57 protein-coding genes and 2 pseudogenes (2 of these 59 cut by a window edge) are annotated in these 57,223 nt (G+C 62.4%); 44 read left to right on the top strand and 15 right to left on the bottom strand.

The features are described from left to right. On the bottom strand, positions 1-381 hold the 5' portion of the coding sequence (locus EEB12_RS03095) for a ferritin-like domain-containing protein (protein WP_080945658.1). 75 nt of this gene lie to the left of the window's left edge; the window shows 381 of its 456 coding nt (coding positions 1-381); it begins with the start codon at positions 379-381; the stop codon falls past the left edge of the window. After that, a complete protein-coding gene (locus EEB12_RS03090; protein ID WP_031331238.1) occupies positions 378-827 on the bottom strand; it encodes a hypothetical protein in 450 nt (149 codons plus the stop codon). Before EEB12_RS03090 ends, EEB12_RS03095 begins: the two co-directional genes overlap by 4 nt. A 271-nt stretch (positions 828-1,098) precedes the next feature. On the opposite strand from EEB12_RS03090, the gene rimP reads away from it, so the two are divergent. From rimP to EEB12_RS03065, 5 genes are all read left to right on the top strand, one after another. After that, positions 1,099-1,719 carry a ribosome maturation factor RimP gene (gene rimP / locus EEB12_RS03085; RefSeq protein ID WP_020907437.1) on the top strand — a complete coding sequence of 207 codons (621 nt, stop codon included), beginning with the start codon at positions 1,099-1,101 and terminating at the stop codon, positions 1,717-1,719. Then, the gene (gene nusA / locus EEB12_RS03080; RefSeq protein WP_003942738.1) at positions 1,716-2,747 is read left to right on the top strand and encodes a transcription termination factor NusA; all 1,032 of its coding nucleotides are present in this window, start codon (positions 1,716-1,718) and stop codon (positions 2,745-2,747) included. Before rimP ends, nusA begins: the two co-directional genes overlap by 4 nt. A 44-nt stretch (positions 2,748-2,791) precedes the next feature. Further along, positions 2,792-3,142, top strand: a complete 351-nt coding sequence (locus EEB12_RS03075; RefSeq protein ID WP_019748063.1) for a YlxR family protein — start codon at positions 2,792-2,794, stop codon at positions 3,140-3,142. Positions 3,143-3,250: 108 nt separating this feature from the next. Beyond that, entirely contained in the window at positions 3,251-6,196 is a 2,946-nt protein-coding gene (gene infB, locus EEB12_RS03070; RefSeq protein ID WP_020907439.1) for a translation initiation factor IF-2, read from the top strand. Positions 6,197-6,309: 113 nt separating this feature from the next. After that, positions 6,310-6,600, top strand: a complete 291-nt coding sequence (locus EEB12_RS03065) for a DUF503 domain-containing protein (protein ID WP_003942205.1) — start codon at positions 6,310-6,312, stop codon at positions 6,598-6,600. Between the two features lie 3 nt (positions 6,601-6,603). On the opposite strand, the gene EEB12_RS03060 is transcribed toward EEB12_RS03065, so the two are convergent. Next, a complete protein-coding gene (locus tag EEB12_RS03060) occupies positions 6,604-6,897 on the bottom strand; it encodes a hypothetical protein (RefSeq protein ID WP_141487393.1) in 294 nt (97 codons plus the stop codon). A gap of 844 nt (positions 6,898-7,741) precedes the next feature. Here EEB12_RS03060 and rbfA point away from each other — a divergent pair. From rbfA to EEB12_RS03025, 7 genes are read left to right on the top strand one after another with little or no spacing between them, the layout of a single operon-like run. Then, complete coding sequence (gene rbfA, locus EEB12_RS03055; RefSeq protein ID WP_003942248.1) at positions 7,742-8,221, top strand: 30S ribosome-binding factor RbfA; 480 nt, start codon at positions 7,742-7,744, stop codon at positions 8,219-8,221. 12 nt (positions 8,222-8,233) lie between these two features. Then, positions 8,234-9,226: a DHH family phosphoesterase gene (locus EEB12_RS03050; protein ID WP_141487392.1), complete on the top strand. Its 993-nt coding sequence runs from the start codon at positions 8,234-8,236 to the stop codon at positions 9,224-9,226. 10 nt (positions 9,227-9,236) lie between these two features. After that, positions 9,237-10,640, top strand: a complete 1,404-nt coding sequence (locus EEB12_RS03045) for an MATE family efflux transporter (protein WP_258537431.1) — start codon at positions 9,237-9,239, stop codon at positions 10,638-10,640. After that, a complete protein-coding gene (locus tag EEB12_RS03040) occupies positions 10,625-11,548 on the top strand; it encodes a metallophosphoesterase family protein (protein WP_141487390.1) in 924 nt (307 codons plus the stop codon). Before EEB12_RS03045 ends, EEB12_RS03040 begins: the two co-directional genes overlap by 16 nt. A 13-nt stretch (positions 11,549-11,561) precedes the next feature. Continuing rightward, positions 11,562-12,221 carry a 4'-phosphopantetheinyl transferase gene (locus EEB12_RS03035; protein ID WP_003942126.1) on the top strand — a complete coding sequence of 220 codons (660 nt, stop codon included), beginning with the start codon at positions 11,562-11,564 and terminating at the stop codon, positions 12,219-12,221. Positions 12,222-12,245: 24 nt separating this feature from the next. Next, the gene (gene truB, locus EEB12_RS03030) at positions 12,246-13,166 is read left to right on the top strand and encodes a tRNA pseudouridine(55) synthase TruB (protein ID WP_021333527.1); all 921 of its coding nucleotides are present in this window, start codon (positions 12,246-12,248) and stop codon (positions 13,164-13,166) included. After that, the gene (locus EEB12_RS03025; RefSeq protein ID WP_141487389.1) at positions 13,163-13,639 is read left to right on the top strand and encodes a GNAT family N-acetyltransferase; all 477 of its coding nucleotides are present in this window, start codon (positions 13,163-13,165) and stop codon (positions 13,637-13,639) included. The genes truB and EEB12_RS03025 overlap by 4 nt, the downstream gene beginning before the upstream one ends. Before the next feature lie 10 nt (positions 13,640-13,649). On the opposite strand, the gene EEB12_RS03020 is transcribed toward EEB12_RS03025, so the two are convergent. After that, a complete protein-coding gene (locus EEB12_RS03020; protein ID WP_019748070.1) occupies positions 13,650-14,396 on the bottom strand; it encodes a metal-dependent transcriptional regulator in 747 nt (248 codons plus the stop codon). A gap of 117 nt (positions 14,397-14,513) precedes the next feature. Between EEB12_RS03020 and EEB12_RS03015 the strand changes: the two genes are divergently transcribed. From EEB12_RS03015 to EEB12_RS02915, 22 genes are all read left to right on the top strand, one after another. Next, the gene (locus tag EEB12_RS03015; RefSeq protein WP_019748071.1) at positions 14,514-15,494 is read left to right on the top strand and encodes a bifunctional riboflavin kinase/FAD synthetase; all 981 of its coding nucleotides are present in this window, start codon (positions 14,514-14,516) and stop codon (positions 15,492-15,494) included. A gap of 158 nt (positions 15,495-15,652) precedes the next feature. Beyond that, positions 15,653-15,922: a 30S ribosomal protein S15 gene (rpsO, locus tag EEB12_RS03010; RefSeq protein WP_003942254.1), complete on the top strand. Its 270-nt coding sequence runs from the start codon at positions 15,653-15,655 to the stop codon at positions 15,920-15,922. A 438-nt stretch (positions 15,923-16,360) separates the two neighbouring features. Beyond that, positions 16,361-18,631 carry a polyribonucleotide nucleotidyltransferase gene (locus EEB12_RS03005; protein ID WP_020907444.1) on the top strand — a complete coding sequence of 757 codons (2,271 nt, stop codon included), beginning with the start codon at positions 16,361-16,363 and terminating at the stop codon, positions 18,629-18,631. Between the two features lie 126 nt (positions 18,632-18,757). After that, the gene (locus EEB12_RS03000; protein ID WP_019748074.1) at positions 18,758-20,116 is read left to right on the top strand and encodes a M16 family metallopeptidase; all 1,359 of its coding nucleotides are present in this window, start codon (positions 18,758-18,760) and stop codon (positions 20,114-20,116) included. Between the two features lie 28 nt (positions 20,117-20,144). Further along, the gene (locus EEB12_RS02995) at positions 20,145-21,257 is read left to right on the top strand and encodes an alcohol dehydrogenase catalytic domain-containing protein (RefSeq protein ID WP_024487609.1); all 1,113 of its coding nucleotides are present in this window, start codon (positions 20,145-20,147) and stop codon (positions 21,255-21,257) included. 181 nt (positions 21,258-21,438) lie between these two features. Then, positions 21,439-23,124, top strand: coding sequence for a cutinase family protein (locus tag EEB12_RS02990; RefSeq protein WP_021343994.1), 1,686 nt, complete (start codon positions 21,439-21,441; stop codon positions 23,122-23,124). Positions 23,125-23,283: 159 nt separating this feature from the next. Then, complete coding sequence (locus EEB12_RS02985) at positions 23,284-23,613, top strand: hydrogenase maturation nickel metallochaperone HypA (RefSeq protein WP_141487856.1); 330 nt, start codon at positions 23,284-23,286, stop codon at positions 23,611-23,613. A gap of 2 nt (positions 23,614-23,615) precedes the next feature. After that, positions 23,616-24,437, top strand: a complete 822-nt coding sequence (hypB, locus tag EEB12_RS02980; protein ID WP_031333268.1) for a hydrogenase nickel incorporation protein HypB — start codon at positions 23,616-23,618, stop codon at positions 24,435-24,437. A gap of 163 nt (positions 24,438-24,600) precedes the next feature. Beyond that, the gene (locus tag EEB12_RS02975; RefSeq protein ID WP_020969412.1) at positions 24,601-25,716 is read left to right on the top strand and encodes a NiFe hydrogenase small subunit; all 1,116 of its coding nucleotides are present in this window, start codon (positions 24,601-24,603) and stop codon (positions 25,714-25,716) included. Between the two features lie 54 nt (positions 25,717-25,770). Beyond that, a complete protein-coding gene (locus EEB12_RS02970) occupies positions 25,771-27,564 on the top strand; it encodes a nickel-dependent hydrogenase large subunit (RefSeq protein WP_019748080.1) in 1,794 nt (597 codons plus the stop codon). Positions 27,565-27,567: 3 nt separating this feature from the next. Beyond that, the gene (locus EEB12_RS02965; RefSeq protein ID WP_141487388.1) at positions 27,568-28,470 is read left to right on the top strand and encodes a NifU family protein; all 903 of its coding nucleotides are present in this window, start codon (positions 27,568-27,570) and stop codon (positions 28,468-28,470) included. 19 nt (positions 28,471-28,489) lie between these two features. Next, positions 28,490-29,110, top strand: a complete 621-nt coding sequence (locus tag EEB12_RS02960; RefSeq protein ID WP_021343999.1) for a DUF5947 family protein — start codon at positions 28,490-28,492, stop codon at positions 29,108-29,110. After that, positions 29,107-29,745: a DUF6084 family protein gene (locus tag EEB12_RS02955; RefSeq protein WP_020969415.1), complete on the top strand. Its 639-nt coding sequence runs from the start codon at positions 29,107-29,109 to the stop codon at positions 29,743-29,745. The genes EEB12_RS02960 and EEB12_RS02955 overlap by 4 nt, the downstream gene beginning before the upstream one ends. Then, on the top strand, positions 29,742-31,106 hold the full coding sequence (locus EEB12_RS02950; RefSeq protein WP_141487387.1) for a hypothetical protein: 1,365 nt from the start codon (positions 29,742-29,744) through the stop codon (positions 31,104-31,106). Before EEB12_RS02955 ends, EEB12_RS02950 begins: the two co-directional genes overlap by 4 nt. Before the next feature lie 79 nt (positions 31,107-31,185). Further along, a complete protein-coding gene (locus tag EEB12_RS31120; RefSeq protein WP_003942178.1) occupies positions 31,186-31,305 on the top strand; it encodes a DUF6893 family small protein in 120 nt (39 codons plus the stop codon). Positions 31,306-31,311: 6 nt separating this feature from the next. After that, positions 31,312-31,806, top strand: a complete 495-nt coding sequence (locus tag EEB12_RS02945) for a hydrogenase maturation protease (protein WP_141487386.1) — start codon at positions 31,312-31,314, stop codon at positions 31,804-31,806. Positions 31,807-31,809: 3 nt separating this feature from the next. Continuing rightward, positions 31,810-32,094: a HypC/HybG/HupF family hydrogenase formation chaperone gene (locus EEB12_RS02940; RefSeq protein ID WP_021333538.1), complete on the top strand. Its 285-nt coding sequence runs from the start codon at positions 31,810-31,812 to the stop codon at positions 32,092-32,094. Further along, the gene (gene hypF, locus EEB12_RS02935; RefSeq protein ID WP_141487385.1) at positions 32,091-34,379 is read left to right on the top strand and encodes a carbamoyltransferase HypF; all 2,289 of its coding nucleotides are present in this window, start codon (positions 32,091-32,093) and stop codon (positions 34,377-34,379) included. Before EEB12_RS02940 ends, hypF begins: the two co-directional genes overlap by 4 nt. A 16-nt stretch (positions 34,380-34,395) precedes the next feature. Further along, positions 34,396-34,695 (top strand): HypC/HybG/HupF family hydrogenase formation chaperone, encoded by a 300-nt coding sequence (locus tag EEB12_RS02930; protein ID WP_020907459.1) that lies wholly within the window; start codon positions 34,396-34,398, stop codon positions 34,693-34,695. Then, the gene (gene hypD / locus EEB12_RS02925; RefSeq protein WP_141487384.1) at positions 34,692-35,804 is read left to right on the top strand and encodes a hydrogenase formation protein HypD; all 1,113 of its coding nucleotides are present in this window, start codon (positions 34,692-34,694) and stop codon (positions 35,802-35,804) included. The genes EEB12_RS02930 and hypD overlap by 4 nt, the downstream gene beginning before the upstream one ends. Continuing rightward, positions 35,794-36,864, top strand: coding sequence for a hydrogenase expression/formation protein HypE (hypE, locus tag EEB12_RS02920; RefSeq protein ID WP_141487383.1), 1,071 nt, complete (start codon positions 35,794-35,796; stop codon positions 36,862-36,864). Before hypD ends, hypE begins: the two co-directional genes overlap by 11 nt. Next, positions 36,864-37,607, top strand: a complete 744-nt coding sequence (locus tag EEB12_RS02915) for a DUF6390 family protein (RefSeq protein ID WP_141487382.1) — start codon at positions 36,864-36,866, stop codon at positions 37,605-37,607. The genes hypE and EEB12_RS02915 overlap by 1 nt, the downstream gene beginning before the upstream one ends. A gap of 46 nt (positions 37,608-37,653) precedes the next feature. On the opposite strand, the gene EEB12_RS02910 is transcribed toward EEB12_RS02915, so the two are convergent. Next, the gene (locus tag EEB12_RS02910) at positions 37,654-38,061 is read right to left on the bottom strand and encodes a hypothetical protein (protein ID WP_019748092.1); all 408 of its coding nucleotides are present in this window, start codon (positions 38,059-38,061) and stop codon (positions 37,654-37,656) included. A gap of 60 nt (positions 38,062-38,121) precedes the next feature. Between EEB12_RS02910 and EEB12_RS02905 the strand changes: the two are divergent. After that, positions 38,122-38,481 (top strand): annotated as a pseudogene (locus EEB12_RS02905) (VOC family protein); the annotation flags it as partial. Positions 38,482-38,722: 241 nt separating this feature from the next. Here the strand turns inward: EEB12_RS02905 and EEB12_RS02900 are convergent. Both EEB12_RS02900 and EEB12_RS02895 read right to left on the bottom strand, forming a co-directional pair. Continuing rightward, the gene (locus EEB12_RS02900; RefSeq protein WP_020969422.1) at positions 38,723-39,361 is read right to left on the bottom strand and encodes a PadR family transcriptional regulator; all 639 of its coding nucleotides are present in this window, start codon (positions 39,359-39,361) and stop codon (positions 38,723-38,725) included. A gap of 42 nt (positions 39,362-39,403) precedes the next feature. After that, entirely contained in the window at positions 39,404-40,729 is a 1,326-nt protein-coding gene (locus EEB12_RS02895; RefSeq protein ID WP_070385291.1) for a serine hydrolase domain-containing protein, read from the bottom strand. An 86-nt stretch (positions 40,730-40,815) separates the two neighbouring features. Here EEB12_RS02895 and EEB12_RS02890 point away from each other — a divergent pair, with 86 nt between their 5' ends. Together EEB12_RS02890 and EEB12_RS02885 are read left to right on the top strand one after the other, a co-directional pair. After that, entirely contained in the window at positions 40,816-42,408 is a 1,593-nt protein-coding gene (locus EEB12_RS02890) for a D-alanyl-D-alanine carboxypeptidase/D-alanyl-D-alanine-endopeptidase (RefSeq protein ID WP_141487380.1), read from the top strand. A gap of 132 nt (positions 42,409-42,540) precedes the next feature. Beyond that, positions 42,541-43,203: a GAP family protein gene (locus EEB12_RS02885; protein ID WP_141487379.1), complete on the top strand. Its 663-nt coding sequence runs from the start codon at positions 42,541-42,543 to the stop codon at positions 43,201-43,203. A gap of 51 nt (positions 43,204-43,254) precedes the next feature. On the opposite strand, the gene EEB12_RS02880 is transcribed toward EEB12_RS02885, so the two are convergent. Then, entirely contained in the window at positions 43,255-44,718 is a 1,464-nt protein-coding gene (locus EEB12_RS02880) for a glycoside hydrolase family 5 protein (RefSeq protein ID WP_113682917.1), read from the bottom strand. Between the two features lie 174 nt (positions 44,719-44,892). Between EEB12_RS02880 and EEB12_RS02875 the strand changes: the two genes are divergently transcribed. Together EEB12_RS02875 and EEB12_RS02870 are read left to right on the top strand one after the other, a co-directional pair. After that, entirely contained in the window at positions 44,893-45,813 is a 921-nt protein-coding gene (locus EEB12_RS02875) for an alpha/beta hydrolase (RefSeq protein ID WP_141487378.1), read from the top strand. A gap of 183 nt (positions 45,814-45,996) precedes the next feature. After that, positions 45,997-46,905, top strand: a complete 909-nt coding sequence (locus EEB12_RS02870) for a tyrosine-protein phosphatase (protein ID WP_141487377.1) — start codon at positions 45,997-45,999, stop codon at positions 46,903-46,905. A gap of 187 nt (positions 46,906-47,092) precedes the next feature. Here the strand turns inward: EEB12_RS02870 and EEB12_RS02865 are convergent, their stop codons facing one another. After that, a complete protein-coding gene (locus EEB12_RS02865; protein ID WP_029255204.1) occupies positions 47,093-47,668 on the bottom strand; it encodes a TetR/AcrR family transcriptional regulator in 576 nt (191 codons plus the stop codon). Positions 47,669-47,774: 106 nt separating this feature from the next. Here EEB12_RS02865 and EEB12_RS02860 point away from each other — a divergent pair. Beyond that, positions 47,775-48,955: pseudogene (locus EEB12_RS02860) on the top strand (GDSL-type esterase/lipase family protein). Between the two features lie 31 nt (positions 48,956-48,986). Here EEB12_RS02860 and EEB12_RS02855 read toward each other — a convergent pair. Then, positions 48,987-49,475: a nitroreductase family deazaflavin-dependent oxidoreductase gene (locus tag EEB12_RS02855; protein ID WP_019748134.1), complete on the bottom strand. Its 489-nt coding sequence runs from the start codon at positions 49,473-49,475 to the stop codon at positions 48,987-48,989. A 169-nt stretch (positions 49,476-49,644) separates the two neighbouring features. Between EEB12_RS02855 and EEB12_RS02850 the strand changes: the two genes are divergently transcribed. Together EEB12_RS02850 and EEB12_RS02845 are read left to right on the top strand one after the other, a co-directional pair. Continuing rightward, on the top strand, positions 49,645-50,151 hold the full coding sequence (locus EEB12_RS02850) for a glyoxalase/bleomycin resistance/dioxygenase family protein (RefSeq protein WP_029255207.1): 507 nt from the start codon (positions 49,645-49,647) through the stop codon (positions 50,149-50,151). A gap of 52 nt (positions 50,152-50,203) precedes the next feature. Continuing rightward, positions 50,204-51,034 (top strand): MerR family transcriptional regulator, encoded by an 831-nt coding sequence (locus EEB12_RS02845; RefSeq protein ID WP_060939629.1) that lies wholly within the window; start codon positions 50,204-50,206, stop codon positions 51,032-51,034. A 19-nt stretch (positions 51,035-51,053) separates the two neighbouring features. Here EEB12_RS02845 and EEB12_RS30410 read toward each other — a convergent pair whose 3' ends face one another. Next, positions 51,054-51,227, bottom strand: coding sequence for a hypothetical protein (locus tag EEB12_RS30410; RefSeq protein WP_155404261.1), 174 nt, complete (start codon positions 51,225-51,227; stop codon positions 51,054-51,056). A gap of 245 nt (positions 51,228-51,472) precedes the next feature. Here EEB12_RS30410 and EEB12_RS02840 point away from each other — a divergent pair, with 245 nt between their 5' ends. Further along, complete coding sequence (locus EEB12_RS02840; protein ID WP_019748138.1) at positions 51,473-52,522, top strand: biotin/lipoate A/B protein ligase family protein; 1,050 nt, start codon at positions 51,473-51,475, stop codon at positions 52,520-52,522. A 62-nt stretch (positions 52,523-52,584) separates the two neighbouring features. Here EEB12_RS02840 and EEB12_RS02835 read toward each other — a convergent pair whose 3' ends face one another. Both EEB12_RS02835 and EEB12_RS02830 read right to left on the bottom strand, forming a co-directional pair. Next, entirely contained in the window at positions 52,585-53,748 is a 1,164-nt protein-coding gene (locus EEB12_RS02835; RefSeq protein WP_046378445.1) for a hypothetical protein, read from the bottom strand. Then, positions 53,748-54,692 carry a metal-dependent hydrolase gene (locus tag EEB12_RS02830; RefSeq protein WP_029255210.1) on the bottom strand — a complete coding sequence of 315 codons (945 nt, stop codon included), beginning with the start codon at positions 54,690-54,692 and terminating at the stop codon, positions 53,748-53,750. Before EEB12_RS02830 ends, EEB12_RS02835 begins: the two co-directional genes overlap by 1 nt. Positions 54,693-54,917: 225 nt before the next feature. Here EEB12_RS02830 and EEB12_RS02825 point away from each other — a divergent pair, with 225 nt between their 5' ends. Then, on the top strand, positions 54,918-55,574 hold the full coding sequence (locus EEB12_RS02825) for a TetR/AcrR family transcriptional regulator (RefSeq protein WP_021344025.1): 657 nt from the start codon (positions 54,918-54,920) through the stop codon (positions 55,572-55,574). Here EEB12_RS02825 and EEB12_RS02820 read toward each other — a convergent pair. Together EEB12_RS02820 and EEB12_RS02815 are read right to left on the bottom strand one after the other, a co-directional pair. After that, positions 55,540-56,274, bottom strand: a complete 735-nt coding sequence (locus tag EEB12_RS02820; RefSeq protein ID WP_141487376.1) for an energy-coupling factor transporter transmembrane component T family protein — start codon at positions 56,272-56,274, stop codon at positions 55,540-55,542. The two genes, EEB12_RS02825 and EEB12_RS02820, sit on opposite strands and share 35 nt — an antisense overlap. Then, positions 56,271-57,223 carry the 3' portion of an ATP-binding cassette domain-containing protein gene (locus EEB12_RS02815; protein ID WP_019748143.1) on the bottom strand. 1,087 nt of this gene lie beyond the right edge of the window, so only the last 953 of its 2,040 coding nucleotides appear in the window; its start codon lies off the right edge, out of view; its stop codon occupies positions 56,271-56,273. Before EEB12_RS02815 ends, EEB12_RS02820 begins: the two co-directional genes overlap by 4 nt.

Below are 57,223 nucleotides of genomic sequence, written 5' to 3'. Positions count from 1 at the left end.
GATTGCCGCATCGGTCAGGCCGTCGATTCCGAACGTGCGGAGTTGGTCGGTATCGACCTGTTCGACGAATGCCCGGTAGGTCACGGCGGTGTCGGATTCGATCTGTGCTGCCAGTTGTGCCGCGGTAACGGCGTCCGTCACCGGGAACGGGATCTCGTAGGCTGCCGCGGCTGTCGGCGGGGTCTCGCCCGCGTCGGTCGACAGGGCAACCAGCGCATCACGTCGCGCGCGGTGCGCGGCTGTATGTGTGGCAACTTCGTTGACACGGGCAGGATTCGAAAACGCGGCAACCACTCCGTAAGCGAAGATCGCGGCATTCTCTGATTCGATTGCGGTCAGCAATGCAGAACTCTCGGTTCGACGGGTGTGCGAAGTGATCATGGAAGCAACACCGCAACCTGGGTCGAGCACGACGCGCTGATCGAACCGAGCAAGCCCGCGCGATAGCCGGACATCGTGCGAGCGAGATCCGCGGCACTGCGCGCCGAATCGTTAAGCGAGGTCCTCAAGGTGTCGACGCCCGTCGGAGCGTTTGCGACCGAGGTCGACGGGGGCGCAGTGGTCGTAGCGCCGCCGCCCGCTGCTCGCGCAATCTCGGCGTCGAGTTCGAGTGCATGCGCTGTGCGTTCGGCGCTGATCGTGGTCAGTGATGCCGACTTGTCCGGCGCAAGAGCGATGGCGGCGGTTGCGGCTGCCGCGTCGGAGCGAGCTCGCTCGGCCTGGGCCGTCAACTGGTCGACTTCTGCAGCCGCCTCCGCTGTGCCGGTGTCGGTGCAGGCGGACAACGAGAAGGCTGCAGCGCCCAACGCTGCTGCGGTTCCCGTCATCTTGAGCGCACTCCGCCGGGAGAGTGGGGTAGTAGTCATGGGCGTCAGCACCAGTCCATCGTGCCAGGTGGTCGGCCGATCGTTCGAATCCGCGGCACGTGTTCAAGTGTGACGTGCGTCGGGCACTCTGGTCACGGAGACGCGTAATGAGCGGTACTCTTGGATGCTTGCAGCATGAGGCACCTGGTGTCTTTTCATGCTCGCAGCCGCCCACGTCGACAGTCGACACAAGTCGGACAATCGACGACAACTGAAATGAGGAGTTCGCGAGATGCCGGTGCCATCCAGGGAGAGGGTGATCGAGCTGATCTCCGAACTCGTGCACGCCCAGGGTTACGACGTCGAAGACGTTGTCGTGACCAGTGCGGGCAAGCACAGCGCGGTGCGCATCATGGTCGACAGCGATGCCGGGATCGAACTCGATGCCGCCGCAGAGATCAGCAGACTCGTTTCGGAACTTTTCGACAGCCTCGAGGAAATCGGTGAAACGCCGTACACCCTCGAGGTGACCTCTCCGGGAATCGATCGTCCACTGACGCTCGAGCGTCACTGGCGTCGAGCTCGTGGACGCAAAGCGCGTATCGATCTGGCCGGCGAGACCGTGGTCGGCCGTATCGGAACGTTGAACGACGATTCCGTGGCGGTTGTCATCGGTGGCCGTGGCGGACTGACCGTGCGAGAGATTGCACTGGGCGACGTTCAGAAGGCCGTAGTTCAGGTGGAGTTCTCGAAGCCCAGTGAGGCGGAGTTGGAACTCGCGGGCGGCATCCCGGAGGGGCGCGCAGTTCCCTCGGATGCGGTTGACCTCACCGACGACTCGGGCGTGGACAGTGTCGAAGACGACGAAGCAGAATTAGAAGACGTAGAAAACGAAGAAGGGTTCGACAAGTGAATATCGACATTGCAGCGTTGCGAGCGATCGAAGCCGAAAAGGGCGTTTCGATCGAAACTGTGATCGCCACGATCCAGACCGCGCTGCTGACGGCGTACCGCCACACCGAGGGGCACAAGCAGAACGCTCGGATCGATGTCAACATCAAGACCGGTTCGGTGCGAGTGATGGCACACGACACCGATGCCGACGGCAACATGATCGGCGAGGAGTGGGACGACACTCCCGAAGGATTCGGTCGAATCGCGGCGACCACCGCACGCCAGGTCATCCTGCAGCGTTTGCGCGACGCCGAGCACGAGCGCAGTTTCGGTGAGTTCTCCACCCATGAGGGTGAAATCGTCGGCGGTGTCATTCAGCGCGACACGCGTGCAAACTCTCGCGGGATGGTCGTCGTTCGAATCGGCAGCGAATCCAATGGCGCCGAAGGATTGTTGCCGCCCGCAGAACAGGTTCCCGGCGAGAACTACGAACACGGCGAGCGCATCAAGTGCTACGTCGTCGGGGTTGCTCGCGGCGCCCGTGGCCCCCAGATCACCCTCTCGCGGACCCATCCGAACCTGGTTCGCAAGTTGTTCGCACTCGAGGTTCCGGAGATCGCGGACGGCAGCGTCGAGATCATCAACGTCGCGCGCGAAGCGGGACACCGTTCCAAGATCGCCGTTGCCTCACGCGTGCAGGGGCTGAACGCAAAGGGTGCATGCATCGGCCCGATGGGTCAGCGCGTCCGCAACGTCATGAGCGAACTTGCGGGGGAGAAGATCGACATCATCGACTTCGACGAAGATCCCGCGACGTTTGTGGGCAACGCACTTTCCCCGTCGAAAGTGGTCTCCGTCACTGTCGTCGATCCCGAGGCTCGTGCGGCCCGTGTCATCGTGCCCGATTTCCAGCTTTCGTTGGCCATCGGAAAAGAGGGTCAAAATGCCCGCCTGGCTGCACGGTTGACGGGTTGGCGTATCGACATTCGGAGCGATGCGGCACCTGTTGGCGACGCGTCCGACCGGCCCGCCACGTCCAACGGATAACGGTGGAATGCAGTGATCGAGACGGTTCGGCGGTAGAGTGGACAATGGTTCGACGTGAGTCCTCGGATTCTGCGCGCGTGAAACCCGGTTCGCCGGTCAGAACGTGTGTGGGGTGCAGGGAACAAGGGTCGGCTGTCGATCTGTTGAGGGTCGTGGTTGGTGAGCAGGGGCCGGAGGGTTCCCCGCTCGTCCCCGACGTATCGCGAAGACTCCCCGGTCGAGGTGCATGGCTGCACCTGGATCCGAGTTGTCTGAGCCTGGCAGAGCGGCGCCGAGCATTCAGCAGAGCACTGCGAGTGTCCGGAAATCTGGACACGTCCGCTGTCGACCAGCTGGTCGACGCAGTTCACACAAAAGCAGTACCTCTCGAGAAGAACAGGCACAAGCACTCATGAGCACACCGTGAAGCACCAACGATGAACGTCCATCGGCGATAACCCGAGGTCGTGCGGGACCCACATCTGTGGGATGCCTCCTGCTCGACCTCATCAGTGAGGAGAGCAGTGGCAGGCAAGGCCCGCGTGCACGAGTTGGCTAAAGAACTCGGTGTCACCAGCAAGGAACTACTCGCAACGCTCAAGGAGCAAGGCGAGTTCGTGAAGTCTGCGTCATCCACAGTGGAGGCGCCCGTCGCCCGTCGTCTGCGGGAGTCATTCCCGTCGGCAGGCGGAGCAGAAACCAAGTCCGAGACCGGCGCAGCCGCTCCGGCGGCTCGCCCCGCGGCAAAGCCCGGCGCACCGTCGCCGTCAGCTGCAAAGCCCGGTGGCCCGCGTCCCGGCCCCAAGCCGGCCGCACCCGCACCGGCTGCTCCCGCAGCTCCGGCACCGGCAGCCCCCGCGGCTCCCGCAGCCGCTGCTCCGGCAGCACCGTCGGCGCCGGTCCCCACCCCGACGTTCAACGCTCCGAAGCCGGCACAGCCGGCACGCCCGGCTCCGGCTGCTCCCGCTGCATCGGCACCGGCAGCCCCCGCGGCTCCGGCGGCACCGTCCACCGGCGCAAAGCCCGGCGGACCGCGTCCGGGACCGAAGGCACCTCGCGTCGGTAACAACCCGTACTCCTCGGCACCCGCCGAGCGTCCGGCACCTCGTCCGGCTCCCGGCGCACCGCGTCCGGGTGCAGGCCAGGGCGGTTCTCGTCCGGCTCCGGGTCAGGGCGGTCCCCGTCCGGCTCCCGGCCAGGGTGGACCTCGTCCGGCTCCGGGTCAGGGCGGTCCCCGTCCGGCTCCCGGCCAGGGTGGACCTCGTCCGCCTGCAGGTCAGGGCGGACCCCGTCCCAGCCCCGGCTCCATGCCTCCTCGCCCGAACCCGGGTGCAATGCCTGCTCGTTCCGCTCGTCCCGCGCCCGGTGGCGGCGGACGTCCGGGTCGTCCCGGTGGCGCTCCCGGTGGTCGTCCGGGCGGCGGCGGCGGTGGATACCGCGGCGGCGGCGCTCCCGGCGCCGGTGCTGGTGCAGGTGCTCCCGGTGGAGCAGCTCCGGCCGGTGGATTCCGCGGTCGTCCCGGCGGCGGTGGCCGTCCCGGTCAGCGCGGCGCAGCGGCAGGTGCATTCGGTCGTCCCGGCGGAGCAGTTCGCCGTGGACGTAAGTCGAAGCGGGCGAAGCGCGCCGAGTACGAAAGCATGCAGGCTCCCGCAGTCGGCGGCGTCAGGCTGCCACGCGGCAACGGTGAGACCATCCGTCTCGCTCGCGGCGCATCGCTGTCGGACTTCGCGGACAAGATCGATGCGAACCCCGCAGCACTCGTGCAGGCGTTGTTCAACCTCGGTGAGATGGTCACGGCAACTCAGTCGGTCAACGACGAGACGCTGGAGCTGCTCGGCGGCGAAATGAACTACGTCGTGCAGGTCGTCAGCCCGGAGGACGAGGACCGCGAGCTGCTCGACAGCTTCGACCTCACCTACGGCGAGGACGCCGGCGGAGAAGAGGACCTCGAGTCCCGTCCGCCTGTGGTCACCGTCATGGGCCACGTCGACCACGGTAAGACCCGTCTGCTCGACGTGATCCGTAAGGCGAATGTCCGTGAGGGCGAAGCCGGCGGCATCACGCAGCACATCGGTGCCTACCAGGTGCTGACCGAGCTCGAGGGCAACGAGCGTCTCGTGACGTTCATCGACACCCCGGGTCACGAGGCCTTCACGGCCATGCGTGCTCGTGGTGCCAAGGCCACCGACCTCGCGATCCTTGTTGTCGCAGCCGACGACGGCGTCATGCCGCAGACGGTGGAAGCGATCAACCACGCCCAGGCGGCCGACGTGCCGATCGTGGTCGCGGTGAACAAGATCGACAAGGAAGGCGCGAACCCGGACAAGATCCGGCAGCAGCTCACCGAGTACGGACTGGTGGCCGAGGAATACGGCGGAGACACCATGTTCGTCGACATCTCGGCGAAGCAGGGTCTCAACATCGACGCACTGCTCGAAGCAGTGCTGTTGACGGCGGACGCTTCCCTGGATCTGCGCGCCAACCCGGACATGGACGCTCAGGGTGTTGCCATCGAGGCGCACCTCGACCGTGGCCGCGGCCCCGTCGCTACCGTGCTCATCCAGCGCGGAACGCTGCGGGTCGGCGACTCGATCGTTGCCGGCGATGCTTACGGCCGCGTCCGCCGCATGGTGGACGAGCACGGTCAGGACGTCCACGAGGCACTGCCTTCACGTCCGGTCCAGGTCATCGGCTTCACGTCGGTCCCCGGTGCAGGAGACAACCTGCTCGTGGTCGACGAGGACCGTATCGCTCGTCAGATCGCGGACCGTCGCAACGCACGTAAGCGCAACGCGCTTGCAGCGAAGAGTCGTAAGCGCATCAGCCTCGACGATCTCGATGCAGCTCTGAAGGAACATTCACAGCTGAACTTGATCCTCAAGGGTGACAACTCGGGAACCGTGGAGGCCCTCGAAGAGGCTCTCCTCGGAATTCCGATCGACGACGAGGTGCAGTTGCGCGTCATCGACCGCGGTGTCGGTGGCATCACGGAGACCAACGTCAACCTGGCTGCTGCGTCCAACGCGATCATCATCGGCTTCAACGTCCGCGCCGAAGGCAAGGCAACGGAGCTGGCGAACCGCGAGGGCGTCGACATTCGCTACTACTCGGTGATCTACCAGGCCATCGACGAGGTCGAAAAGGCACTCAAGGGTCTGCTCAAGCCGGTGTACGAAGAGGTCGAGCTGGGCAAGGCAGAAATCCGCGCCATGTTCCGTTCGTCCAAGATCGGCAACATTGCCGGTTGCTTGGTCACGTCGGGCAGCATCCGTCGCAACGCCAAGGCACGTCTCATCCGCGACAGCAAGGTCATCGCCGAGACGGTCACCATCTCCTCGCTCAAGCGGGAGAAGGAAGACGCTACCGAGGTTCGCGAAGGCTACGAATGTGGTTTGACCGTCACCTATTCCGATATCAAGATCGGTGACGTTCTCGAGTGCTACGAGCTTCGCGAGAAGCCGCGCGACTGATTATGTCGACACGGGCGTTGGGGCGGACGCACGTGAGTACTAGCTGACATGGACTCTTCCGGACTTGAACATACAAGTCCGGAAGAGTCCATTCGGCTCTGTCTAGGGGGAAAATGTTTGTAGGGGCACTGGAGTTCGACATTCTTTTCGGCGATGTCCACTCACTCAAGGAAAAGCGTTCGATGCTGTCGCCGATCCTGACGGAACTCCGTCGATTCGGCGTGAGTGCAGCGGAGGCGGGGGAGCAGGGACGCCTGCGTCGTGCGCTCGTGGGCGTCGGCGTGGTCAGTTCGTCCGTCGATCACCTGCACGATGTTCTCGATCATTGTGAGCGAGCGGTCGCCGAGCGTCCGGAGATTCAGTTGCTGGCTGTGCGAAGGCGAATCTTCGGCCCGGAAGACTGAGTGTCACCGATCTGTGTCGCTGAGCCACTCTTCCGGACGGCGTACCGAATCGAGTTGGTCGGCAAGGGATTCGGCGTCCTCGCAACCGAGTGCGACTGTGTCGACCGCGTCGCGCATTTTCCGCGCAATCTCGGTTTCACTCTGTGCAATGGTGATCCCGACAGAAGCGGTCAGCGCTTTCACCCGGTCCGCGCCTGCGTCCGGGAATCGAAGTAGACCAACGTCCAAAACCAAAGCGGCGGTGTGATCGTCGCTTCTGAATTCCCGAAGAATCTGGGCGTCGTCGACAACCCTCACCAGCTCTCTCAGCAACTTCGATCGCCGTATTCGACGTCTTCGGGTTCGTCACGCTGAATGAAGATGACGTTGTTGCCCGAGGGATCGACGACGGGTGAGTCGACTTAGATCCGGTCCGGGAGCGCGTGATTCGCGGGGCGCCCTTGGCGAGGACCTCCCGGTAGGCGGCGCGCTACTTCATGCCACGACGAAGCGCACGGTAGACGCGCCCGGATCGATCAAGGTTGATGTGAGCGATTCGCTGGTCAGATTGAGGCCCGCGTTTCCCGACCCGACCTCAATGGATATCTGGCGGCTCGATTCACCCCGCAGCGAACCGGATCCGTCAGAGATATGCGTCAAGTCGATTGCTCTGGTTCCACCGGTGCGAGTGTCGCGGTTCGAATAATTGACGTAGGCGGTGATCGAACACGGGCTGTCGAAAAAGGAAGTCCAGGAGACTGAAACGACTGCAATGCCTGGACGGTCGTGCGGGGTTTGGACGTAGCCCGTGAGTTGTCCGCTACAAGGAAGGGTGTTGTTCCTTCCCAACGAATATGTCAATGGAAGCGGTGTGAACTCGCTGTGGTCGGCCGACGCGATTGCCGGCGAGCAAAGTAGTGCAGTCGCAACGAGTCCTCCGGAAATTATCGATGCGGTGATTCTTGATCGCGTCATCGACCGAACGTTACCAATAAAAGGGCGATCGGTCTGTGCTCTGGGTCCGGCATGCGCGGGTGGATGGTGATTTGGTTGCCGGGTAGCCGATGGACGAGACTGTTGTCGGTAATAATTCTTGTTAACCAGAACTTTGATCGATCGAGTCACCTCGATTCGAGTGGCCAGGTAGAGGAGACTGACAGTCATGGTAGATCCAGCCCGGGCACGCAAGTTGGCAAAGCGTATCGGAACCATCGTCGCGACCGCGATCGATCACGAGATCAAGGATCCGCGACTCGCATTTGTGACCATCACGGACACCAAGGTCACCAACGATCTGCACGACGCGACGGTGTACTACACAGTCATGGGCGAGAAGGTCGATTCCGCACCCGATGTGGAAGCCGCCGCCGCAGGACTCGAGAAGGCCAAGGGTGTTCTCCGCTCGAAGGTCGGTGCCGGAACTGGCGTTCGCTTCACACCGACTCTGACGTTTGTCGCCGATACCGTTCCCGACACCGCGCGTCATATGGAAGAACTGCTGGCCCGTGCCAAGGCCGCCGACGACGAGGTCGCCAAGGCGCGTGAGAATGCACAACCGGCCGGAGATGCAGATCCGTACAAGGAGCCGCGAGTGGCTTCGGACGAAGACGAGGCGTCGCCAGATGTTCGTGAAGCCGACTGACGCGCACCGAGAATGACGATCACCGCACTTTCGGACGTCGACCCCTGCGAGGCGAAGTTCGCTCAGGTGGCCGAGGTTCTCGAATCGGCACACACGGTGACAATTCTCTGCCATGTGCAGCCGGATGCGGACACGATCGGCAGCGGACTTGCGCTCGGTCTCGTTCTCGAGCGTCGGGGCATTTCGGTGCAGGTCGCGTTCAGTCGGCCGTCGGCGCTGCCCGAGTCGATGTGTGATTTCCCTGGTGTTCACTTGCTCACGGCGCCCGCCGATGTTCGGGAAAGCGTCGATGTTCTGGTGACCGTGGATGTCGGCAGCGAGGGCCGCCTCGGTGAGTTGGCGAGTCGACTCGCCGGCGCGCATCGCACAATCGTCCTTGATCACCATCGCTCCAATTCCGAATTCGGAACCATCAACGTCGTCGACGAAACCGCGGCTTCGACGACGGCGCTCATCGCACGATTCTTCGATGCATGGGGAGTCGCGATCGATCGCGATATCGCGCACTGTCTCTATGCCGGACTGGTCACCGACACCGGCTCCTTCCGGTGGGGAGGTCCGCTTCCGCACGTGCTCGCGGCGCGTTTGCTGGCGACCGGCATCGACGGCGACGCGATTGCGCGAAAGCTGCTCGACACCCATCCGTTCGGGTGGTTGCCGATGCTGGCTTCGGTACTCGGGTCCGCGGTGCTGGTCCCGGAAGCCGCGGACGGCCGTGGGCTGGTGTACGCGGTGATCCGACGCAGTGACATCGGCGATCTTCGCTCCGAGGAGATCGAGAGCGTCGTCGATATCGTGCGAACTACTTCGGAAGCCGAAGTTGCCGCCGTACTCAAAGAGTCGGTTTCCGGAAGCTGGTCGATCTCGTTGCGTGCAAAGTCGGCGATCGACGTGTCGGCGGTCGCTGAAAGTCTTGGTGGCGGCGGGCACCGGCTGTCGGCCGGATATACGTCGACCACTTCCAGCGACGAGATTGTTGCCGCGCTCGTCGCGGCACTCGGCTGAATCCGCGGCATTGAGCGAATCTGACGCCACCTCGGCGGGATCTTCGGCAGCTGATTTCGACGTCACTGGGCGTCGAATCTTTTCCCTGGCGTTTCCGGCACTCGGGGTACTGGCGGCCGAACCCCTCTATCTGTTGTTCGACATCGCCGTGGTCGGCCGACTCGGGGCGCTTCCGCTGGCCGGATTGGCAGTCGGTGGTCTGATCCTGTCGTTGGTGAGTACGCAGCTGACCTTCTTGTCGTACGGCACGACGGCGCGCGCCGCACGGCTGCACGGGGCGGGCCGCGAGCGCGACGCGGTGGGCGAGGGTGTTCAGGCGACCTGGCTGGCGGCCGCGATCGGCTTGGCCTTGGTAGTGATCGTGCAGGTGATCGCGGGCCCGCTGACTTCGGCGGTGGCCGGAACTCCCGACATTGCGGCGGCTGCGGAAAGTTGGCTTCGGATAGCGGTATTGGGTGTTCCACTCATCCTGGTGGCTCTGGCCGGCAACGGCTGGATGCGCGGGGTTCAGAACACGGTGCGACCGCTTCGGTTCGTCCTTGTCGGCCTGGGTATTTCGGCGGTGTTGTGCCCGATTCTCGTGCACGGTTTGCTCGGTGCTCCCCGGATGGAACTCGAAGGATCAGCTGTCGCGAATCTGGTCGGCCAGAGCGTTTCGGGTGTCCTGTTCGCTTGGGCACTCTTTCGTGAACCGGTCTCGGCTCGACCGCATTTTGCAATCATGCGGGCGCAGATGCTGATGGGCCGTGACCTGATTCTGCGCAGCCTCGCATTCCAAGCGTGTTTCGTCTCGGCGGCCGCGGTGGCGTCGAGGTTCGGTGCAGCCGTAGTCGGTGCACACCAAGTTGTCCTCCAACTGTGGAACCTGGTTTCGCTCCTTCTCGATTCCTTGGCGATCGCCGCCCAAACGCTCATCGGAGCTGCCCTCGGCGGTGGATTCGCAGTCGCGGCGAAGAGGATGACCTGGCGGATCACTGCCTGGTCGACGGTATTTGCCGTGGTACTCGCGATCATCTTCGCCGCGGGCCACTCCGTGATCCCCGGACTTTTCACGTCCGACGCCGAGGTGCTCGGTCAAATGTCGATCGCCTGGTGGTTTTTCGTCGCGATCATGCCGGTAGCGGGAATCGTCTTCGCCCTCGATGGTGTTCTGCTCGGCGCCGGGGACGTGGTGTTTCTGCGCAACGCGACCATGCTCTGCGCAGTTCTCGGATTTCTGCCCGCGATCTGGCTCTCCCTCGCCTACGACTGGGGGCTGGCCGGAATTTGGGCAGGGCTTACCGTGTTCGTAGTACTTCGGATGGTCGCGGTGTCGTGGCGAGCGTTTTCCGGCAAGTGGGCCGTAACAGGTCCGGCGACGGCGAAGCGCGGAAGTTCAACTGAGGAAGCAGAGGGATCGTGGCAGCAAAGCTGATGGCGGTGAGCGACATTCATGTCGGTCACAACGGCAACAAGCCGATGACGGAGGAACTGTTCCCGGATTCGCCTGACGACTGGCTCATTCTCGCCGGAGATGTTTCCGAGAAAACTGACGACATTCGGTGGGCGTTGAAGCTCCTTCGCAGCCGATTCGCAAAGGTCATCTGGATTCCGGGCAACCACGAACTGTGGACGACCGCCAAGGATCCGGTTCAGATTCACGGAGCGCCGCGGTACGAGTACCTGGTCAACATGTGCCGCGAACTCGACGTCGTCACACCCGAGGACCCGTTCCCGGTGTGGGAGGGAGACGAGGGTCCGGTCACGGTCGTCCCGATGTTCCTTCTCTACGACTACTCCTTCCTGCCGGAAGGCGCGCGAGACAAGGAACACGGGCTCGAGATCGCGCGGGACAAGAACGTCGTCGCCACCGACGAGTTCCTGCTCTCGCCGCAGCCGTATGCAACGCGCGACGCGTGGTGCCGGGCGAGAATCGAATACACCCAGGCACGGCTGGACGCGCTCCCCGAAGGCACAAAAACCGTTCTGGTGAACCATTTCCCGATGGTCCGGCAGCCCACGGACGTGCTCATGTATCCGGAGTTCGCGTTGTGGTGCGGAACCACCGCGACCGCCGACTGGCATGTGAAGTACAACGCGGTGTGCTCGGTGTACGGGCACCTGCACATTCCTCGAACCACGTACTACGACGGCGTCCGCTTCGAGGAAGTATCACTCGGATACCCGCGCGAATGGCGTCGGCGTGGACTGCCGGAGAAGTTGTTGCGTCAGATTCTTCCCGTTCCGGAGTACCCGCCGGGAACGCTCAACAAGTGGGGTGGCCACTTCAAGGTCACGCCGGAGCAGGAAGCCGAAGTCGAGCGCATGCGCGCCGGACGCTGAGAGGTATCGCTACGTGATCGAACAGATTCTTCCCGGTGGAGTTGCGACGGCCGAGGCCTTCGTGGATCCGCCCGGTCTGGTTCCGCACCCCAGTGAGGAGGCGTTGATCGGCCGCGCGGTCGAGAAGCGCCGTCGCGAGTTCGTGACTACCCGGCACCTCGCGCGTCAGGCGATGGGCAAGCTCGGTGTTCCGTCTGCCGCTGTCATGCGCGGCGAGCGTGGTGCCCCACTCTGGCCGCAGGGAGTAGTCGGAAGCCTCGCCCATTGCGACGGCTACCGCGGCGCTGTCCTGGCGTACTCCATGCAGGTCCGCTCACTCGGTATCGACGCCGAGCCGCACGGCCCGCTGCCGGACGGGGTATTGCCCGCGGTCAGCATCGAAGCGGAACGAACGTGGCTGGACACTCAGGAAACCGGCGGTCCGGTGCACTGGGATCGAGTGCTCTTCTGCGCGAAGGAAGCCACGTACAAGGCGTGGTTTCCGCTCACCGGGCGCTGGTTGGGTTTCGAGGACGCCCACATCACATTCGAGGCGGAGTCGGAAACTTCCGGAACTTTCAACTCGCGTCTGCTGGTCCCCGGTGAGGCGACGTCTGGTCCGCCGCTCACCTCTTTCGACGGCAGGTGGTTGGTGTCGGACGGGCTCATTCTGACGGCAATTTCGGTGCAGTGAGCGCGACTGGCAGAATCGGCACACGTGTCAGCTCGTGAAAAGCCTTCCTCCGGTCTTGTCGGCGCCGGAATCCTGATTGTCGACAAAGAGGCGGGCATCACCAGCCACGACGTGGTCGCGCGATGCCGCAAGTTGTTGAACACCCGCAAGGTGGGACATGCCGGGACTCTTGATCCCATGGCGACCGGCGTCCTCGTTCTCGGCGTCGAGCGTGCGACCAAGTTGCTCGGACTCCTGGCACTGACAACCAAGGCGTACTCGGCGACCATTCGCCTCGGTGCAGCGACGGACACGGACGATGCCGAAGGTGAGGTCCTGACTTCCGCAGACGCTTCGCAGGTGACGGACGCGGAGATCGCGGCGATCGTGGCAACGCTGACCGGAGACATCAAGCAGATCCCGGCAAGCGTGAGCGCTATCAAGGTCGACGGTCAACGCGCACATGCCCTGGTGCGTGCGGGAGAAACCGTCGAGCTGGCGCCGCGCCCGGTAACGGTGTCGACTTTCGAAGTTCTGGCTCGGCGAGATGTCCCTGGTGGCTTCGTCGATCTGGATGTAGACGTTGAGTGCTCTTCCGGAACATACATCCGCTCGCTTGCACGCGACCTCGGTCGTGAATTGGGCGTCGGCGGTCATCTGACGGCATTGCGCCGCACCCGCGTCGGGCCGTTCACTCTCGAACATGCGCGCACGCTCGAAGATCTCGCGGAACAGCCGGGTGTGAGCCTCGACATCGATCAGGCCGCGCAGACGGCTTTTCCGCATCGGCAGATCACGGCGGAGGAAGCCGAGGCGATCAGCCAGGGGCGCTGGCTCGAGCCGATCGGGATGAAGGGGATCTGTGCGGCGATCGATCCCACCGGTCACACGATTGCGCTTCTGCAGGAGAAGGGTCGACGCGCCAGTTCGGTGATGGTCGTGCGACCGGCGACGCTTCGCGGGTGATCGTCCGCGAGCGTGTCGACGGCGACCTCGACGTTTGCGTCGATGCGCTGGCACAGGTCCACGAGTGCGACGGATATCCGAACACGTGGCCACAGAACCCGCACCGCTGGCTCAGTTCGCCCACGGTGGTGAAGGCGTGGGTCGGTGAGAGCGACGGCCGTGTTGTCGGTCATGTGGCCGTCGACCGCGAGGTTGCAGGCGCGCCCACCACCGCGGGATCGATTGCCGTGTCGCGATTGTTCGTTCATCCCCATGCCCGCGGAAACGGCCTCAGCGGTGCGCTACTCGACGCTGTCACGGATTTCGCAGCAGAAAGTCAGTTGGAACTGGTGCTCGACGTCGTCGAGGACGCTTTGCCGGCGATCGCGCTGTACGAGCGTCGAGGTTGGGTGTACGTCGACGAGAGGCTCGCCGACTGGACCCGGACCGACGGCGTCCGGCCTGTAGAACGGCGATATCGTCTGCCGCTCTGAGCGGCCTCGACTACACGAGCCAAATTGCTTGAGCGACTGGGCTTCCCAGGTCGATGGTGTCGGGGCTGTCGCCGAGTCGAACGGACACTGTTCCGGCGAAATCACGGCGTTCTTCGACAGTGATGTCGACATCGAGACTGACGCCGACGGAATCGAAGTACCGAAGCATTTCGGGATCGGAATCGGAGATCCGGGCAACGCGGCCCCGCTCGCCGTTGGCGAAGTCGCTGAGCTGACGGGCCGGGGGAGTCGGCACCGAACCATCGGTGGCGGGAATGGGATCGCCGTGCGGGTCACGTTCGGGGAAGCCCAGTTTGGCGTCCATCCGCGAGATCATCAGATCGGAAACGGCGTGTTCGAGGACTTCGGCTTCGTCGTGGACTTCGTCCCAGCCGTACCCGAGTTCCTGAACCAGATAGGTCTCGATCAAGCGGTGGCGCCGGACCATGGACACAGCAGCCGCGCGGCCACTGTCCGTCAGAGCGATGGAACCGTAGCGGGCGTGATCGACTAGGCCCTGGTCCGAGAGTTTGCGGATCGCCTCGGACACCGTCGAAGCCGAGACGTTCATCTTCTCGGACAGGAGCTTGGTGGATACCCGCTCGTGGGACCACTCCTGGATCGTCCAAATGACCTTGAGGTAGTCCTGAGCCACCGACGAGAGTGCGAGCGTGTCGATTGCCGCGCCGTGCGCCGAAGTGCTGTCGCCATCCGACGTCGATGATGCTTCCGAGGTTCCGGTCTTGTGAGCTGCCACAACGCTTAGCTTAGGCTACGAAATCCGGAACTTCCGTACGTGAGCGGCAGCACAGCGGTGATTCGCTGGGCGGGTCCGAACGTGACCCGCCGCCGGTGGACCCGTAGGCTGCCAATCGTGCTGAGATGGCGTGGTCTCGACGAAGTTCCGGCCGATTGGGGTCGTTGTGTGCTCACTATCGGTGTGTTCGACGGTGTGCATCGTGGGCATGCCCAATTGATAGCGAGAGCGGTTACCGCTGCGCGCAAACGTGGTGTTCCGAGCGTGTTGATGACGTTCGACCCGCATCCCATGGAGGTTGTGCGGCCGGGTAGTCATCCAGCCCAGTTGACGACGCTGCAACGGCGTGCGGAATTGGCTCAGGATCTGGGCATCGACGTGTTCTGCGTGATGCCGTTCACCGCTGATTTCATGAAGCTGACGCCGGAGCGCTACGTCCACGAAATTCTCGTCGAACGTCTGCATGTCGCCGAGGTGGTGGTGGGGGACAATTTCACCTTCGGCAAGAAGGCGCTCGGCAACGTCGATCTTCTTCGTGAGATGGGCGCTCGCTTCGGCTTTGCGGTCGACGGCGTCCAGCTGCTCGCCGAGCATGCGGTGACGTTCTCGTCGACCTACATCCGCTCGTGCGTCGACGCAGGCGACATGGAAGCCGCCACCGAAGCTCTCGGCCGTCCACATCGTGTCGAAGGTGTGGTCGTCCACGGTGACAAGCGTGGACGCGAGTTGGGATTCCCGACGGCCAATGTTGCACCGCCGATGTTTTCGGCGATTCCGGCCGACGGCGTCTACGCAGCGTGGTTCACGGTGCTCGGCGCCGGCGAGGAACTCGGAACTGTCGTTCCCGGTCGTCGATACCAAGCCGCAGTGTCTGTGGGGACCAACCCGACCTTCTCCGGCCGGACCCGAACCGTCGAGGCGTACGTTCTCGACACCGAAGCAGACCTGTACGGACAACACGTCGCTGTCGACCTGGTTTCGCGGATTCGGGGCATGGAGAAGTTCGACTCGATCGAGTCGCTCATCACGGCGATGAACCGAGACGTCGAACGCGCACGCCAAATCCTGAGTGAGGATGCAGAGCGCAGCGTAGGTTGAGCTCGTCCTGCACTAGTGGCGGCGGCCACATTCGCTCCAGGTGGGCGAAAGCGCCTCATTGCTGCTGGTAGGATCTTCTCTCGGTGCGTGCTGCGGTTTGCGGTGGCCGCGCCCGATCTAGTTCCTTTCACGCAAACGTCATCACAGGAGTGAATCAAGTGGCATTGACCACGGAAGAAAAGAAGGTCGTTCTCGGCGAGTACGGCTTGCACGAGACCGACACGGGATCGCCTGAAGCTCAGGTGGCAATGCTCACCAAGCGCATCACCGATCTCACCGAGCACCTCAAGACCCACAAGCATGACCACCACTCGCGTCGTGGACTGCTCTTGATGGTCGGTCGCCGTCGTCGTCTGCTGAAGTACGTGGCAAAGACTGACGTCGCTCGCTACCGCACGCTCATCGAGCGTCTCGGCCTGCGTCGCTAGATTTTTCTCACGACGCTGATCGAAAGCAACACGGCACGCTTCGGTTTGCCGAACACTCCGTTAGCCGGCGAAGCCACGCATATACTGGGCTTCGCTGGCTTTCGGCGTTAGCTGCCGCAAGGCAGTTTCCGCTGTCGGCGCTATGCACAGTTGTCTACGCACAGTTGTGCAGTGCGCAGCCAGCACACCGTATGCACCAGAGAACGTGGTGTCGGTTGTCGGTAGTGGTTCTCCGGACCGGGCAAGTGCCCGAAAGCTCCGGCGGACTTCGATCGACGGCCGCCCGAACGTCGTGACGTCCCGAAGCAGAAATCGCTCGCATCGCAAGGAGCGTCTGCAATTCAAGAGGGGGACGTCCCTCGGTGCGCAGTTTCCACCAGGAGGGTGGAAACGCCCGCGCGGGTACGGCGAAGACGAGAGGGAAGTGAAGAGAAAAGAATGACAGAGAATTCCGTAGTAGAGGTCGACGAAGGCGTGTTCGAATCCACCGCCGTGATCGACAACGGGTCCTTCGGTACCCGCACCATCCGTTTCGAGACCGGACGCCTTGCTCAGCAGGCCGCCGGCGCCGTCGTTGCTTACCTGGACGACGAGACCATGCTGCTGTCCGCCACGAGCGCCAGCAAGCACCCCAAGGAGCACTTCGACTTCTTCCCCCTGACGGTGGACGTCGAAGAGCGTATGTACGCAGCGGGCCGCATCCCCGGTTCGTTCTTCCGTCGTGAGGGACGCCCCTCCACCGACGCGATCCTGACCTGCCGCCTCATCGACCGGCCGCTGCGCCCGTCCTTCGTCGACGGTCTCCGTAACGAGATCCAGGTCGTCGTCACGGTCATGAGCCTCAACCCGCAGGATCTGTACGACGTCGTGGCCATCAACGCCGCTTCCGCGTCGACGCAGATCGCAGGCCTGCCGTTCTCCGGACCCGTCGGTGGCGTGCGTGTTGCACTCATCGTCTCCGAGGACAACAAGGCCGGCCAGTGGGTTGCATTCCCGACGGTCGATCAGCTCGAGAACGCCGTCTTCGACATGGTCGTAGCCGGCCGCGTCGTGTCCGGCAGCGGTGACAACGCCGACGTAGCGATCATGATGGTCGAGGCCGAGGCCACCGACAACGTCATCGCGAAGATCGCCGACGGCGCTCAGGCACCGACCGAGGCCATCGTTGCCGAAGGCCTCGAGGCCGCCAAGCCGTTCATCGCACGCCTGTGCGCTGCTCAGGCAGCACTGGCATCCAAGGCTGCAAAGCCCACGGGTGACTACCCGGTCTTCCCGGCGTACCAGGACGACGTTTTTGCTGCCGTCGAGGCTGCTGCGTCCGAAAAGCTCAATGCCGCACTGACAATCGCCGGCAAGCAGGAACGCGACGACAAGACCGACGAGGTCAAGGTCGAGGTTCTCGAGCAGGTTGCACCCAACTTCGAAGGCCGCGAGAAGGAACTGGGAGCAGCGTTCCGCTCGCTCACCAAGAAGCTGGTTCGCCAGCGCATCCTGCGCGATCAGTTCCGCATCGACGGCCGCGGCGTCACGGACATCCGTTCGCTGTCCGCCGAGGTCGCGATCATCCCGCGCGCACACGGCTCCGCACTGTTCGAGCGCGGCGAGACCCAGATCCTGGGTGTCACCACTCTCGACATGGTCAAGATGGCTCAGCAGGTCGACTCGCTCGGTCCCGAGACCACCAAGCGCTACATGCATCATTACAACTTCCCGCCGTACTCCACCGGTGAGACGGGTCGCGTCGGTTCGCCGAAGCGTCGCGAAATCGGTCACGGTGCACTCGCCGAGCGCGCTCTCATGCCGGTTCTGCCCAGCGTCGAAGAGTTCCCTTACGCGATTCGCCAGGTCTCCGAGGCTCTGAGCTCCAACGGTTCCACCTCGATGGGCTCGGTGTGTGCGTCCACGCTCGCACTGCTCAACGCCGGTGTGCCGCTTCGCGCTCCGGTTGCCGGTATCGCCATGGGTCTGGTCTCCGACCAGGTCGACGGTGAAACCCGCTACGTCGCTCTGACCGACATCCTCGGCGCCGAAGACGCCTTCGGCGACATGGACTTCAAGGTCGCAGGCACCAAGGACTTCGTCACGGCCCTGCAGTTGGACACGAAGCTCGACGGCATCCCGTCGCAGGTTCTTGCCGGTGCACTCTCGCAGGCGAAGGATGCACGGACCACGATCCTCGAGGTCATGGCGGAAGCCATCGACACCCCGGACGAGATGAGCCCGTTCGCTCCCCGCGTGACGGCCATCAAGGTCCCCGTCGACAAGATCGGTGAGGTCATCGGCCCCAAGGGCAAGATGATCAACTCCATCACCGAGCAGACCGGTGCCAACATCTCCATCGAAGACGACGGCACCGTGTTCGTCGGCGCCACCGATGGACCGTCTGCACAGGCCGCGATCGACATGATCAACGCCATTGCCAACCCGCAGCTCCCCAAGGTCGGCGAGCGGTTCCTGGGCACGGTCGTCAAGACCACCGCCTTCGGTGCCTTCGTGTCGCTCCTGCCGGGACGCGACGGACTGGTGCACATCTCGAAGCTGGGCAGTGGCAAGCGTATTGCCAAGGTCGAAGACGTGGTCAACGTCGGATCCAAGATCCGCGTCGAGATCGCCGACATCGATGCACGTGGCAAGATCTCGCTGATCCCGGTCGAAGAGGGCAACGACGAGGCTGCCGCTCCGGCCGCCGACGAGGCTGCTTCCGAGTAGATCTCACTTCGTACTCTGATGCGGCCCCGCGCGGATTTCCGTGCGGGGCCGCATCTGTACTGTCTGTAGACACGAGCCTGTAGATACCTGATTCAACACTTGCACCGAGGACTGCTGAACCTTTTCATGGCAAAGACCACTCCCAACACCACGCGCAGCCGCAGCGCTGTGCTGAAATCGCCGATCGATGCGACTCCTGAATCGGGAGTGCAGCGCACGGTCCTTCCCGGCGGCCTGCGCGTCGTCACCGAATTCATCCCCGGTGTGCGTTCCGCCTCCGTCGGCGTGTGGGTCGGAGTCGGTTCCCGCGACGAGCAGCCGAGTGTGGCCGGTGCCGCGCATTTTCTCGAGCACCTGCTGTTCAAGTCGACGCCGTCACGGACCGCGTTGGATATCGCGCAGGTCATGGATGGTGTGGGCGGCGAACTCAATGCATTCACGTCGAAGGAACACACCTGTTTCTACGCGCACGTGATCGACGAGGACCTCCCGATGGCGGTGGACCTTGTTGCCGACGTCGTACTGCGTGGGCGCTGCAGAACTGCGGATGTCGACGTCGAGCGGCAAGTAGTGCTCGAAGAGATCGCGATGCGAGACGACGATCCGGAAGACCTGCTCGGCGACGCCTTCCTGACCGCGTTGTTCGGAGATCATCCTGTCGGTCGTCCCATCATCGGTAGCGTCGAATCGATCGAGTCGATGTCGCGCAATCAGTTGCACTCCTTCCATGTTCGGCGTTACACGCCGCAGCGGATGGTGCTGGCAGTAGCGGGGAACGTCGACCACAAGCAGGTTGTGACGCTCGCTCGCCGCGCCTTCGCCGGGCATCTCGAGCGTGGGGTCAAGCCGGCGCCGCGGCGCGAAGGCACTCTGCGGTTGCGAACGATGCCTGAACTGAGCTTGACCCACCGCGACAGCGAGCAGGTCCACCTTGCGCTCGGGGTACGCGCGTTCGGTCGGCACGAGGGTCATCGCTGGGCCCTGTCTGTTCTCAACGCCGCAGTGGGCGGCGGGCTGAGTTCTCGTCTGTTCCAAGAGATTCGCGAGAAGCGTGGGCTTGCGTACTCCGTCTATTCCGGCGTAGACACCTTCGCGGACACCGGAGCGTTCTCCGTGTACGCGGGTTGCCAGCCGGAGAACCTCGGGGAGGTTGCCACAGTGATCCGCGAGGTACTTGCGAACGTGGCGACGGACGGAATCACCGATGCCGAGATCGCCCGCGCCAAGGGATCGCTGCGCGGCGGATTGGTTCTGGCACTGGAAGATTCAGGTTCACGCATGAACCGTATCGGTCGCAGTGAACTGAATTACGGCAACCATCGCAGTGTTGCGCAGACGCTCGCGACCATCGACGCAGTCACCTCCGAAGAAGTTCTCGAGGTGGCGCAGGTGCTCTTGACCAGGCCTTTTGCAGCCGCCGTCGTCGGCCCGTACAAGCGGGTTCGTGACCTCCCTGCGTCGGTACGCGGGATCGTGGGCAAGTAGTTCGAACTATCGAAATCGGGGTGTGCAGTTGAAGATCCGTGGTGCAGTGCTCGAAGAGATCGGCCGGGAGCGTCCCTTTGCGGAGTCGACTCCGATTTCGATTTCGGAACTCGACCTCGAATCCCCGGGCCCGGGTGAGATCCTCGTCAAGATCGAAGCTGCCGGGCTTTGTCACTCCGACCTCTCCGTGGTCGACGGGAATCGCGTTCGCCCCGTGCCGATGTTGCTGGGCCACGAGGCAGCTGGTCGAATCGTCGAACTCGGCGACGGCGTTGATTCGTTGTCGGTGGGCACCCGCGTCGTGATGACTTTTCTTCCGCGGTGTGGCGAGTGCGCGGGATGCGCCACTGACGGCCGGATGCCGTGCACGGTGGGTAGCGCCGCCAACAACGACGGCAGTTTGCTCGGTGGCGCGCAACGACTGCGGCGCTCCGGCGAGAGCGTCAAACATCATCTCGGCGTTTCGGGTTTCGCGACGCATGCGGTGGTCAACGCCAAGTCCGTAGTTGCCGTCGAAGACGATATTCCGGCCGAGATTGCAGCCGTACTCGGTTGCGCGGTGTTGACCGGCGGGGGAGCGCTACTCAACGCGGCCAAGCCTCGCCCGGCGGACACTGTGATGGTGGTCGGCTTGGGCGGCGTCGGGATGGCCGCAATCCTGACGGCGCGGGCACTCGGGGTCGAGAACGTCATAGGCGTCGATGCACTGGAGTCCAAGCTGGCTCAGGCCCTGGAACTGGGCGCGACCGAGGTCTTCACACCGTCCGGCCTGTCCGAGAGTGGCGTTCGCGCAGACATCGTCGTCGAAGCTGCGGGAAATGCTCGGGCGTTCGAGACAGCCGTGGCTGCGACGGCAGCTGGCGGCACGACCGTCACGGTCGGGTTGCCTGCGCCTGACGCGCGCTCGTCGATCTCGCCGCTCGGGCTGGTGGCCGAAGCGCGGACCATCATCGGCAGCTACCTGGGATCCGCCGTCCCCGCCCGCGACATCCCGATCTACGCGCAATTGTGGCGGGACGGGAAGCTACCGGTCGAGAAGCTCATCTCCTCGCGAATCGAGTTGGACGACATCAATTCCGGCATGGACGAACTGGCCGATGGAAAAGCAATCCGACAGGTCATTATTTTCGAATCGGAGTAGGCGCGCATCGGTGTTATGCAGCGGAAATGAGAGGGTTGCGCCTCCGAGAGCCCCACGCCTCGCCGCGGAAAATCGTTACCCCTTGTAACGCTCCTCTCGTACTGGACGACTACTCGAATGACGTTGCGTGACGCCCCGGGGGTCGGTCGTACGTTTTCCAAAAGTTGATTGGGGAGAAGATATGCCGGTTCGTGGGTTCTTTTCGCGACATCGAATACTGGCGGGTGCAGTAGCGCCCGCAGCGCTCGGCGTGGCCGCACTGGTCGCGGTTGCGGTCGCAGTGGACTCTCCGGAGTCACGCACGATCGAGACGCAACTGACGTCGTCGGTCACGGAGTGCCACGACATGGTGAGTATCGCGGTTGCCGGTCGACACGACACGCCGGATGCTTCGACGGTGAAGATGTTGCTGGGAGCCGACGGGAAGCCGCTGCCGGCCGCCCTGTCCGGTGACTACAAGAGTGAACGCGTCGACCAGGTGATCAACCCGGCAGGCTCGGTCAACGCGAACAAGCCCGGCTCGTACGCAGCGGTGTACATCGCATATCCGGCCAACATGGCGTCCTACGAGGACGCCGTCGCTGCCGGTGCTGCAAATACGCAGTCCGTGATGAGTGCCATCGCCAAGGAATGCCCGAAGACTCAGTTCTCGATCGTCGGTTACAGCGAGGGCGCCGATGTGGTGCGTCGTGTGGCGATGGACATCGGTACGCAGGAGAACAACGAGTTCGGTGTCGACCCGGACAAGGTTGTCGGCGTGGTCATGCTGGCGGATGCAGGCCGCGAAGCCGGCGACGGTACGTTCCTCGGTGCCAAGAATCCGTTCACGAACCCGGACAACTTCGATACGAAGTACCAGAGCGGCACCTCCGCGACACCCGGCGAAGGTGTCCTCCCCGGCACTGCCGGAGGTTTCGGCAAGCTGAACGGCAAGGTCGCGTCCTTCTGCTCGGACGGTGACTTCACCTGCTCGGCTCCCAGCAACATCTCTCTGTTGATCTTGGCGGCAAATGTCGGTCGGCAGTTGAACATCGACCAACTCGAATCACAGGGTCTGAACCCGGCCACCGGCCAGGACGTCGCGGTGGTGTTCGGCCAGATCGTCTTCGAGGCGTTCGCAGACATTTCGTCGAATCCCAACTGGATGCAGAGTGACGAGACGTTCCTTCAGGTGATGCTCAAGGTCTCGGATCCGGAGTACAAGCCCGGTAAAACACCCGCGCCGGCGCCGGTAGCCGAGGGCGAGACGGTATCTACCGACAAGGTGTCTCCGCTGGCATATCTGCCGCAGAAGCTTTTCAAGGAGATCGTCGGTCTGATTGCTACCAACCAGAACACGATTCCCGTGATCTTGAGCGACCCCTACCAGCAGACACTCGCTCCGGACGTCGGACACCACTTCGATTACTGGCGTGATGCGGACGCGGCCAACGGCAAGCCGTTGACTTCAGCTGAGTACGCAGCGGCCTGGCTCACCTACCTCGCCCAGCAGGCGAAGGAAGGAAAGCCCGTCGACACAACGGCGAAGCCGACCCCGGAACAGATCCGCGCGGCAGTCGATGCCTACATGGCCGACGGCAATGCGGAAGGCGACGCAGCAGTGGCTGACGGCACCGGTCAGGCACCGGCCGCAACCACGGGCTCGACGGAATCCGCTGGAGCGCCCGCAACGACGTCGCCGGTACCTGCGGCAGGATCCGCGCCGGTCACATCGGGAGCAGCAGCGACGCCGACTGGTTCGGCCGCGGTCACTCCTACGTCGACTGTTCCGACCTCACCGGTTGCGGGAACGGATGCGACGACGGCGCCCCCGACCACGACGGTGACGTCGACGACGACGACGAAGGTGCCGGTTCCGAACCCGTAGGGGTCCTCGCGACATTACGTCACCAATAGCTCGGTCACAGGCTGCGATCCGCAAGTAGTTGCGGATCGCAGCCTGTTTTGTATGTACGGGTTACGTACGGCGACGGTTGGTGCTTATCGTGGAAGGGAGGTTTCCGGATCACGAATCGTGGGTTTCACCGTGCACGAGCTGTCTATTGCGCAGAGTGTGGTCGAGGCCGTGTGCGAGCGTGCCGGCGACCGACGAGTAGCGAGCGTGCGGCTTGAAGTAGGGCAAATCTGCGCGGTGGTTCCACACTCTCTGCTGTTCTGCTTCGACGTTGTCACCGCGGGTACTCACGCCGAGGGTGCCAGCTTGCACATCGATGAGATTGCAACCAGCGCGCGATGCAAAAGCTGTGGCGTGACTTTCTCGCCCCCCGACATGTTCTTGTTGTGTGGGTGCGGCAGTGCTGATGTCGAGGTGCTTGCCGGCCGCGAGTTGCGGATCCTGTCGATGGAAGTGAGCTGAGCATGTGCGCGACGTGTGGGTGCGGGGACGCCACGGGACCTCGGGTGTCGGTCGTCGCCGGCGGAGAACACGAGCAGGACGACAGCCATGGGCACGGTCACCACCACGACCACGACCATGACCATGACCATGACCATGGGCACGGTCACTCCGACCACACTGTAATTCTCGAGCAGCAGGTGCTTGCCAAGAACGACGGCATTGCGGTTCACAATCGTGAGTGGATGCGGGGCCGCGGAATCACGGCGCTCAACATCATGAGTTCGCCCGGCGCGGGTAAGACGACATTGCTGGCGCGAACGATCCGGGAACTAGGACGACAACGACCGATTGCCGTGATCGAAGGTGACCAGGAAACCCGGCTCGACGCCGAGCGGATTCGTGAGGCCGGCGCGTCAGTGGTCCAGGTCAACACGGGGGCGGGCTGTCACCTCGATGCCGAGATGATCGACCGCGCGCTGCGCGCCTTGGACCCCGCGGACGAGTCGCTGCTTCTGATCGAAAACGTAGGAAACCTGGTGTGCCCCGCGCTCTTCGACCTGGGTGAGGAAGGCAAGGTTGTCCTAATATCGACGCCGGAGGGGGGCGACAAGCCAAAAAAGTACCCGCACATCTTTGCCGTCGCGGACCTCGTGGTGATCAACAAGATCGACTTGCTCCCGTACGTCGAGTTCGACGTCGATGCCTGTGTCGCGCAAGCGAAAATCCTCAATCCTGCTGTGCGCGTTGTTGTTTTATCGGCCACGACAGGTGAGGGCATGGACGAGTGGTACGAGTGGATCGGTAGTCGTTCGGCGATTTCTCCGGTGGCCGTTGACAACTGATCTGCTCGGGTAGTTAATGAAATGAGTGGGTGCCACGCAAGTGGGCCGAGGTTCGACTCCGGTGGCGTCAGCGTTTCGGTGCCGCAGCAATTTGAGGCCATAGCGTGTCAGGCAGTAGCGGCGCCGAGAATCAGGCGCAAGTGCACCCGTGAAAGCGGCTGACATGGACACACAAAAATCGACTGCTGGCACCACGGCGGAACCTGCCTCCGAAAGCGCAGCTACCCCCGAAAGCGCAGCGGCCAAAGCGGAAGAAACTCTGATCCACGTGCTGTGGATCAATGCCGGTCTCAGTTGCGACGGTGATTCGGTGGCGCTCACCGCGGCCACGCAACCCAGTATCGAGGAGATCGCGCTCGGTGCGTTGCCCGGCCTGCCTCAGGTGGCGGTTCATTGGCCGCTCATCGACTTCGAATGTGGACCGCAGGGCGGCGCTGACGATTTCCTGGAATGGTTCTGGAAAGCCGACCGAGGAGAATTGGAACCCTTTGTTCTTGTTGTCGAAGGATCTATACCGAACGAGAAACTTCACGACGAAGGGTACTGGTGTGGTTTCGGGAACAATCGCGAAACCGGCCAACCGGTCACCACGAGCGAATGGCTCGACAAGCTGGCACCGAAAGCCACTGCGGTAGTTGCGGTCGGCACGTGCGCAACCTACGGCGGCATACATGCGATGGCCGGCAATCCGACCGGTGCGATGGGCGTGCCGGACTATCTCGGGTGGACCTGGAAATCGAAGGCGGGCATCCCGATCGTGTGCGTTCCCGGGTGTCCCATTCAGCCGGACAACCTCTCCGAGACCCTGACCTATCTTCTGTACATGGCCACTGATCAGGCGCCGATGATTCCCTTGGACGAATCCCTCCGCCCGCAGTGGCTTTTCGGTGCCACCGTTCACGAGGGCTGTGACCGTGGCGGGTACTACGAGCAGGGCGAGTTCGCGACGGAGTACGGGTCGCCGAAGTGCATCGTCAAGCTGGGATGTTGGGGACCGGTCGTGAAATGCAATGTCCCCAAACGTGGTTGGATAAACGGAGTCGGCGGGTGCCCTAATGTCGGCGGGATCTGCATCGGCTGCACGATGCCGGGATTCCCGGACAAATTCATGCCGTTCATGGATGAACCACCTGGCGGCAAACTCTCCACCAATGCGGTGGGAATGTACGGGTCCGTGATCCACAGTCTGCGCCGGATCACCGGTCACACGTTGGACAAGGAACCGCACTGGCGCGAGCGCGGGTCGAAGTTGCTCACCGGTGCGACGCGTACGTGGTGACCGACCGGATACCTTCAAATCAGTTCGTGAGCAACGTCTCTGGGAGGCACTGCAATGACGGCCATCGTTCCCGAACCCACCTCGACTGCGGACCGCGACGGTCTTGTCGAGATGGCGTGGGACCCCATCACCCGAATCGTCGGCAGTCTGGGTATCTACACCAAGATCGACTTCGCCAATCGCGAAGTGGTGGAGTGCCACAGCACGTCGTCGATCTTTCGTGGGTATTCCCTGTTCATGAAGGGGAAGGACCCGCGCGACGCGCATTTCATCACCAGTCGTATCTGCGGCATCTGCGGTGACAATCACGCCACGTGCTCGTGCTACGCACAAAACATGGCGTACGGCGTCAAGCCGCCGCATCTAGGCGAGTGGATCGTCAATCTCGGCGAGGCCGCCGAGTACATGTTCGACCACAACATTTTTCAAGAGAATCTGGTCGCAGTCGACTACTGCGAGAAGATGGTCTCCGAGACGAATCCCGGTGTGCTGGCGCAGGCAGAGAACACGCGCTGCCCGCACGAGGAGCAGCACGGTTATCGCACGATCGCGGACATCATGCGGACTCTCAATCCGTTCACGGGTGAGTTCTATCGCGAAGCGTTGCAAGTCTCGCGTTCGACTCGCGAAATGTTCTGCTTGATGGAGGGTAGGCACGTCCACCCGTCGACGCTCTATCCCGGCGGCGTCGGCACCGTCGCGACGATCGAACTGATGACGGACTACATGTCGCGGCTGATGCGGTACGTCGAATTCATGAAGAAGGTCGTGCCGATGCACGACGACCTGTTCGACTTCTTCTACCAGGCGCTGCCTGGTTACGAGAAGGTTGGCCTGCGGCGGACCCTGCTGGGTTGTTGGGGATCGTTCCAAGACCCCGAGTACTGCAATTTCTCGTACAAGGACATGACCGACTGGGGCCGGAAGATGTTTGTCACTCCCGGTGTGGTTGTCGACGGAAAGTTGGTCACCACGGATCTGGTGGACATCAACCTCGGTATCCGAATCATGCTGGGGTCCTCGTATTACGAGGACTGGAGTGATCAGGAGATGTTCGTCAAGACCGATCCGCTGGGTAACCCGGTCGATCGCCGGCACCCGTGGAATCAACACACCAACCCTCACCCGCAGAAGCGGAACCTCGAGGACAAGTACAGCTGGGTCATGTCACCGCGATGGTTCGACGGAAAAGACAACCTCGCTCTGGATACCGGCGGGGGAGCATTGGCTCGTCTGTGGAGCACCGCTCTTGCCGGCCTGGTCGACATCGGATACCTGGAGTCGACCGGACACAGTGTGAAGATCAATCTTCCGAAAACAGCACTGAAGGGTCCTGTCTCGCTCGAGTGGAAGATTCCAGAGCATGGCAGCAATACTCTCGAAAGGAACCGTGCGCGAACGTATTTCCAGGCATACGCAGCAGCGGCTGCCCTTCACTTCGCAGAGAAGGCGCTTGTCGAGATCCGGGCAGGCCGTACCAAGACGTGGGAGTCGTTCGAGGTTCCGGACGAGGGAATCGGTTGCGGATTCACCGAAGCCGTCCGCGGAGTTCTCTCACATCACATGGTGATTCGTGACGGCAAGATCGCGAACTATCACCCGTACCCACCGACCCCGTGGAATGCGAGCCCGCGCGACAGCTACGGAACCCCCGGTCCGTACGAGGATGCCGTGCAGGGTCAGCCGATCTTCGAGGAGAACGATCGAGACCACTTCAAGGGCATAGACATCATGCGGACCGTGCGTAGTTTCGATCCCTGTCTGCCGTGTGGTGTTCACATGTATCTCGGCGGCGGTAAGACCCTGGAGAAGTTGCACTCTCCGACGCAGTCCGTGACCGGGGAGTGATCGATGGAGCATTCGGCCGACTACTGGCGCGGAGCAGGGGAGCGCATCGAGACGTTGTTGCAGGCCAATGCCGGTGCAGGCCCGGTGGCCAGGGATCGCGCCGAGCAACTGGTGCGCGAGGTCGTGCAGTTGTACGGCGCCGCACTCGAACGCACCGTCGCACTGGCGGATCCGGCCATGATGGATGCGATGGTTCGCGACGATCTGGTGTCGAGCCTCCTACTGGTGCACGGACTTCACCCGCACGACGTCGAGACCCGCGTACGCACTGCGCTCGACAGCGTGCGTCCGTACCTCGGCTCGCACGGCGGGGACGTCGAACTGATCGAGGTGGCGGACGGCGTGGTGCGGCTACGGCTTCTCGGAAGCTGTAACAGTTGCCCTTCGTCGTCGGTGACCCTCGAAACCGCGATCCAGGACGCGGTGCAGGCGGCGGCACCCGAGACCACCGGAATCGACGTCGAAACACCGGATTCGCACGAGCTGAAGTCGGGTGTGATCTCGGTCGAGTCCCTGTTCTCGCACGTACACGCCGACGGGGGAGGCGCGCACTGGGTGGAGGTCCCCGAATTTGCCGAAGTCGACGCGGGTGAGGTCGCGGGTTTCCGGGTATCGGATACCGATCTGTTGGTCTGCCGCTCCGGTGACGATCTGTACGCGTATCGCGACCATTGCCCCGTATGTGACCATTCGATGGCGGGGGCTGTGCTCGAACGCATGATGGGCCTTCCTGTCCGAGACGCCGCTGTCCTTACCTGTCCGACGTGCTCTGCCCACTTCAGCGTGTACGGAGCGGGTGCGCGGGTCGGCACCGGCTCCGAGCACCTGGCGCCTCTGCCGGTGCTTATTCGCGACGGTGTGCTCTCGGTCGCGCTTGCCGACGATTCCGTGTTGCCGGTGACCTAGCCGTGGACGAAGCCTGGTCATGAAAACCACTGTGGGAGAGGTGCTCACGCGAATCGCCTCGACGCGCGCCGTTCCGACCGGGCCGCTGTGTGAGATGTGCGCGGCGGGCATAGGTGACGAACACCAACACGTCGTGGACGTACAGGTCCGGAGCCTGATGTGCGTGTGCCGTCCCTGCTATCTGCTCTTTGCGCCGGTCGACGCGGATCTCCGATACAAAGCGGTTCCCGATCGGTATCTCGAATTTCCGGGCTTCGAACTCGCCCCTGGCCGGTGGGAGTCCCTGGAAATTCCTGTCGGCCTGGCATTCTTCTTTCGGAACTCACTCCTCGACAAGTACATAGTCTTCTATCCGGGACCTGCCGGAGCTACCGAATCCGAGCTGCCCATCGACTCGTTCGAGACTGTGCTCGCGGAGAATCCGGGGCTCTCGCAGATGCGGGCCGACGTCGAGGCGTTGATTGTCTCGGTGCCCACGTCAGGACAATCGCCGAGATGCTTCGTTGTTCCCATCGACGCCTGCTACGAGCTGGTGGGCAGGCTGCGCACCGTGTGGCGCGGATTCGACGGTGGCCAGGATGCAGCGCGCGTGGTGGACGAGTTCTTCGGGCGCGTCGAGGCGCGAAGCAGGTCGGCATGACCGTCCTCGACTTCTCGGTCGACAACGTGGAGGTGGAACCGTATGCGGTTACACCAAATCTGACGGTGAGATTGAGGATGTCGGAGACTACCGGCGCGACCGTCCGAGCAGTCGCTCTACGCGCACAGGTTCGAATCGAACCGCACCGCCGGCCGTACTCCGACGAGGAAGGCGACGCCCTGCGCGATTTGTTCGGTCCGCGGGAGCGTTGGTCGAGTACGCTGCGAACCTTCTTGTGGATGGAGTGTTCCGCGGTCGTTCAGGGATTCACGGAAACAACGGTCGCGGCCTTACCCATGGCGTGTACGTACGACTTCTCGGTGACGGCGTCGAAGTACATGCACGCACTCCGTGACGGAACGATTCCGATCGTGGTTCTACTGAGCGGAACCGTATTCACCGACGGGCAGCGCGGTTTCTCGGTACAGCAGATCCCGTGGGACAGATCTGCTGCCTACGAATTGCCGGTCGACGTGTGGAAACAGCTGATGGCCACGCATTATCCGGCCTCTGGTTGGGTACGCCTCGACCATGAGACGATTGCCGATCTCGTGCGATTCAAGGCAGCGCACGGCTTCACGGACCTCGATTCAGCCGTGCGGCAGTTGCTCACGGCGAGCGAGGTGCCCCGATGACCCGAACTGAGATGGATCACGACGTTCGGGCCGTGGCCGACGCTGTCCTGTACGAGGGATATCTTCTCTATCCTTACCGGGCCGGCTCGGCGAAGAATCAATCCCGTTGGCAGTTCGGGGTTCTCGGACCGCCCGGCGCCGCCGGTGACGGAGTCGGCGAGGAACCGTCGATGTCCGCCCAATGTCTGCTCGGCGAACTCGAGCGGAACGGCGCCGAAGTAACGGCGACGGTGAGATTTTTGCACCACCAGTCGCGGACGGTTGAACGACTCGGCGCCGGCGGCGCGTGGATTCCGGTGGATCGGTTGGTAGTCGACGGGCACGAGGCGATCTCGTGGGACGAAGCCACCGAATCCGAGATCGTCTTGGGTCCGTGGGGTCTGGACGAACTCGAGGCCGGTGTCGAAGGATCCTTCTGTGCGGAGGGAGTTGTCGACGGAGAGACTCTGGCGGATTCTCGGGGCCGGGTAGTCGGACGGGTCGTTCGGACACGGCTTCCGGTGACTGGCCGCTTGGAATTGAACGCCTCCGCAGGGGACAGACGCAGGGTGATCTCCGTGAGCATCATGAACGACACGAGCGTGGACATGAGGGACAAGGGCACGGCCACGGCGCAGTCGATGCTCGGCACTCACGTCATTTTGACCTGCGCAGGCTCGAGGTTCGTGTCGTTGTTCGACGAACCAGATCACTCGGAGCCGCTGCGGCAAAATCGCTGTTATCCCGTGCTTGCGGGGACCGAGGATCCGACTCGCCCCGGTACATCGCCCACCGTTCTGGTGTCACCGATCATCCTGTACGACTTTCCCGAGATTGCGCCGCAGAGCGAAGGATCCCTGTTCGACTCGACGGAGATCGACGAAATTCTCACCCTGAGAATTCTGGCCATGACCGAAGAGGAAAAGGCGCGGGCGCGGGCGACCGACTCGAAAGCTGCCGACATCATCGACCGATGTGAAAGCTTGACGGCCGACGATCTAGCCGGCCTGCACGGCGTGCTGCGAGATTCGAATGCCGGTTCTGATCTGATACCCGAGGTGCCTGACGGCGTGGACTGGTGGACGCCGGAAGCCGACACCAGTGTTCAACCACGCACCGACGCAGTTTTGATCAACGGCGTCCGCGTCTGCGGTGGAAGTACGGTTCGGCTTCACCCCTCACGTCGCGCTGATGCTCAGGACCTGTTCTTCGACGGCCGGATCGCCCACGTCGCCACCATTCATGAAGACGTGGACGGCGACATTCATGTTGGGGTGACGCTCTTGGACGACCCGGCCGCCGATCTACATAACTGGTACGGCCGCTACCTGTACTTCGCGCCGGACGAGATAGAGCCGGTGCCGCGAGACGGCGCGAGTTGACGTACTTCACGCTGTCGTACTTCACGCTGTCGGACTTCACAGCTTTCGGACTTCACTGCTATCGAGAGGAGAACCCGCCATGAGGAGCATGGGATTGCTGTCGACGGCACTTCTCGGCGCCACCGCGATCGCAGCCGCGATCGTTCTGGTGGTGTCGATGCCGGACATCCAGCGCTATCTGCGAATGCGAAAGATGTAAAGCACTGTGCGCGTGCTGATTGCAGGCGTCGGAAACATATTTCTCGAAGACGACGGATTCGGCCCCGAAGTTGTTCGAGCGTTGCAGCATGAGAATCTCCCGACGGGGGTTCGCCTGGTCGACTACGGGATTCGTGGTGTGCATCTGGCATACGACTTGTTGGAGTCGTGGGACGCGCTGGTGCTGATCGACGCATTACCGGTGACCGGAGTGCCGGGGAAGCTTGCGATCATCGAAGTGGATCCCGAAAGTGAAGGTCCGCAAAGAGGTTTCGACGCACATTCCATGCATCCGAGTTCGGTGTTTGCCAGCCTGCAGGCCCTCGGCGGAACACTCCCGCGGACGTTCGTGGTGGGGGCACACGCGAAATCGATTGGCGACGGAATCGGATTGAGCACAGAGATGCGTGATTCGGTCGGGCAAGCCGCCTCTGCGGTGATGGCACTCGTCCGGTCGATCGACGTGGATTGTGATGCCACCACTTTGGGGCCGGAGGTGTGAGTCATGTGTCTGGGGATTCCGGGACGGGTACGCGAACTACTGGACGGATACGGCGGTCAACTCGCCCTCGTCGACGTGGAAGGTGCACCGCGCAAGGTCAACATCGGGATGCTCGACGAAGGCACCGTCACGGCAGGTGACTGGGTGGTGATCCACATGGGCTTTGCAGTCGAGAAGGTCGACGAACAGGGAGCACAGCGCGCTCGGGCCGGCCTCGAACTGATGGGCCGTGGTCAAGACGGTGAGATCGACGAATCCGATACTCGTACCGGCGAGGTCGGGACATGATGATCGCCAGTCGTGTCATCGTTCGTGGCGTAGTCCAGGGTGTGGGATTCCGGCCGTTCGTTCACGCGACTGCGACCGAACTGGGACTGTCGGGTTCGGTGGGAAATTCTGCTCTCGGGGTCGTGATCGACATCGAAGGCGACGGAGAGGCAATCGATGCATTTGTCGCTCGGGTGCGAAACCGCCCCCCACCGCTGGCGCGAGTGGAGTCGATAGAGCGCGAGGACTCGCCGCCGCTAGGTCGTCAGGGGTTTTGCATCATCGAGACGGATGCGGGGGCGGTCGGGCGAACCTTGGCGCCGGCCGACGTCGGGATCTGCGACGACTGCCTGCGGGAGCTGACTGATCCGAGCGATCGGCGATATCGTCATCCCTTCATCACCTGCACCAATTGTGGTCCACGATTCACGATCATCGAGTCGATGCCCTACGACCGGGCCGCTACGACGATGAAGCGGTTCCCGTTGTGCGCGAACTGTGCGGCGGAGTACGTGGATCCCTCCGACCGCCGGTTTCATGCGCAACCGATTGCCTGCCCGGAGTGCGGTCCAACGCTTTCGTTTGTGGAAGGCGACGCGCCCACGGAGACCGGCGAGGGTGCACTGCTACGAGCCCGATCGCTGCTACGAGACGGGAAGATTCTTGCTGTCAAGGGAATTGGAGGATTCCACTTGGCCTGCGATGCGCGTGATGATCGCGTGGTTCACGAATTGCGTGACCGCAAGCATCGACCGAGCAAGCCGTTGGCGGTGATGGTGCGCGATGTGAGAGAAGCCAGAGCGCTGGGTGTGGTCGGGGATGCCGAGGCCGATGCCATGTCCTCGCGCGAGCGTCCCATAGTGCTGGTTGCCAAAGCGTCTGGATACACGCCGTCTCCCTCGATTGCCCCAGGCATTCCGGACATCGGAATCATGCTGGCCTACAATCCGATTCAACATCTTCTTCTCGGGTTGGCGGGAGACGCTGCGGGCCCCGCGGCGTTGGTGATGACGTCGGCGAACATCGGTGGCGAGCCAATTCTGTACTCCGACGACGATCTCGAACGGGTGGGTGACCTGGCCGACGGGGTGTTGACCCACAACCGTCCGATCTTGATGCCGTGTGACGACTCGGTGATGCGAATAGTCGGCAACGGACGACAGTTGCTTCGTCGCTCGCGCGGATATGCACCGCTGCCCGTTGCGGCGCCGTTCGATTTACCGCCCACCTTGGCGGTCGGGGCCGATCTGAAGAACACCTTCTGTCTTGCCGAGGGTGCGTATGTCTGGCCGAGTCAGCACATCGGAGACATGGGCGACCTCGCTGTCCTCGACAGTTTTGCTGCCTCGGAGTGTCACTTCGAGTCGATCACCGGAGTAGTGCCGCACCAGATTGCCTGTGACGAGCATCCTCGGTATCGCTCGTCCTCGTGGGCTCGCAGTCGTAGTGGCGACCGACCGGTGCGCGTCGTCGGGCATCACCACGCACATGTGGCTTCCGTGATGGGGGAGAACGGCCGGGACGGGAGCGAACCGGTTCTCGGAATAGCGTTCGACGGCACCGGTTACGGGGCGGACGGCGCAGTGTGGGGAGGGGAATTGCTGCTGGCGACGTACAAGGGTTATCGCCGTCTCGCGCATCTGGGATACGTACCGCTGCCAGGGGGCGATGCCGGAGTGGAACGACCGTACCGAATGGCGCTCGCCCACCTCTGGCATGCCGGGTTGGACTGGGAATCCGACCTCGCGCCGGTGGCAGCCTGTCCGCCACGAGAGCAGTCGGTCCTACTTCACCAGTTGGAAACCGGTTTCGGGTGTGTGGACACCTCGAGCATGGGGCGGTTGTTCGACGCAGTCTCCTCGCTGACCGGGGTTCGTCAGAGCGTCGACTACGAAGCGCAGGCCGCCATCGAACTGGAGGGCATTTCGAGGGGAGTCGACTGCGCCCCGTCGCGGTACACCTTCGACTGGGTGCAGTCGGACGACGATTCCTGGACAGCTGATCCGCGGTCGGTCATTCGGGCCGTTGTCCGTGATCTCCGAGCGAAGGTGCCCGCCGACGTGATCGGCGCGCGCTTCCACGAATCCGTCGCGCACCTCGTACTCGAGTGGGCAATCCGTGGCCGGGAACTGGCGGGAGTGGACGAGGTAGTTCTCACCGGAGGCGTGTTTCAGAACCCTCTCCTGCTCGTCCGGGCGTGTGCCCTGCTCGGAGAAGCCGGATTCACGCCGTTTACAGGACTGCAGTTACCACCGAACGACGGTGGTCTCGCCTACGGCCAAGTGCTGGTCGGGAGTTCGTCATGAGGTCAGGAGTTGTGCCATGTGCCTAGCCGTACCAGGACGTATCGAGTCCTTGGAGGAACGCGACGGAACGACGATGTCGGTGGTGAACTTCGGTGGCGTCCGAAAAGAAGTGTGCCTCGAATACATTCCGGGCGCCCGAGTCGGCGAGTACGTCGTGGTGCACGTCGGATTCGCCATCCAACGACTCGACGAGGAATCCGCGCGCAGCACGCTGGCGGAATTCGAACACCTCGGCGTACTCGAAGAGGAATTCGGTGACGGGTTCGCCAGGGCTGCCCGGGCCGCCGGGATCGAACCGAAGGAGACGGAATCATGAAGTATCTGGACGAGTTCTCCGATCCGGAACTGGCCGGCAAACTGCTGGATCAGATCCGCGCGCTGGCCACGCGCCGATGGGCGATCATGGAAGTGTGTGGTGGTCAGACACATTCGATCATCAGGCACGGCATCGATCAACTACTCCCAGAGCAGATCGAGATGATTCACGGACCTGGTTGCCCGGTCTGCGTCACGCCGCTCGAGATCATCGACAAAGCTCTCGAAATCGCGGCAAAGCCCGATGTCATTTTCTGTTCATTCGGGGACATGTTGCGAGTTCCGGGGAGTTCGTCGGATCTGTTCCGGATCAAGAGCGCCGGCGGCGACGTTCGCGTGGTGTACTCACCGTTGGATGCACTGACTATTGCCAAGGAGAATCCGGACCGGCAAGTGGTGTTCTTCGGGATCGGATTCGAGACCACAGCGCCGGCCAACGCCATGACCGTCTATCAGGCCAATCGCCTGGGTATCAAGAACTTCTCGCTGCTCGTCTCGCACGTTCTGGTCCCGCCGGCAATGGCCGCGATAATGGACTCGCCAGAGTGCCGCGTGCAGGCATTTCTGGCGGCCGGGCATGTGTGCAGTGTGATGGGAACGTCGGAGTACCCGGCCCTCGCCGAGAAGTACAAGGTCCCGATAGTCGTCACCGGATTCGAGCCGCTGGATCTCCTGGAGGGCGTCAGAAAGACTGTGCTGCAGTTGGAATCGGGTCGACACGAGGTCGAAAATGCCTACGCCCGTGCTGTCACGGCGGAGGGCAACACCGCAGCGAAAGCGATGCTCGAGGATGTGTTCGCGGTGTCGGACCGGACGTGGCGCGGCATCGGATCGATCCCGGACAGTGGTTGGCAGCTGGCGCCGAAGTATGCGTATTTTGATGCGGAAGAACGTTTTTCGGTGACCGATATCCACACCGACGAGTCGAGTGTCTGCCGGTCCGGTGAGGTATTGCAAGGCTTGATCAAGCCACACGAGTGCAGTGCCTTCGGGAAGGAATGCACTCCGCGGAATCCACTCGGTGCCACGATGGTGTCGTCCGAGGGGGCGTGCGCTGCGTACTACCTGTACCGACGCCTGGAACTGCAGGAGGCGGGTCATGCCGGCTGAGGAGACCGCTGTCGTGGACCTGTCGGCATGGGTGTGCCCACTGCCGCTGCGTGATTCGCCGAACATCGTCATGGGACACGGCGGTGGGGGAGCGATGTCCGCCGAGCTCATCGAGCATCTGTTCCTGCCCTCGTTCGGAAGCGCTGCCGATGCCGAGCTCGGCGACTCGGCCGTATTCGACGTCGGCGGGGTGCGGCTCGCCTTCTCGACGGACTCGTACGTCGTGAAACCTATGGTGTTTCCCGGCGGAACGATCGGCGATCTTGCGGTCAACGGAACGGTGAACGACCTGGCGATGGCGGGAGCGCAACCCTTGGTGATGTCGACGGCATTCATCCTCGAAGAAGGGACCGCGTTGACCGACATCGCGGGGATCGCGAAGGCGCTCGGGCGGGCTGCGCACGTTGCCGGCGTTCGACTGGTGACGGGTGACACCAAAGTTGTCGATGCCGGTCACGGCGACGGAGTCTTCATCAACACCGCGGGAATCGGGATTGTCGCCGACGGGGTGGACATCAACCCCACTCGCGCACAAGTGGGTGACGTCGTGATCGTCAGCGGCGACATCGGTGTTCACGGGGTGGCCGTGATGAGTTGTCGCGAAGGTCTCGAATTCGGGACCGAGGTGCGCAGTGATTGCGCGTCGCTCAACGGCGTGGTCGCCGACATGATTGCCACCGGCGTCGACATCCACGTCTTGCGCGACCCTACCCGGGGCGGAGTTGCCGCCACTCTCAACGAGATCGCTCAAGCGTCGAATATCGGTGTTGCGCTGGTGGAACGAGATCTGCCGATTCCCGCTGACGTGCGCGACGCCTGTGGGCTACTCGGTCTGGATCCTTTGTACGTCGCCAACGAGGGTAAGTTGATCGCCTTCGTTCCGCGAGAAGACTCCGACCGAATTTTGGAAGCGATGCGCGGTAATCCACTGAGTGCGGGAGCTGCCGTGATCGGGGAGTGCGTGGCCGAACATCGCGGAATGGTGGTGGCGCGTACGGCATTGGGAGGCAATCGGGTAGTGGATTTGCCGGCAGGTGAACAACTTCCGCGGATCTGCTGATGACTGCCGTCGGTATGAACGGACCGGCGTTGTTTGCCCGCTACGCGTATCCGCCGAACGAGTTGGGTTACTGCGGACCCGACGATCCTTCAGCGCTGCTTCGTCTGGCCAGCGGCAACTCGGGCAGCGGCGACCGTGATCGCGCTCGTCAATTCGACGGTGCGTGGCCGTACCTCGAGGCATTGGCCGCAAGTGCGGGCATCGACGATCCTCTCGATCCGCGAGTGATCGAAGCCTATTGGGTAGGAGGTGATCTCCTCGACTCGCTTGATTCGGGGGCGTTGTTGCAGCACTTGAGGGGGGCATTCGGTGAACGCGAAAACACCGGGTTTCTCCCTGCCCTCGGGGATCGGGACCGCGCGCTCGCGCACCACAGTTTTCACGTATTTCTGGTGTATCCGTGGGTCAAGCTTCTTCGGAAGCGCGGTGCGGTCCCACTGTCCGTCCTCCAGAACTGCCGGATCAGATGGGGAGTGGTCGAGGACGTGAGTGAGGAGCACGCGTTGGTGGTTTCGTCCCCGCTCGAGTTCGACGGTGAGCAACTCGTACGCGGCACGCCGGTGACGCAGCGAGTGCGATGGAGCGTTCACGGCCGCTCACTCGCACCGACGCCCGTCCAGGGCGCCTTGGTGACGATGCACTGGGATTGGCTGTGTGACAACATCACGTCAGAGCAATCACGGGCATTGGATGCCGCGGAAGACTCGGCATTGCGGATCGCGACCCGGATGCTGTCGACGTGACAGGCCCTGTCAGAGCAGGGACCACGGTCTGGAGGATACGCAGGTGTCAGGGCACGAAAAAGGTTCCGAGGCCCGGTGTTCCGATCGCCTGGGGATCGACGTATGCGACGACCTGACCCGAGCCCGGACGAATGGTGACGGGTTGTGCATCCAGTGTCGGAAATGATGCGGATCCGTACGCTCCGGTGCCGAGACTGAGCCAGTGGACGACCGCGGAGTGGGGGTTTCCGTCTCCGGGTGCGCGTTGCACGTGCAGCACGGCGACGCCCGGTTCTTCGCCGACGATCGCTGCAAGGTGGGGAGTGGGCAAGTCGACGAGCGGGACGTAAGGGTCGACCTGGAACGGAACCGTGCTCGGCGCCGCTGCCGCAGTACCCGGCATCATCACGCCGGAGATCGCAAGGGCCGCAAAGACCGCGGCACCGGTACGTGCAAAAGCGTTGAGTGCAGTCATACGATTGGACGCTAGTCGCTTGACCGGCGATTCGGTGCCGTTTCGCGTTTCAATCGGTGGCGGGGTGACGTCGACGCCACCGCCCAGTGGTACGCGAAGGTACTCGGAATGGCGATCGAGATAATCGGCCCCACGGCACGCACTGCACTGAAGTTCGGAGATCAGAAGATCAATCCGAGGCCTCTCGGATCGGCGGAGCAAGACCCGGCCTGGACCACCGGCGCCGTCGAGACGGCAGGTTCCGAGGATTTGTGCTTCATCACTCTTGCGTCGCCTGGAACTGTCCGTGAGCACCTGGAGAACTGTAGGGTCGAGGTGCTCGACGGGCCCGTGACCAAACTGGGTGCCCTCGGCGAGATGGTCTCGCACTATTGTCGTGACCCCGACGGAAGCCTCATCGAGATCACCGTCTACCCGTGAACCAACCACTCCGAGGAGAAATTACTCCAGATTCAATGTCGTTCAGTGCTGCCTCCGCCGGCTGTCGACATCTTTCCCGGCCGTGCACTTGGAATCCTCCTTCGTCACCGGACTTTGCGGGTCCCGCTTCTCTGATCGTTCGTCCGCGGTCCGCGTCCGTCGGACTGTTCTCTTCCAGATCGCTGATCGAACTGGTTTCGAGAAGGTGTCGGACCGGCGTCCGATGGCTTTCGAGGGGGATCTAGCTACTTCCATCGTCTATCGAGTGAGCGAGGGTGGAGACGGTGCGCTTTCGGTGGGTTGTTGCCGGTTGCACTGTGTCGGGCCAGTCAGCAGTTTCTTCCAGCGCCCAGTCGGCCCATTCTGCGATGTGGTTGAAGTGGCCGATCATGAACCGGTTGGCCAGTGCCATCAGATGATTCTGCTGGGGGAGTGTGCCGGCTTCGGGGGCCGAAATCCGTTGTGCGTGTGAGACGAACAGACTTCGGGACCGAGTTGCCTGTTCGCGCATGGTGGTCAGGTTGGTCCGCAGGTCGGCGATCGTGCCTTGGTTGGCGAAGATCACGCGGATCATGCCTTCGAACTGCAAGGCGGGGGGTGTGGCCTGGGTGGCGAGCCAGTCACTCAGCGCTGTGCGACCTTCGTCGGTGATGGAGTAGACCGTGCGCGAGCGCTGAGTGCCTTTCGTTACCGTGCTCGCCGTGACCAGACCGCGTTCAAGCAGTATTTTGGGGGCGTTGTATCGCTGTCGGTCTGCGCTGGGCCACAACTCGGCGACCCCGCGTCCGACCTGTTCGGCGATCTCGTATGCCGACCAGTCCTTGACCGTCAGCAGTCCCAGGATCATGTACGAGGTAGGTGTGAGATCACGCTGAGCCACATGGCTCCCTTCGTTCCGCGGTTACATCCGAGCCTACAAGTGCTACTTCCCTTCACCGTTTGCATCCTCGGTGTCGGCGATGTCGTCGGATGTGTCCTGAGCGGGCTTGCCGTAGATGAAGGGGACGAGCGCTGCAGCGACGGCAGAGGCCGGGGCGAAACCGTCGGCCGTGGGTGCCAGATTTCCCCACACCACCAAGGTCACGTCGTTGACCGGGTCGTACCCCATGAACGAGTTGTAGCCGGGCAGTTCGCCGATGTGGCCGTACATCGGACCCATTTGAGCGATACCGTATCCGTATCCTGCGGATCCTTCGCCATCTGTGGGTTGCACACTGTTCAAACGCAACTCTTGTGTGGCGGGACTCAGGAGCGAACCGGTTCCCAGAGCTTTGACCCATGTCGCCATGTCGTTTGCAGTCGAAATTCCCTGACCTGCAGACCATGTCCACGAGGGATTGTGCCTAGTGGTGTTGGTCGGTTTTTCGGTGCCTGCGGCGATCGCGTCGAGGCGAGATTGTGGGAGAGCCTCTTTGCCTTCGCCGAGCGTTTCGACGTTGCCACTGTAGGTGTAGCCGTCTGCAAACGGAGTCGGGATGCTGGTGTCGGTGTTCGCAGGAAACGACGTCCCTGCGAGTGCGAGTGGCCCGAAGAATCGGTCCGCGAAGATCTGCTGAATCGGCTTGCCGTCCAACTGCTCGGCGATCAAGCCGAGGAGAACGGTATTGGTGTTGGAGTAGTGATAACCGGTGTCGGGCGCGAAATACGGCGGCTGGCTCAGCCCCATTGCCAGCAGTTCCTCGGGTGTCCACACCCGCTCCGGCTGCTCGTCGAGCGCCCGGTTGAGTTCGAGGGTTTCGGTGTAGTTGTACAGGCCGCTACGCATGTCGAGTAGGTCGCCGATGGTGATGTTGTCGCCGTTGGGGACATCTGGGCGGAACTTGCTGACCGGATCGGTTACCGCAACCTTGCCTTCGTCGACCAACTGCAGGATGGCCGTACCGGTCCAGGTCTTGGTGTTCGAGCCCACGCGAACCTTGGTGTCCAGAGTGGGAGGCTCGTTCACGCCTTCCCTGACCGAACCCCATGTGTTGACGTACTTCTGCGTCGGCGTCGTGACCATGACCACCATTGCGATCTCACGGAACTCTTCTGCCTTCTCGGAGACGACGGAATCCATTGCGGCGCTGTCGAAAGACAAGACGGCGCTGTCCGCAGACCCGGCGGAGGTCGGCGGGGACGACGAGGGGGACTCGGAATCGGTTGCGGACGAACAGGCTGAGAGCAGCAATGCCGTAGCGATGCAGGCCACAGCCACTTTGCGGGTCTTGACGTTGTGAAAGGACGTCGACTTCCCAAAAGGGTTCATAGAGGGACTTTAAGCGATACTGCACTCTGCATGCTGCACTTTGCAGTAAATTACGACAAATCAGTCATGCATCCTCAGGAGCGTCCATGCCGCACACCACATCAGTTCGCGCCGTCGCTGCGTTGATCAGCGTCGGAGTAGTCCTCACCGCATGTTCGGCGAAGCCGTCGAATTCCGATTCGGCATCGGCTCCGGCGCAACAGGTTCCCGAGGAGGCAGCCCGCATCATGGCCACCGATCCGTACGCCATGGCTCGGTGGTCCTATCTCTTGGTCGACCCCGCCACCGACGAGGTGATTTACAGCAACAATGCTGATAGCTCTATGTTTTTGGCTTCCCAGACCAAACATTTCACCGTCGGCACCGCCTACGACACCCTTGGTGTAGACCACACTGTCACCACCCCCGTTTATGCCACTTCTCTCCCCGTCGAGGGCACCCTTACCGGTGATCTGGTGCTGGTCGGCTCCGGTGACCTCGCGCTCGGTGGGCGCAACGCCGCACAAGGCCGATTCGATTTCGCCACCGACGGCATCGACCACGTCTACGCCGATGCCCTGCCAGGAGCCGTTCTCGCGCCCGGTGATCCACTGTCAGGCCTGAACGATCTCGCACGACAAGTAGCCGACGCCGGCATCACTCGGGTAAACGGCGACGTTCTGGTGGACCCTCGTCTGTGGGACACATACTCGACAGTCGAAGGCCTGGTCCCGTCGATTTTCGTCAACGACAACCTCGTCGATATCCAGGCGAGTCCGGGTGCGGTAGGTGAGCCCGCCGCCATCGACATGCTTCCCGGCAACGGCCTGTTCCGCGTCGATGCTCAGGTCACCACGGGTGAGGAAGGTAGCGACTCGACTCTGAAGGTTGCGGCCGATCCGTCCGATCCCACCCAGATCAACGTAACCGGGTCGGTACCGGCTGGAAAGACATCACTGACTGTCTATCGCATTACCGACGCGCCGACGTGGGCGCGTCAGCTGTTCGTAGAAGCACTGCGACGCAATGGAATCGAGGTTGCATTGGTATCTCGTACGAACAGCACGGCTGCCCTGCCTGTCGATCGGACATATTCAGGAAGTCGACAGGTTGCGAGCCTGCAATCGGCACCAATTTCGGAGTCGGGAGGGATGATTCTCGCGACAAGCTACAACACGGGCGCGAACACTTTCTTGTGTCTGTTGGCAGTAGCGACAGGATCGTCGTCGTGCAGCGACGGTCTGCCCACCGTGCGGGCACTCGCCGAGAAGGCTGGTATTGCAGCATCCGACCTGGTGGTCATGGACGGTCAGGGCGGAGACCCGTCACAATCGACGCCCGCAGCCGTCCTCCAGTGGCTCGACTGGGTGGACCAGCAGCCATGGGCCGATACGTTCTGGGCAGGTCAACCCGTACTCGGTGAGCGAGGCTCGTTGTCGGGCGTGGGAACCGACAGTCCGGCAAAGGGGAAGGTCATCGGTAAGACGGGAACATCCGCCGACGTCGAATCTGACACCGGCAGGTTGATAGTCACTCTTCAAGCGTTGTCGGGTTACATGATCACCCCCGACGATCGCCGACTTCTGTTTGTCGTCGCCGTCAGCGATGCAGTGTTTCCCGACCTGCCTAGGGGCGTGTTCCAAGTCGGGGGAGACGTCGGTGGTGTTGCCGCTGCATTCCAACAAGCACAGACGAATTGACGGGGCGAGACGGAGGTCCGGCGTTCGGGCGCTCATCCCTTTCGAATGAGGCACGAACGATGTAGGCGCACAGAGTGTCAGCATTGGCGCGCAGCGGTATCGACTGCGTCCCGATGAGAAACGAGTTTTGACATGGGTTCCGTTATCGGAGATCTCCTCCCCATAGCTGTCGGTGTCGCCGTGTCTCCGGTAGCCGTCATCGCCACGATCTTGATCTTGCTCTCCAAGCGCGCGGGTAGCACCAGCATCGGGTTCGCGTTGGGTTGGCTGCTCGGAATCTTCATTGCCACAGTTCTTTTTGTCACCCTGTCCAGTGCCCTCAGCACCTCGGACAATGGACCGTCTGCCACGGTATCGTGGATCAAACTCGCTCTCGGTGTCCTCCTGTTGGCCTTCGGGGTCAAGCAGTGGCGGGGGCGCAGCGGCGAGCACGAAACACCGAAGTGGATGCAAGCCGTCGACGAGATGACCGCGGTCAAGGGGTTGGGCCTAGGATTCGCGCTCGCCGCGATCAACCCGAAGAATCTGCTGATGTGCATCGCGGCCGGAGTCTCGATCGGGTCGGCGTCGCTGGCGACCGGTGGAGTGATCGCCTCTGTCCTTGTCTTCACGATCATCGCCAGTTCAACGGTCGCGATCCCGGTCATCGGATACCTGGTGGCTGCTGATCGTCTGCGCGAGCCGTTGGCCAAGCTCAAAGTCTGGCTCCAGGACAACAACACCACGGTGATGAGTGTGTTGATCTTGGTCGTCGGAGTTGTTCTGATCGGCAAGGGAATTGGCGGAATCTTCTGATAAACCCTCTTTCAGGTGGTGTGAACGCGGACCGCCGAGGTGGGTGTCCTATCAGGCCAAGTTCACCGCGTAGTCGCCATCGGCGTGGCCGATCAGTTGCCAGCCGCCTTCTATCGGGGACAGTCGGACGTCAGCGAGATTCGTAATCTCGAGCTGTGGCCGGTCGGTGCCGGGGTACCAGGCTTCGACCTGTCCTGTACCGGTCCCGGTAAACCCGTTGCGCGACAACCCCGTCAGTGTGCCGGGCGCTGCTCGCGGATAAGCACGCGAGAGAGGCCCGGCAAATCCCTCTACGAGCCCGAGTGATTCGCCGGAAGGGCAGTCGATGCGATTCAAATTTCCTTGCGGCTGGTGGGTATTGCCGTCCCGAACCGGGTGGGGGTCACCGCACGCTTGTGTCCACGACCACCACGCGCCGCCCATCCGGTACTTGTCGGTGGCGTCGACGAAGCGGTCGACGTCTGCTCCCTGCTCGCCGGCATCCCCGAACCAACCCCATTCACCCGTCCACAACGGGGCGTCGTACCAGGCGGCAGCGCGGTCGGCGATCTTGAACCCGTCTTCGATTCCGGGGAATTCGCTACTGACTGTTATCGATTCGCTGTAGAGATGTGGCGAGAAGACCACCAGAGGATCGGTCAGGTACTGGCGTGGGGGCAGCGCGTCGAAGCCGAATGCCGACCAGATCGCGCTGGGCTCGAAGAACACGAGGTGCGGAAATCCGCCTGATTCGGCCTGTCTGATGGCGTCGGTGGCCCGCTTGTAGAACTGCCCGATCTGATCAGCGGCGGTGAATGGATCGCGCAGGCCGGGATTCGGTTCGTTCAACAGGTCGTATCCGGCCACCGCCGGTTCGTCTTTGAACTCGGCGGCCAACCGCGCCCACGTAGCCACGAGGCGACTCTGGATTCCTTGCTCGTCGTCGTAAAACGCCTGGAAGGCATGGGCGATCGCCGGTGCGGCTTCCCGGAGTCCAGCGATATTGCAGGTCGTCCATCCGCCGGTCAGGGTTGCCCACTCCGGTGCGCCGTCCCAGCCGACTCCCGGCTCCATGAAAGACGGGCACGACTGGTCGCTCGGGGTGCCGACGTACGGGCCCCATGCGTCCTGATGCATGTCGAGAACGGTGTAGATGCCGTGGTCTTTCGCGTTCTGGACTGCGCCTCGAATCCGGTCGACATACGCAGCGTCGAATGCACCGCGGGTCGGTTCGAGGAGGGACCACGCGACGTTGAGTCGGACAACGTTGAAGCCCAGCGCGGCCATCTGCGCGAAGTCCGTTATTCCCAGCGGCGTAACGGTGGGTAGACCGGTGCCGTTGGTTGCGTAGTCATTGAGACCGTTGGCGTTCACGCCGCGGAGCAACACCGTTCGTCCGTCGACGTCCTTGATCGTTCGATCTGCGACGGTCAGTTGGGGGAGAGTCCAGCCCGGATCCGGAGGTGAAGCGTTTGCCGCCGGGGCTGCAATCTGGATAGCCAGGATTGCAAGGGTGGCAAGCAACAGCGCACGCATCCGTCGACCTTTCTAGACAAACGTCCAATTCAGAGATGAGGGTAGCGTGAGAACGCCTTATTGCGGCGCGATTCGCACATACCCGTCACGTCTTCACTGCCTGGAATGCCCCGGCTCGAGGCTGCTGTACGGGGTGCGAGAATTGTCGACAAGTCGCGACCCGAGGGAGCATTTGTGAAGCTTGCACTGACTGATCTGGTCGAACAACTACCCGGCGACGATGTGGCGATCACCCGAGCGTTCTATGCGCCGCGGCTTGCCGGTGTCGGTCCGAGTTCGCTGCAGGAACTGCTTGTGGCGCGAGCATCCAGGGTGGTTGAGCCCACGGCGACCCGGGCTGTTGAACACACACTCGACATCGAGGGTCGATCCGTTTCAGTGCGCGTAGTCACGCCGAAAGACGGCGTTGTCAACGGGGTCTATCTGTATCTTCCGGGTGGTGGTTTCTACATGAGTTCAGCGGCCAGCGCTGACGCCCGAAGCACGAGACTTGCCGACGCGGTCGGGGTGGCAGTGGTTACCGTCGATTACCGGCTTGCGCCGGAATTCCCTTGGCCGGCAGCGCCGGACGATTGTGAGGCAGTCGCTTTGTGGCTACTTGATGTCGCTGCCGAACGGTTCGGGACGACCAGGCTCGCCATCGGTGGCATGTCGGCGGGAGCAACCTTGGTGACGACGACATTGCTGCGCCTTCGTGATCGAGGTCTGGCCAAGTCGTTTTCGGGTGCCGTGCTGGAAGCGGGCACGTACGACGTCAGTGCGCAGACTCCCGCGGGCCGCACCATCAGCGACGAATACTTCATCGAAGCCTATGTCGGGCATGTCGATGATCGCACTCTCCCGGATATTTCTCCGACATTCGGCGACCTCAGCGGCCTGCCGCCTACCCTCGTGGTGGTCGGGTCAGAAGACGTGGTTCTGGCTGAGAACCTCTCCATGGTGGCGCGGCTGTCGGCGGCCGGTAACGACGTCGACTTGCGTCTCTATCCTGTTGTCCCGCATGGATTTACAAACCATCCAACGCCTGTTGCCCGGCGTGCTGCGCTAGATATGGGTGCCTGGCTTCGGAATCGTCTCGACTCCGACCCCGCGTGACAAGCGCGGGCGCGGTTCAGTGTGCCGAGGGTGTAGGAGTGGCAGGAGCGGGCAATTCGGACACCTGAACAAATGTCCGGTTTCTGGGGCAAAGTCGGGACGAGGAGCGCGCCACCCTTGTAATCTCGCACGTGAGTTTGCGGGGGCGCGGGTCGTCCAGCACAGCGAGTGAAGAGGACGACGATGACGACAGCTTACACGCGCCGCCGAGGGGCGCATTCTTTCGGAATCGCCCTCACTGCGCTGTTTACCGTGGTGGCGGCCTTGACCGTTCCCGCACTCGCCTCCGCCTCGAGCGGCGACCCGCAATCGCGTTCGAGCCAGTTCGGATCGTCCGGGGAGCAACCGCCGCTGCCGGAGATCCCACCGCCGTCCGCGGCCGAGATCAGGCTCGACGAGGCGCGGAACTTCCGCGACATCGGCGGCTATCGGACTACCGACGGCAGGACCGTCCGGACAGGCCTGGTGTTCCGTTCCAACAAGCTCAGCTCGCTCAATGAGACTGATCTGGCCAAACTCACCGCCGCGAACCTGACCCTCGACGTCGATCTGCGTAACACCTCCGAACGCACGGAGGATCCCGATCGGATCCCCGCCGGGGTCACCTACCAGGTCGCCGACGTCGTCAGCATCGACCATGGCATCGCGTTCCACGAGTTCGTTCCCCTGACCCTCGGTCGCGCGTTGATCGACGGCGCGGTCAACGGAACCTCGAACATCGGCCAGAGCATCGGCTACCCGTTCATGGTCAACTACCGTGGCTCCGATGTCGCCTTCCATGATCTGCTGACGGCGATCGCGAACAACTCCGACGGCGCAACCGTCTACCACTGCAGCGCAGGGAAGGATCGCACCGGTTGGGGTACCGCGATCCTGCTGACCATCCTCGGTGTCCCGCGTGAGGTCATCAGTGCCGACTTCATGGCGTCGAACACGTACCTGGGCCGGGACGACGCGGTGGACCTGTCGTGGCTCGATGCGGCGTACGCCCAGGTGGACCGGCTCTACGGCGGTATGGATACTTACGTACGGGAGGGCCTCGGCGTCGACCAGGGCACTATCGACTCTCTGCGTGCCAAGCTTCTCCTCTAAGCGCAGCCCCACACCTCGACTTATTGGCCACTCGGACCCTCTGCTGTTCCAGTGCGACCAATGATTACGGGAATGCGCAATTTTGTGGCGCTGCTCCTGCGGTGGGCTCGAGGTTGCGGTCTCCACCATCAGGCCGCATGCCATCACCAAGTGGCGCAGGAACTTTGCTCACAAGAAGCACGCCTGATCATGCACTCGACGCTGGCCAATTGGTCAGCATCGAATCGAGAGCCTCGAGGATCCTGGACCAGCTTTCGGCGCTGTCCGGTGCACTGTGGCTGAACGATCCACCTAACTCCAGGCTGGCATATCCATGGAAAACGCTGCCTAGCAACCGAACTGCGTGAGTCTGGTCGAGGTCGTTGAGGTTGTATCCGCGCAGAATCGATCGCATCATCTGCGAGTGTCTGAAGCCCGCGCTCGCTGCTGCGTCCTCCGGGGTGAGGCGCATCTGTGACGCGGCGTACCGGCCGGGGTGTGCCTTCGCGTAGTCGCGATAGACGTTCGCGAAGGCGGTCAAAGCGTCGCGGCCGGACCGACCGGCCACGGCGTCGGCAGCCTGGTCGGCCATCTCCTCCAAAGCGAGCAACGCGATTCTGGTTTTGAGGTCGTTCGAACTTTTCACGTGGGAGTACAGGCTTGCGACCTTGACGTCGAACTGCCTGGCGACTGCCGATACGGTCACGTGCTCGAAGCCGACCTCGTCGGCCAATTCCGCGCCCGCCATCGCGAGGCGGTCGGCTGTGAGTCCTGCGCGAGGCATGTCAATCGGTCCTGTTCGTTGGGAGGGTAAACCACTTGCCTAAAGAGTATAGGCAAATTACTATCAGCAGTAGCAAACTTCCGTAAACGATTTTCAGGTGAATGAAATGCACAGCCAGAGCAGCTGGATTACTACCGAAATTTCCGAGGACATCGTGCGCGGAGCCCTCGAAATCGAACGGACCGAACGCGGTGTGCTGACGCACCGCCTACCTGCCACGGCTCGCACGCAATTCGCTGACGGGCAGATGGCAATGGCGCAATCACAACCGTCCGGAGTGCGGCTAGTATTCCGAACCAGCGCCACGAGCATCGAACTCGATACTCTGCCCACGAAAATGATCTACACCGGCGCTCCGCCGAGGCCGCAAGGGGTGTACGACCTGCTCGTCGACGGCGAACTGGCCGGGCAAGCAAGCGCTACGGGCGGCAATACGGTGACGATCGACATGGCTACCGGTACCGCTCAGAGGCAGTCCGGACCTGTCAGTATCATCCGTTTCGCGGAGCTGCCCGCGCGATCCAAGACCGTCGAGATCTGGTTGCCACACAACGAGACCACCGAACTTGTCGCATTGCGATCCGACGCGCCACTCGAACTCGCGGTTGATACGAAGCGCCGCGTGTGGCTCCATCACGGAAGCTCGATCAGTCAAGGATCCGGCGCTGAAAGTCCCTCCGGCACTTGGCCTGCTCTTGCAGCCTCCGTCGGCGGCGTGGATCTGATCACCTCGGGTTCAGTGGCAGTGCTCTGCTGGACCAGTACACCGCCCGCGCGATGCGCGACACTTCTGCTGACCTGATCAGCATCAAGATGGGCATCAATCTGGTCAACTCCGACGTGATGCGCCTACGGGCCTTCACATCTGCAATGCACGGCTTCCTCGACACGGTTCGCGACGGTCATCCAGTGGCGCCGCTGTTGGTCGTTTCGCCCGTCTATTGCCCGATCCACGAGGACACACCGGGGCCTGGTGCCTTCGACTTCGACGCTCTTGCCAGAGGCGAAATGCGATTCGTTGCCACCGGAGATCCCGCCGAGCGGGCATCCGGGAAGCTGACGCTGCGCTCGATTCGGGAAGAGTTGGCGCGCATCGTAACCCAGCGGTCAGTCGATGATCCCAATCTGCATTACGTCGACGGGTGTGATCTCTACGGTGCCGCGGAGAACGAAGAGTTGCCGCTTCCCGATCAGCTCCATCCGGACGCTGCAACGCATCGTCTCATCGGCGAACGCTTTGCCCAACGTGTATTCGCAGACGGCGGTGTATTCGCCGGCGAGGTGTAATCGCGCAATCTGATTCGGCTCACACCACCACTCACATCACGGTGAGCCGAATCAGCGGGTACTTGCGATCGGACTTGCTCTGGTACTTGGCGATTCGGGGCTGGGCGGTGGCCACTTGGTGCCACGCTTGCTCGCGATCGTCGCCTTCGAGTTCGTGAGCTGTGACTGGTACGGGATTTCGGCCGGGCATCTCGATAGACACTCGATCGGGATGCGCCACCACATTCGAGTGCCAGTCCGGGTTTCGACCGCCGCCGCCCGAAGCCACGATCAACAGACCGCCCCTGCCGTCGGACAGGTGCATCAGCGGAGTCTCTCGGGGTTGCCCGCTGCGTCGGCCTACCGTGTGCAGGATGAGGACGTCCATTCCCATGAACGTGCCTTTCCCGCGCCGAATCTTGCGATTCGTGCGGGCGTTCGCGTTCCGCTGCATCCACCGTGACAGTGCGCCGGGACCGCCGGACTTCGGTTCGCTGTGATTCCCGATGGGATCTCTCGGTGTTGGATCCGTCTGTGCCATGGTCGGCTACCTCCAGTTTGTCGGCGTGAGCGTCGTTTCGACAAACCTATGAGGATTGCGGGCTCGGTGCTTCTCGATTTCTGATCACTGTGTTTTCCGGTCACTGTGTTTTCTGATCGGAGTTCACACGATTTGACCCTGACGTAGCGTGAGGGCTCACGATGACTTCATGACCGACACCTACCCTGCATTCGACATCAGCCCCGTCCCTGTCCCTACGACCGATGCCGTGCCTCCGGAACAGTTCCGAGGTCTCTACGGTATGCCGATGTTCGTGTCTGTTCCGACTTCGGATCTGGCCGAATCGGCAGACTTCTGGATCCGCGGGCTCGGTTTCTTCGACTTCTTTTCGGTGCCTGATCGACTGACGCATCTGCGGCGCTGGGCATTTCAAGACGTTCTGCTCGTGCCCGGCGAGCGAGCAGATTCGCCACCGTCCATCAGCGTGAGCTTTGCGTGTGTGCTGAGTCAGATCGACCAGATAGCAAAGGCGTGTGAGGAATTGCGGCCCGGATGCACCAGCGGTCCAGACCTGAAGCCGTGGAATTCACTGGAGTTGGAGATCGTGACACCGGAGAACGCGCGTGTGATCATGACGGCCGCTCGTCCGTACGACCCGAACAGTGCCGAGGCCGAGCATCTGCGAGGTATGGGAATTGACGGACCCGACGACTGAACAGAAGTCTGACGCGGTGGTCTCGCGCGCCGCGTCTGTCAAACTGGATGCCGTGACGGACCAACTCTTCGGAGACGAGGCAGACAGTGCTCTTACCGTCGGTGCTGCCGCATCTCGGCTGGGCATAACTGTACGTACCCTTCATCATTGGGACGCAATCGGTTTGGTGTGCCCGTCCGGGCACAGTGACGGTGGCTACCGGCTGTACACCGACGCCGACCTCGGCCGAATTGGTCGCGTACTTGTCTACCGCGACGTGGGCTTGTCGCTCGACGAGATCGGGATATTGCTCGAATCGCCGGCAGCCCACGTGGACGAAACTCTGCGCGGGCAGCGCGCCGAGTTGCGACAACGGATTGCCGACTTGGAGCAACGGGGCGAGTCCTTGGATCGCATCATCGATGCCAGGAAGTCCGGTGTGCTGTTGCCGGTAGACGAGCAGGTGTCGATCTTCGGCCGACACTGGCAGCCGTCATGGGGACCGGAGGCGCACGAGCGTTGGGGTGACAGTGCGCAGTGGGCGCAGCACGCGGAACGGTCGGCGGGTAGGACCGCTGAGGATTGGCAGAAGATCGCCGACTGCGTCGAGACGCTCAACGAAGATCTGGCGCTGGCGTGCCGCGCGGGTGTCGAACCGGGAAGCGCCGAGGCGAATTCGCTGGCAGAACGCCACCGAGCGTCGATCGGGGTCTACTTCGACTGCACACACTCGATGCAGGTGTGTCTGGGACGGATGTACGTGGCCGATCCGGGATTCTCCGAGTTCTACGACGCGCTGTTCTACGAGACGGTCGAGGCCGGTCTGACCGCGTGGCTCCGCGCTGTCATCGATGCGAACGCTCTGGCCCATGGAGTTGTCCCCGAATCGGCGACATGGGTGTGAGTGAGCTGGTGGTCGCTCGTCAGTCCAAAGACGCGCAGGCAGTGCACCACGGTCGGCCGTCGACCCCGGGGGCACGATGGGGTACTGCGATGCGCGCGGCCAAGATGCAGCTTTCGTTGTCGTGATAGACGTCGAGGTCCGAAGGTTCCGTCGAGTGGAACGCCGGGACCTTCATGTCTACCTCCGTTGTCACTCGCCAGAGAGTTGGCTCGTTGCGGTAATCCTCCCACCCCAGCGATCATCTCGCCTGTCGGAAGAATTAGGAGTCCAGGCAGGGGCCGACACGGGCTGTCTTTGCCGCGCGATCATGCAGCCGCACAGCGGTTTACAGGTGTGAGTGCCTGATCGCCCTTCCTGTCGAACCGATGCGCACTGCGCGCGCGGTGTGATCTTCGACGGCGCTCACCGCAGAGAATCGCACAGGGATAGGCTGGACGAATGCGTGGAGAGTACAAGGTTCCTGGTGGAAAACTGGTCGCGGTCGACGTCGAGGTGGCGGACGGTCGGCTGGCCGAAGTCGCAGTCTCGGGGGACTTCTTCCTCGAGCCCGACAGTGCGCTCGACGACATCAACGCGGCGTTGCGCGGAATGCCCGCCGACTCGGATGCTGAACAGTTGGCACAAGCCATCTCCAGTGCGCTCGACGAGTCCGTCTCGATGATCGGCTTCACGCCGCAGTCGGTCGGTATTGCGATCCGGCGCGCACTCGGTCACGCCACGAGTTGGGCGGATCACACGTTCGACCTCATCCCACCGGTGGTTCTGGACCCAGCGATGCACGTCGCGCTGGACGAGGTCATCGCGCGTGAGGTGGCATCGGGTGAGCGTCCGCCGACACTGCGATTCTGGGACTGGGACTCGCCCTTGGTCGTGATCGGATCGTTCCAATCCGTGCGTAACGAGGTCGACTCCGAGGCTGCTGCGCGGCACGGCATCGGCGTGGTGCGCCGAATCTCCGGTGGCGGCGCGATGTTCATGGAACCTGGCAACTGCATCACGTACTCGTTGGCAGTACCGGCGTCGTTGGTCGAAGGTTTGAGTTTCGAGCAGTCCTACGCGTTTCTCGATCAGTGGGTGATGGGAGCGCTGGCCGAGGTGGGTATCAACGCTCGGTACGTGCCGCTCAACGACATCGCCTCGGACAAGGGCAAGATAGCCGGCGCCGCTCAGAAGCGATTCGCGTCCGGCACCGTGCTCCATCACGTGACCATGGCCTACGACATCGATGCGGAGAAGATGACGCAGGTGCTGCGAATCGGGCGAGAGAAGATGTCGGACAAGGGAACCAAGAGCGCAGCCAAGCGGGTCGATCCGCTGCGTTCTCAAACCGGAATGACGCGTGCAGCGATCCTGGAGTCGTTTGCGCAGCACTTCCGCGGCCAGTACGACACCCGTGACAGCGACTACACGGACTCGGAGTTGGAGCAGGCGCGCAAGCTGGTGGACACGAAGTTCAGCACCGAAGCGTGGACTCACCGCGTCCCGTGACGCCGTTGTCTCGAGACACCGACAAACCGGGACGAGACCCCAGAGGTCTCGCCCCGGTCGACCTAGCTGGCCGGAGTCGTTGAGTTTGCCCTAAGAAGTTCAGCGTCGTCGTCGACGACGGAGTTCCTCTTCGGAATGGTGAAAGTTGCGCTCACACACAGGATTGCGATGACGAAGCACGCCAGTGTGTACCACAGGTTCCCGATGGGATCTCCAGCGCTGGTGGAACCTTCGACTGCGTCGAAGAAGTCCGGAAGCGCACTCGCCCACAGTACGGCCATGACAACCAGGTACACCACGCTGTAAATCTGGACGAACCTGTTGGTGTGTGCAGGAGCGTTCGATTCTGCCGAGCGCAGGTTTCTCCACTGGCGGACGAGAACCACGATCGCGACCACTGTGAGGACGGCGAGTTCTGCCGCATAGAGGAACCCACGAACGGTGTCACTGCCCATCCCGAAGACCGTCGCCGGGAGCGGGAGAATGAACGTGCCCAGCGAGGCCAGCAGGCCGATCACGATGGTGCGCCAAACCAACTGAAGCCCGGAGAAGTGCTTGCCGGCATCGACATGCCGTCCGACGAAGTACTGGACGCAGAATGCCAACGACATCGGCCACAGAGCGGCGAAGACGACCACGCTGGGGAGTGGAACCGCGTCGAACATGGGTTGGTTGATCGGGTTCGACGTCGACCACTCCCACCACCGCAACTGGGGTCCGAGGTGATCGAAGATTTCGTAGAACGCATGGTGGACGAAGCCGACGCAGACTGCACCCAGCAGTGGACCGTATTTGCGGAAAACGCCGAGCATTCTGACTATTTCGAAGGCCAACGTCGCCATGAGCGGGTAGATGGCAATGATGTACAGCGGCAGTCGACCCCACATGAAGTCGACGGTGAACACGTTGTGCGCGAACATCGTGTCCACTTGTTCTTCGATGCCGAACGCTGCCGGGAAGTACAGCGGAGGCTCGATGATGAACAGGTAGGCGGTGGCGCCGAACCAAAGGACCAGGTTGGTGGGGTCGCCGTTGCGGCGCAGTCGCACGATCGCCAAGACCAGTGCGAGTACCGAGCCGACGATGATCGTCCATTCGAGTACGGGCAGGGTCCAGTTCTCGAGGGCCGCCGGGTTACGGAACTCGACGAGTCCACCTGCTTCCTGACAGGAGAAACCGAGTTCTGTTGCCAGTTGGGCAAACGTGGGGGAGCAGTGCTCTGCCATCAGTTGGCCCCTGACGTGATCGACTCTTGTGCCTGAGATTCGGCGGTGTACCAGCGTGTGCAGTCGTAGCCGTCGTCGTAACGCTTGAACCACTGGTCGGCCAGTGCGGGGAGCTTCTCGTGGTCCGGGTTGTGATTGGGCATCTGGCTGCGGAAGACTCCGCCGAGCGCGACGAGTTGTTCGCCGAGTTGTAGGTGATCGAAGGCGCGGGGCATGGTGCCCTTGGTCAGGTAGGGCGCAAACGACGTCAGAATCTTCTGCTTGGTGCGGTGCATGGCGAACATCGACAGTGAGTCGACTTGCCGTTCGGAGAGTGGAACGTGCTGGTTGAACCCTGCACAGGCGATGCGAATCACCTTCATGACGTGCGCGAAGATCGACGGCGCCATTCGCATCCGGTAAAGCTCGCTTCCGACAACGGAATTGAAGATGATCAGTGCCGAGCTGCGATGCTCGACCTCCTCGACGAAGTGCCAGATGAACAGTGATGCGACGCGGTCGTCTCCCGGACGGAACAAGGTCGCCTCGTTGTCGAGCATCAGTTTGAACACCGGTGTGAAGGTCGCCTCCAGATCTGCGGTGTACGCGAGCCGGTAGTTCAACGAGGTCGCCTCGGTGAGCAGATCGAATTCACCGATCACGGCGTCGAGTGTGTTCTGGAGTCCGGGGTATCGCCTGATCAGAGCTTTCACATGTTGGCGGTGGGCGGTCGAGTGGTGGCCTTCTTGACGCATGAATGCCACGGCTTCCTCGGCGACCTCCGGATCACTGATCCGCGACTTGGTTTGCATGATCATCTTCACGATCATCTTTTCGAAACCGATGGCCAGGAACGAGACCGCGTTGGACATGCTCGACCAGGCCGGATTCTCCGGGTTCCACAGGAAGGGAACGTCATGATCCTCGAATCCGAAATCCATCTTTCGGGGCTGAAGGTTGGTCACTTGTCGAACCTCGTCTTTCGGAGGGGCTGGTCAGGTGGCCGCTCTGGCACTCGAAGCCACGTGTGGCGGTAATCATACATATTGATGTGCAGTTGTATGTTCACTTTCGATGACGGGAGTGGATTCGGGGAAAGCAGATGCAAAACCTGCCTGTGTTAGCCTGTGGCTCTTGGACTTCGAGCGCAAAGACATGGTTCGAGCCTCGTTCGAGCGAGGAAGTGGGCAGTGGCACGAAGGCGTGGGTGGGGCGGCAATCCACCGGACAACGACGAAGATGCGTCACGTCGAATTGTCGAGGCCGCAGTCGAGCTGATCGGACGGACGAGTTCGGAAATCAGCATCGGCGACGTGGCGGAGTCACTGGGCGTGATCCGGCAGACCGTGTATCGATACTTCCCCAGCGCCGACGCTCTGATGCGGGCAGCGGCGATCGCGTCGGTCGACGGCTACCTCGATCGACTCACCACACACGTGAGCGGCATCGAAGATCCCGTCGAGGCGATGACCGAGGGTGTTCTCTACACACTGACTCAGGTCCACCGAACACCGCATCTCGGCATCCTTCTCACAAGCACGAATTCGAGTCTGCACCCGGAGGGTCTGACCTCTCAGGAGGCGCAAGCCTTCGGAATGGCGATGATCAACCGCTTCGACGTGGACTGGGTGCATTACGGCTACGACGACGCGTCACTTCAGGAACTGGTCGAATACGTCCTGCGGACGATGCAGTCGTTTTTCCTCGCGCCTGGCGACCCACCGCGGAGCGATGAGGAACTGCGGCGATACCTAAGGCGCTGGATGGGTTCTGCGATCATCGCCCAGGCAAATTCTGTCAGCGATGACCCGATCAGCGCAGGACTATCGTCAAAGCAACGGCACTGACGCACGCGGCGATGACGACGGTCAGTGCGAACAGGTCGGCGAGCTGAGGGCGCTTGGGGTACGCCGCAATCAGTCCAGTGCCCCCGCGAGCGGAGATTGCTTCGCCCATTTCGGCAGACCGCCGAATTGCCACGGACATGGTTGTGGTGATCAGGTCGACTACCGAATTGTCGGCCGCGCTGTTCACCACAGCTTTCGGGCGCAGTCGTCGCGCCGCTACCAGGGTGAGCATCTCGTCGATCAACAGTGGAAGTGAACGAATGCAGAGGGCGGTCGCGATGGCCCACTCGTCGACCGGGATCTTGAATATTCGCAGCGGTCTACCGAGCGTTGCCAGTGCCGGCGCCACGTCGCTCATCGACGTGGTCCACGCCAACATCAGTGAGACGCAGAGCAATACAAGACCGAACGTCACAGCTTGCAGGTAGATGAACACCGCGTCGAGGCCGATCGGAAGGTTGATCAACGCGCCGAGCAGGATCAGCGCCCACAACCACCACGGAGGTCGGGGAACTGCAGTCGGGGGGATGCGTCCGATCACCGCGGTCAGCAACAACAATCCCAGTACGACGCCGATCGCAGGCCAGGACGGCGCGGCCACGACCACGATGCTGACGAGAACGACGGCAACGATCTTCGTTCCGGCCCATAATCGGTGGATCGGCGATGAAGTCGGGACTTCGCGCAGAAGTGTTGTCACGTCGTCGATCCTTCCAAGGCGCTGCTGGCGGCAGGGTCGAGGATGCGACCCTGCGACAGTCGAATTGTTCTGCTGCAGACGGCATCCATGCCGTCGACATCGTGGGAGATGACGACTACTGCGGTTCCGTTCCGACGAATCCACCTGAGTACGTTCAGGATTTCGTGTCGGCCGGGTGGATCGAGCCCGGCCAATGGTTCGTCGAGGATGAGTACTCGGGGTTGGCGGACGAGGAGACCGGCCAGTACGACGCGTCGCATCTGTCCGCCGCTCAACTCGTCGATACTGCGGCCGGCGATGTGACGGTCGAGTCCGACGGCGTCGAGCGCCCAGGAGACTTGCACCGATCCGATCTCCGGACCGCCGGCGGCCTCGATGTCTTCGGCGACGGTTCGGCGTTGCAGCTGCAGCCTCGAGTGTTGGAACGTCAGACCGACAGTGCCGAGCTGACGCGAGACGGGTTTGCCGTCGAAGACCGCGGTTCCCCGGCTCGGTGCGATCAAGCCCGCCATGATCCAGGCCAGGGTCGATTTACCGGAACCGTTGCCGCCCAGGACCAGTAGCCCGTCCCCGTCTCCGATGGTCAGATTCACGTCCGAGAGTGCGCGCCGCGACCACGGAGTCCGGTCGTTGTAGGTGTGGGTGACATCGGTGAGTTGGAGGACAGTTCGAGTGCCGGCCGGCCACGGCGCAGACGGCGGACCCGCGAACGTCGACGTCATCCAACCGGGTTGGTGATCGATCTGCCGTCCGCGTTGTAGTTGAATCACCCGATCTGCGTTGCGGGTGTCGGCGTGGTGATGGGTGACCAGCACCACGGCCATCGGATGGCGCCGGGGCAGTTCGGCGAGGAGCGAGACCAATTCCTCCCGGCCGGCCTGATCGACCATCGCGGTGGCTTCGTCCGCGATCAGCAGAGCGGGGCGACGAGCCAGAGCGGCAGCAACCG

The sequence above is a fragment of the Rhodococcus sp. WS1 genome, assembly GCF_003797745.1.
In the GTDB taxonomy this organism is placed as follows: domain Bacteria; phylum Actinomycetota; class Actinomycetes; order Mycobacteriales; family Mycobacteriaceae; genus Rhodococcus_F; species Rhodococcus_F erythropolis.
This window is presented reverse-complemented; position numbering and strand designations above follow the sequence as displayed.

Bases quoted from the DNA above. Each gene is read 5' to 3' on its own strand.
- EEB12_RS03075 (WP_019748063.1), top strand. From the start codon at position 2,792: ATGGTTCGACGTGAGTCCTCGGATTCTGCGCGCGTGAAACCCGGTTCG.
- EEB12_RS02850 (WP_029255207.1), top strand. From the start codon at position 49,645: ATGACCGACACCTACCCTGCATTCGACATCAGCCCCGTCCCTGTCCCT.
- rimP (WP_020907437.1), top strand. From the start codon at position 1,099: ATGCCGGTGCCATCCAGGGAGAGGGTGATCGAGCTGATCTCCGAACTC.
- EEB12_RS02895 (WP_070385291.1), bottom strand. From the start codon at position 40,729: ATGAACCCTTTTGGGAAGTCGACGTCCTTTCACAACGTCAAGACCCGC.
- EEB12_RS02880 (WP_113682917.1), bottom strand. From the start codon at position 44,718: ATGCGTGCGCTGTTGCTTGCCACCCTTGCAATCCTGGCTATCCAGATT.
- EEB12_RS02970 (WP_019748080.1), top strand. From the start codon at position 25,771: ATGACGGCCATCGTTCCCGAACCCACCTCGACTGCGGACCGCGACGGT.
- EEB12_RS31120 (WP_003942178.1), top strand. From the start codon at position 31,186: ATGAGGAGCATGGGATTGCTGTCGACGGCACTTCTCGGCGCCACCGCG.
- EEB12_RS02955 (WP_020969415.1), top strand. From the start codon at position 29,107: ATGACCGTCCTCGACTTCTCGGTCGACAACGTGGAGGTGGAACCGTAT.
- EEB12_RS02940 (WP_021333538.1), top strand. From the start codon at position 31,810: ATGTGTCTGGGGATTCCGGGACGGGTACGCGAACTACTGGACGGATAC.
- EEB12_RS02865 (WP_029255204.1), bottom strand. From the start codon at position 47,668: ATGCCTCGCGCAGGACTCACAGCCGACCGCCTCGCGATGGCGGGCGCG.
- EEB12_RS02840 (WP_019748138.1), top strand. From the start codon at position 51,473: ATGCGTGGAGAGTACAAGGTTCCTGGTGGAAAACTGGTCGCGGTCGAC.
- EEB12_RS02975 (WP_020969412.1), top strand. From the start codon at position 24,601: ATGGACACACAAAAATCGACTGCTGGCACCACGGCGGAACCTGCCTCC.
- EEB12_RS02885 (WP_141487379.1), top strand. From the start codon at position 42,541: ATGGGTTCCGTTATCGGAGATCTCCTCCCCATAGCTGTCGGTGTCGCC.
- EEB12_RS03050 (WP_141487392.1), top strand. From the start codon at position 8,234: ATGACGATCACCGCACTTTCGGACGTCGACCCCTGCGAGGCGAAGTTC.
- EEB12_RS03065 (WP_003942205.1), top strand. From the start codon at position 6,310: ATGTTTGTAGGGGCACTGGAGTTCGACATTCTTTTCGGCGATGTCCAC.
- hypF (WP_141487385.1), top strand. From the start codon at position 32,091: ATGATGATCGCCAGTCGTGTCATCGTTCGTGGCGTAGTCCAGGGTGTG.
- rbfA (WP_003942248.1), top strand. From the start codon at position 7,742: ATGGTAGATCCAGCCCGGGCACGCAAGTTGGCAAAGCGTATCGGAACC.
- hypD (WP_141487384.1), top strand. From the start codon at position 34,692: ATGAAGTATCTGGACGAGTTCTCCGATCCGGAACTGGCCGGCAAACTG.
- EEB12_RS03005 (WP_020907444.1), top strand. From the start codon at position 16,361: ATGACAGAGAATTCCGTAGTAGAGGTCGACGAAGGCGTGTTCGAATCC.
- EEB12_RS02960 (WP_021343999.1), top strand. From the start codon at position 28,490: ATGAAAACCACTGTGGGAGAGGTGCTCACGCGAATCGCCTCGACGCGC.
- hypE (WP_141487383.1), top strand. From the start codon at position 35,794: ATGCCGGCTGAGGAGACCGCTGTCGTGGACCTGTCGGCATGGGTGTGC.
- EEB12_RS02910 (WP_019748092.1), bottom strand. From the start codon at position 38,061: ATGACTGCACTCAACGCTTTTGCACGTACCGGTGCCGCGGTCTTTGCG.
- EEB12_RS02950 (WP_141487387.1), top strand. From the start codon at position 29,742: ATGACCCGAACTGAGATGGATCACGACGTTCGGGCCGTGGCCGACGCT.
- EEB12_RS02835 (WP_046378445.1), bottom strand. From the start codon at position 53,748: ATGGCAGAGCACTGCTCCCCCACGTTTGCCCAACTGGCAACAGAACTC.
- EEB12_RS02965 (WP_141487388.1), top strand. From the start codon at position 27,568: ATGGAGCATTCGGCCGACTACTGGCGCGGAGCAGGGGAGCGCATCGAG.
- EEB12_RS02870 (WP_141487377.1), top strand. From the start codon at position 45,997: ATGACGACAGCTTACACGCGCCGCCGAGGGGCGCATTCTTTCGGAATC.
- EEB12_RS02915 (WP_141487382.1), top strand. From the start codon at position 36,864: ATGACTGCCGTCGGTATGAACGGACCGGCGTTGTTTGCCCGCTACGCG.
- EEB12_RS03090 (WP_031331238.1), bottom strand. From the start codon at position 827: ATGACGGGAACCGCAGCAGCGTTGGGCGCTGCAGCCTTCTCGTTGTCC.
- hypB (WP_031333268.1), top strand. From the start codon at position 23,616: ATGTGCGCGACGTGTGGGTGCGGGGACGCCACGGGACCTCGGGTGTCG.
- EEB12_RS02890 (WP_141487380.1), top strand. From the start codon at position 40,816: ATGCCGCACACCACATCAGTTCGCGCCGTCGCTGCGTTGATCAGCGTC.
- EEB12_RS02855 (WP_019748134.1), bottom strand. From the start codon at position 49,475: ATGGCACAGACGGATCCAACACCGAGAGATCCCATCGGGAATCACAGC.
- EEB12_RS02930 (WP_020907459.1), top strand. From the start codon at position 34,396: ATGTGCCTAGCCGTACCAGGACGTATCGAGTCCTTGGAGGAACGCGAC.
- EEB12_RS03000 (WP_019748074.1), top strand. From the start codon at position 18,758: ATGGCAAAGACCACTCCCAACACCACGCGCAGCCGCAGCGCTGTGCTG.
- EEB12_RS02990 (WP_021343994.1), top strand. From the start codon at position 21,439: ATGCCGGTTCGTGGGTTCTTTTCGCGACATCGAATACTGGCGGGTGCA.